The organism is Streptomyces olivochromogenes, from assembly GCF_001514115.1.
GTDB classification, from domain to species: Bacteria; Actinomycetota; Actinomycetes; order Streptomycetales; family Streptomycetaceae; genus Streptomyces; species Streptomyces olivochromogenes.
On sequence record NZ_KQ948464.1, the window covers coordinates 111,725 to 168,146 of the forward strand.

Annotated in this window: 53 protein-coding genes and 1 tRNA gene (2 of these 54 cut by a window edge); 26 read left to right on the top strand and 28 right to left on the bottom strand. The window is 70.3% G+C overall.

What is annotated here, in order from left to right:
• Window positions 1-705, top strand: the 3' portion of a protein-coding gene (locus AQJ27_RS32150) for a globin domain-containing protein (RefSeq protein WP_067376160.1). 507 nt of this gene lie to the left of the window's left edge; only the last 705 of its 1,212 coding nucleotides appear in the window; the start codon falls outside the window, past its left edge; it ends in the stop codon at window positions 703-705.
• Between the two features lie 88 nt (window positions 706-793).
• On the opposite strand, the gene AQJ27_RS32155 is transcribed toward AQJ27_RS32150, so the two are convergent.
• From AQJ27_RS32155 to AQJ27_RS32175, 5 genes are all read right to left on the bottom strand, one after another.
• Window positions 794-1,780, bottom strand: a complete 987-nt coding sequence (locus tag AQJ27_RS32155) for a nucleoside triphosphate pyrophosphohydrolase (protein WP_067376162.1) — start codon at window positions 1,778-1,780, stop codon at window positions 794-796.
• A gap of 152 nt (window positions 1,781-1,932) precedes the next feature.
• Window positions 1,933-2,592, bottom strand: coding sequence for a SurA N-terminal domain-containing protein (locus AQJ27_RS32160; protein ID WP_067376164.1), 660 nt, complete (start codon window positions 2,590-2,592; stop codon window positions 1,933-1,935).
• A gap of 326 nt (window positions 2,593-2,918) precedes the next feature.
• The gene (locus AQJ27_RS32165) at window positions 2,919-3,560 is read right to left on the bottom strand and encodes a hypothetical protein (protein WP_067376166.1); all 642 of its coding nucleotides are present in this window, start codon (window positions 3,558-3,560) and stop codon (window positions 2,919-2,921) included.
• A 120-nt stretch (window positions 3,561-3,680) separates the two neighbouring features.
• Entirely contained in the window at window positions 3,681-3,998 is a 318-nt protein-coding gene (locus AQJ27_RS32170; RefSeq protein ID WP_067376167.1) for a hypothetical protein, read from the bottom strand.
• A gap of 77 nt (window positions 3,999-4,075) precedes the next feature.
• The gene (locus AQJ27_RS32175) at window positions 4,076-4,903 is read right to left on the bottom strand and encodes a glycoside hydrolase domain-containing protein (RefSeq protein WP_067376168.1); all 828 of its coding nucleotides are present in this window, start codon (window positions 4,901-4,903) and stop codon (window positions 4,076-4,078) included.
• A gap of 388 nt (window positions 4,904-5,291) precedes the next feature.
• Here AQJ27_RS32175 and AQJ27_RS32180 point away from each other — a divergent pair, with 388 nt between their 5' ends.
• Together AQJ27_RS32180 and AQJ27_RS32185 are read left to right on the top strand one after the other, a co-directional pair.
• Window positions 5,292-6,008, top strand: coding sequence for a hypothetical protein (locus AQJ27_RS32180; RefSeq protein WP_067376170.1), 717 nt, complete (start codon window positions 5,292-5,294; stop codon window positions 6,006-6,008).
• Between the two features lie 111 nt (window positions 6,009-6,119).
• Window positions 6,120-6,494 carry a hypothetical protein gene (locus AQJ27_RS32185; RefSeq protein ID WP_235613661.1) on the top strand — a complete coding sequence of 125 codons (375 nt, stop codon included), beginning with the start codon at window positions 6,120-6,122 and terminating at the stop codon, window positions 6,492-6,494.
• Between the two features lie 77 nt (window positions 6,495-6,571).
• On the opposite strand, the gene AQJ27_RS32190 is transcribed toward AQJ27_RS32185, so the two are convergent.
• Window positions 6,572-8,296 (bottom strand): peptidase M16 family protein, encoded by a 1,725-nt coding sequence (locus AQJ27_RS32190; protein WP_067376171.1) that lies wholly within the window; start codon window positions 8,294-8,296, stop codon window positions 6,572-6,574.
• Window positions 8,297-8,329: 33 nt separating this feature from the next.
• Window positions 8,330-9,283 carry a hypothetical protein gene (locus tag AQJ27_RS32195; RefSeq protein ID WP_067376173.1) on the bottom strand — a complete coding sequence of 318 codons (954 nt, stop codon included), beginning with the start codon at window positions 9,281-9,283 and terminating at the stop codon, window positions 8,330-8,332.
• A 289-nt stretch (window positions 9,284-9,572) separates the two neighbouring features.
• On the opposite strand from AQJ27_RS32195, the gene AQJ27_RS32200 reads away from it, so the two are divergent.
• Window positions 9,573-10,016, top strand: coding sequence for a hypothetical protein (locus tag AQJ27_RS32200; protein WP_067376175.1), 444 nt, complete (start codon window positions 9,573-9,575; stop codon window positions 10,014-10,016).
• Between the two features lie 112 nt (window positions 10,017-10,128).
• Complete coding sequence (locus AQJ27_RS32205; protein WP_067376178.1) at window positions 10,129-10,998, top strand: hypothetical protein; 870 nt, start codon at window positions 10,129-10,131, stop codon at window positions 10,996-10,998.
• Between the two features lie 12 nt (window positions 10,999-11,010).
• Here AQJ27_RS32205 and AQJ27_RS32210 read toward each other — a convergent pair whose 3' ends face one another.
• Window positions 11,011-11,520, bottom strand: a complete 510-nt coding sequence (locus AQJ27_RS32210) for a GNAT family N-acetyltransferase (protein WP_067376179.1) — start codon at window positions 11,518-11,520, stop codon at window positions 11,011-11,013.
• A 109-nt stretch (window positions 11,521-11,629) separates the two neighbouring features.
• Between AQJ27_RS32210 and AQJ27_RS56560 the strand changes: the two genes are divergently transcribed.
• On the top strand, window positions 11,630-11,944 hold the full coding sequence (locus AQJ27_RS56560; RefSeq protein ID WP_159064436.1) for a GNAT family N-acetyltransferase: 315 nt from the start codon (window positions 11,630-11,632) through the stop codon (window positions 11,942-11,944).
• Window positions 11,945-12,101: 157 nt separating this feature from the next.
• Here AQJ27_RS56560 and AQJ27_RS32220 read toward each other — a convergent pair whose 3' ends face one another.
• Complete coding sequence (locus AQJ27_RS32220) at window positions 12,102-12,485, bottom strand: hypothetical protein (protein ID WP_235613662.1); 384 nt, start codon at window positions 12,483-12,485, stop codon at window positions 12,102-12,104.
• Window positions 12,486-12,660: 175 nt separating this feature from the next.
• Between AQJ27_RS32220 and AQJ27_RS32225 the strand changes: the two genes are divergently transcribed.
• A complete protein-coding gene (locus AQJ27_RS32225; protein ID WP_159064437.1) occupies window positions 12,661-13,089 on the top strand; it encodes a hypothetical protein in 429 nt (142 codons plus the stop codon).
• Window positions 13,090-13,156: 67 nt separating this feature from the next.
• Here the strand turns inward: AQJ27_RS32225 and AQJ27_RS32230 are convergent, their stop codons facing one another.
• The 4 genes from AQJ27_RS32230 to AQJ27_RS32245 form a co-directional block, all read right to left on the bottom strand.
• Window positions 13,157-13,612, bottom strand: coding sequence for a DUF5959 family protein (locus AQJ27_RS32230; RefSeq protein ID WP_067376182.1), 456 nt, complete (start codon window positions 13,610-13,612; stop codon window positions 13,157-13,159).
• Window positions 13,613-13,734: 122 nt separating this feature from the next.
• Entirely contained in the window at window positions 13,735-14,454 is a 720-nt protein-coding gene (locus tag AQJ27_RS32235) for a hypothetical protein (protein ID WP_159064438.1), read from the bottom strand.
• 721 nt (window positions 14,455-15,175) lie between these two features.
• Complete coding sequence (locus tag AQJ27_RS56565) at window positions 15,176-15,874, bottom strand: SMI1/KNR4 family protein (RefSeq protein WP_159064439.1); 699 nt, start codon at window positions 15,872-15,874, stop codon at window positions 15,176-15,178.
• Window positions 15,875-16,258: 384 nt separating this feature from the next.
• Entirely contained in the window at window positions 16,259-16,984 is a 726-nt protein-coding gene (locus AQJ27_RS32245; protein WP_067376186.1) for an HNH endonuclease family protein, read from the bottom strand.
• A gap of 163 nt (window positions 16,985-17,147) precedes the next feature.
• Between AQJ27_RS32245 and AQJ27_RS32250 the strand changes: the two genes are divergently transcribed.
• Window positions 17,148-17,336, top strand: coding sequence for an Rv0909 family putative TA system antitoxin (locus AQJ27_RS32250; protein WP_054233006.1), 189 nt, complete (start codon window positions 17,148-17,150; stop codon window positions 17,334-17,336).
• Between the two features lie 177 nt (window positions 17,337-17,513).
• Here AQJ27_RS32250 and AQJ27_RS32255 read toward each other — a convergent pair whose 3' ends face one another.
• Window positions 17,514-18,491, bottom strand: a complete 978-nt coding sequence (locus tag AQJ27_RS32255) for an SCO6745 family protein (protein WP_235613663.1) — start codon at window positions 18,489-18,491, stop codon at window positions 17,514-17,516.
• Between the two features lie 107 nt (window positions 18,492-18,598).
• Here AQJ27_RS32255 and AQJ27_RS32260 point away from each other — a divergent pair, with 107 nt between their 5' ends.
• Entirely contained in the window at window positions 18,599-19,183 is a 585-nt protein-coding gene (locus tag AQJ27_RS32260; protein WP_067376534.1) for a TetR/AcrR family transcriptional regulator, read from the top strand.
• Between the two features lie 49 nt (window positions 19,184-19,232).
• On the opposite strand, the gene mfd is transcribed toward AQJ27_RS32260, so the two are convergent.
• Entirely contained in the window at window positions 19,233-22,763 is a 3,531-nt protein-coding gene (gene mfd, locus AQJ27_RS32265) for a transcription-repair coupling factor (protein ID WP_067376188.1), read from the bottom strand.
• 390 nt (window positions 22,764-23,153) lie between these two features.
• On the opposite strand from mfd, the gene AQJ27_RS32270 reads away from it, so the two are divergent.
• Complete coding sequence (locus tag AQJ27_RS32270; RefSeq protein WP_067376190.1) at window positions 23,154-24,584, top strand: DUF2079 domain-containing protein; 1,431 nt, start codon at window positions 23,154-23,156, stop codon at window positions 24,582-24,584.
• A gap of 109 nt (window positions 24,585-24,693) precedes the next feature.
• Here the strand turns inward: AQJ27_RS32270 and AQJ27_RS32275 are convergent, their stop codons facing one another.
• Window positions 24,694-27,261, bottom strand: coding sequence for an ABC transporter permease (locus tag AQJ27_RS32275; protein WP_067376192.1), 2,568 nt, complete (start codon window positions 27,259-27,261; stop codon window positions 24,694-24,696).
• Window positions 27,258-28,046, bottom strand: coding sequence for an ABC transporter ATP-binding protein (locus AQJ27_RS32280; RefSeq protein ID WP_067376193.1), 789 nt, complete (start codon window positions 28,044-28,046; stop codon window positions 27,258-27,260). Before AQJ27_RS32280 ends, AQJ27_RS32275 begins: the two co-directional genes overlap by 4 nt.
• Before the next feature lie 388 nt (window positions 28,047-28,434).
• On the opposite strand from AQJ27_RS32280, the gene AQJ27_RS32285 reads away from it, so the two are divergent.
• The 3 genes from AQJ27_RS32285 (at window position 28,435) to AQJ27_RS32295 (ending at window position 32,314) form a co-directional block, all read left to right on the top strand.
• Complete coding sequence (locus tag AQJ27_RS32285; RefSeq protein WP_067376195.1) at window positions 28,435-29,949, top strand: MFS transporter; 1,515 nt, start codon at window positions 28,435-28,437, stop codon at window positions 29,947-29,949.
• Between the two features lie 224 nt (window positions 29,950-30,173).
• Complete coding sequence (locus AQJ27_RS32290) at window positions 30,174-30,671, top strand: DUF485 domain-containing protein (protein WP_067376197.1); 498 nt, start codon at window positions 30,174-30,176, stop codon at window positions 30,669-30,671.
• A 32-nt stretch (window positions 30,672-30,703) separates the two neighbouring features.
• Window positions 30,704-32,314, top strand: coding sequence for a sodium/solute symporter (locus AQJ27_RS32295; protein ID WP_067376537.1), 1,611 nt, complete (start codon window positions 30,704-30,706; stop codon window positions 32,312-32,314).
• A 9-nt stretch (window positions 32,315-32,323) separates the two neighbouring features.
• Here the strand turns inward: AQJ27_RS32295 and AQJ27_RS32300 are convergent, their stop codons facing one another.
• From AQJ27_RS32300 to AQJ27_RS32310, 3 genes are all read right to left on the bottom strand, one after another.
• On the bottom strand, window positions 32,324-33,211 hold the full coding sequence (locus AQJ27_RS32300) for a cellulose-binding protein (RefSeq protein ID WP_067376199.1): 888 nt from the start codon (window positions 33,209-33,211) through the stop codon (window positions 32,324-32,326).
• A gap of 188 nt (window positions 33,212-33,399) precedes the next feature.
• Window positions 33,400-36,300 carry an SUKH-4 family immunity protein gene (locus tag AQJ27_RS32305; protein WP_067376201.1) on the bottom strand — a complete coding sequence of 967 codons (2,901 nt, stop codon included), beginning with the start codon at window positions 36,298-36,300 and terminating at the stop codon, window positions 33,400-33,402.
• A 7-nt stretch (window positions 36,301-36,307) separates the two neighbouring features.
• Window positions 36,308-37,294 (bottom strand): SMI1/KNR4 family protein, encoded by a 987-nt coding sequence (locus AQJ27_RS32310; RefSeq protein ID WP_067376203.1) that lies wholly within the window; start codon window positions 37,292-37,294, stop codon window positions 36,308-36,310.
• 228 nt (window positions 37,295-37,522) lie between these two features.
• Here AQJ27_RS32310 and AQJ27_RS32315 point away from each other — a divergent pair, with 228 nt between their 5' ends.
• Entirely contained in the window at window positions 37,523-38,032 is a 510-nt protein-coding gene (locus tag AQJ27_RS32315) for a YwqJ-related putative deaminase (RefSeq protein ID WP_067376205.1), read from the top strand.
• 82 nt (window positions 38,033-38,114) lie between these two features.
• On the top strand, window positions 38,115-38,609 hold the full coding sequence (locus AQJ27_RS32320) for an SUKH-3 domain-containing protein (RefSeq protein ID WP_067376207.1): 495 nt from the start codon (window positions 38,115-38,117) through the stop codon (window positions 38,607-38,609).
• A 211-nt stretch (window positions 38,610-38,820) separates the two neighbouring features.
• Here AQJ27_RS32320 and AQJ27_RS32325 read toward each other — a convergent pair whose 3' ends face one another.
• A complete protein-coding gene (locus tag AQJ27_RS32325; RefSeq protein WP_067376209.1) occupies window positions 38,821-40,128 on the bottom strand; it encodes a sensor histidine kinase in 1,308 nt (435 codons plus the stop codon).
• 167 nt (window positions 40,129-40,295) lie between these two features.
• Between AQJ27_RS32325 and AQJ27_RS32330 the strand changes: the two genes are divergently transcribed.
• From AQJ27_RS32330 to AQJ27_RS32360, 7 genes are all read left to right on the top strand, one after another.
• Complete coding sequence (locus tag AQJ27_RS32330) at window positions 40,296-41,156, top strand: hypothetical protein (RefSeq protein WP_067376211.1); 861 nt, start codon at window positions 40,296-40,298, stop codon at window positions 41,154-41,156.
• A 15-nt stretch (window positions 41,157-41,171) separates the two neighbouring features.
• Window positions 41,172-41,244 (top strand) — tRNA-Gln (locus AQJ27_RS32335).
• A gap of 116 nt (window positions 41,245-41,360) precedes the next feature.
• Window positions 41,361-42,809, top strand: a complete 1,449-nt coding sequence (gene glmU / locus AQJ27_RS32340; protein WP_079065413.1) for a bifunctional UDP-N-acetylglucosamine diphosphorylase/glucosamine-1-phosphate N-acetyltransferase GlmU — start codon at window positions 41,361-41,363, stop codon at window positions 42,807-42,809.
• Between the two features lie 149 nt (window positions 42,810-42,958).
• Window positions 42,959-43,933, top strand: coding sequence for a ribose-phosphate diphosphokinase (locus AQJ27_RS32345; RefSeq protein ID WP_054233019.1), 975 nt, complete (start codon window positions 42,959-42,961; stop codon window positions 43,931-43,933).
• A gap of 163 nt (window positions 43,934-44,096) precedes the next feature.
• Entirely contained in the window at window positions 44,097-44,687 is a 591-nt protein-coding gene (locus AQJ27_RS32350; protein WP_067376217.1) for a 50S ribosomal protein L25/general stress protein Ctc, read from the top strand.
• 81 nt (window positions 44,688-44,768) lie between these two features.
• Complete coding sequence (gene pth, locus AQJ27_RS32355) at window positions 44,769-45,380, top strand: aminoacyl-tRNA hydrolase (RefSeq protein WP_067376219.1); 612 nt, start codon at window positions 44,769-44,771, stop codon at window positions 45,378-45,380.
• Between the two features lie 105 nt (window positions 45,381-45,485).
• Window positions 45,486-45,983: a hypothetical protein gene (locus AQJ27_RS32360; RefSeq protein ID WP_067376221.1), complete on the top strand. Its 498-nt coding sequence runs from the start codon at window positions 45,486-45,488 to the stop codon at window positions 45,981-45,983.
• Window positions 45,984-46,088: 105 nt separating this feature from the next.
• On the opposite strand, the gene ppc is transcribed toward AQJ27_RS32360, so the two are convergent.
• Window positions 46,089-48,833 carry a phosphoenolpyruvate carboxylase gene (gene ppc / locus AQJ27_RS32365; protein WP_067376223.1) on the bottom strand — a complete coding sequence of 915 codons (2,745 nt, stop codon included), beginning with the start codon at window positions 48,831-48,833 and terminating at the stop codon, window positions 46,089-46,091.
• Window positions 48,834-49,174: 341 nt separating this feature from the next.
• Between ppc and AQJ27_RS32370 the strand changes: the two genes are divergently transcribed.
• Window positions 49,175-50,185, top strand: a complete 1,011-nt coding sequence (locus AQJ27_RS32370) for an acyl-CoA desaturase (RefSeq protein ID WP_067376540.1) — start codon at window positions 49,175-49,177, stop codon at window positions 50,183-50,185.
• Window positions 50,182-50,862: a TetR/AcrR family transcriptional regulator gene (locus AQJ27_RS32375; protein ID WP_054233024.1), complete on the top strand. Its 681-nt coding sequence runs from the start codon at window positions 50,182-50,184 to the stop codon at window positions 50,860-50,862. Before AQJ27_RS32370 ends, AQJ27_RS32375 begins: the two co-directional genes overlap by 4 nt.
• On the opposite strand, the gene AQJ27_RS32380 is transcribed toward AQJ27_RS32375, so the two are convergent.
• Both AQJ27_RS32380 and AQJ27_RS32385 read right to left on the bottom strand, forming a co-directional pair.
• Window positions 50,859-51,266, bottom strand: coding sequence for a VOC family protein (locus AQJ27_RS32380; RefSeq protein ID WP_067376225.1), 408 nt, complete (start codon window positions 51,264-51,266; stop codon window positions 50,859-50,861). The two genes, AQJ27_RS32375 and AQJ27_RS32380, sit on opposite strands and share 4 nt — an antisense overlap.
• 4 nt (window positions 51,267-51,270) lie before the next feature.
• Entirely contained in the window at window positions 51,271-52,080 is an 810-nt protein-coding gene (locus tag AQJ27_RS32385; RefSeq protein ID WP_067376226.1) for a trans-aconitate 2-methyltransferase, read from the bottom strand.
• Between the two features lie 89 nt (window positions 52,081-52,169).
• Between AQJ27_RS32385 and tamR the strand changes: the two genes are divergently transcribed.
• A complete protein-coding gene (gene tamR / locus AQJ27_RS32390; RefSeq protein WP_060901813.1) occupies window positions 52,170-52,667 on the top strand; it encodes a MarR family transcriptional regulator TamR in 498 nt (165 codons plus the stop codon).
• On the opposite strand, the gene AQJ27_RS32395 is transcribed toward tamR, so the two are convergent.
• Window positions 52,626-53,393 carry a LuxR C-terminal-related transcriptional regulator gene (locus tag AQJ27_RS32395; protein WP_054233027.1) on the bottom strand — a complete coding sequence of 256 codons (768 nt, stop codon included), beginning with the start codon at window positions 53,391-53,393 and terminating at the stop codon, window positions 52,626-52,628. The genes tamR and AQJ27_RS32395 overlap by 42 nt on opposite strands.
• A 256-nt stretch (window positions 53,394-53,649) precedes the next feature.
• Here AQJ27_RS32395 and AQJ27_RS32400 point away from each other — a divergent pair, with 256 nt between their 5' ends.
• A complete protein-coding gene (locus AQJ27_RS32400; protein WP_201264374.1) occupies window positions 53,650-54,105 on the top strand; it encodes a GNAT family N-acetyltransferase in 456 nt (151 codons plus the stop codon).
• 106 nt (window positions 54,106-54,211) lie between these two features.
• Here the strand turns inward: AQJ27_RS32400 and galK are convergent, their stop codons facing one another.
• The 3 genes in view from galK to galT are tightly spaced (at most 8 nt apart) and all read right to left on the bottom strand, a layout consistent with a single transcriptional unit that may run on beyond the window.
• Window positions 54,212-55,354: a galactokinase gene (gene galK, locus AQJ27_RS32405; RefSeq protein WP_095854201.1), complete on the bottom strand. Its 1,143-nt coding sequence runs from the start codon at window positions 55,352-55,354 to the stop codon at window positions 54,212-54,214.
• 8 nt (window positions 55,355-55,362) lie between these two features.
• Entirely contained in the window at window positions 55,363-56,325 is a 963-nt protein-coding gene (galE, locus tag AQJ27_RS32410) for a UDP-glucose 4-epimerase GalE (protein WP_067376238.1), read from the bottom strand.
• Window positions 56,322-56,422, bottom strand: the end of a protein-coding gene (gene galT / locus AQJ27_RS32415) for a galactose-1-phosphate uridylyltransferase (protein WP_067376240.1). Its footprint extends 964 nt past the window's final position; 101 of the gene's 1,065 nt are visible here — the last part of the coding sequence; the start codon falls outside the window, past its right edge — the gene reads right to left on this strand; the stop codon is at window positions 56,322-56,324. Before galT ends, galE begins: the two co-directional genes overlap by 4 nt.

A 56,422-nucleotide genomic window follows, 5' to 3' on the forward strand; every position in this document is an offset into this window, starting at 1 on the left:
CTGCGCTACTCCCCCGGCCAGTACGTCAGCGTCAGCGTCCCCCACCTGCCGGGCATCTGGCGCCCGTACTCGCTCGGCAACGCGCCCCGCGCCGACCACACCGTCGACCTGCACGTCAGCCGCGTCGAGGACGGGGTGCTGTCCACCGCCCTGGTCCGGCAGACCCGGGAGGGCGATGTCCTGCGGCTCGGCGCACCCGGCGGCGCCCTGACCCTGCGGGCGCCGGTGGAACGGCCGCTGACCTTCATCGCGGCCGGCACCGGTTGGGCCCCTGTCAAGGCGCTGCTCCAGCAACTCGACGCCACGCACGAGGCCCGGCTGTTCCTCGTGGCCCGCGACACCTCGTACCTCTACGACCGGTCGGCCGTGGAACGACTCCAGTCCCGGTTACCCCGCCTCGGCGTCACCTTCATCACCCCCGCGCCCGGCCGCCCCAAGGCCCAGGCCACCGAGCGACTGCTGACCGCGCTGGGCAACCGCGCCGGCTGGGCCCGCCACGACGTCTATCTCGCCGGGCCGCCCCCGCTCGTCGAGGAGATCGCCGAGGCCCTCCCCGCCTTCGGCACCCCGCCGGAACAGATCTTCCACGACCTCCTCCCACCCGCCGACCCCAGCCGCCCGCGCCCCCTGGGCCCCGCGGAGTGGCTGCTGGACCGCCCCCACCCCAACTGGCACAACCCGACAAGCCGCGCCCCCAACACGTAGCCCTGTTGCCAGACCTCCCGCCTCCTCCAGTGCCTGATGTCAGCGGGTGGAGAGCCTCCACGCCCTGCGGCCCCTGGCCTCGACCTCCTCAGCCCGTCTCCGTCACCCGGATCGCGTCCCGGTATGCCCGCGCCGCCGCGCGCAGGGCCGCCTCCGGGTCCACTCCCTCGGCCTCCGCGTGGGCGGCGATGGCCAGCAGTTCGTAGCCGACGCCTTCGCCTCGGGGGAGTTCGACCTCAAGTCCCGCCGTGCGCACGCGCGATGCCAGCTTCGCCGCGAGGGCCAGGCCCGGCTGGCCCAGCGGTATCCCCTCCGTCACGGACGTCCGCCGCTTCTCCTCGGCCTTGGTGCGCAGCCAGTGCTCCTTGACCTCCTCGGGGGTCGTGGCCGTCTCGTCGCCGAACACGTGCGGGTGGCGGTGGATCAGCTTGGTGACGATGCCGCCGGCCACGTCGTCGATGGAGAAGGGAGCCTCGGCGTCCTCCTCCGCGATCCTGGCGTGGAAGACGACCTGGAGCAGCACGTCGCCGAGCTCTTCCCTGAGCTCGTCCCTGTCGCCCTCCTCGATCGCCTCGACGAGCTCGTACGCCTCCTCGATCCCGTACTTCGCGAGGCCCTTGTGGGTCTGCTGGGACGACCACGGGCACTCGACGCGGATGCGGTCCATGACCTGGACGAGGTCGAGGAGGCGGGCGCCCGGCAGGTCGTACGAGGCCGGGAGCAGCTCCAGGTCCGGCATCTGTATGCGGCCGGAGCCGGCGAGGCGGGCCAGGCCGTCGGTGAGGCGCGGCTCGCCCTCGCCGGTGGCGACGACGACCACCGTGCGGCCACCGGCGCAGACGGCCACCAGCTCCTGGGCATCGGGGGAAGCCTCGTCGACGCCGATGCCCGCCTCACGCAGATACGGCAGCTGCGGATGTGCGCCGTCCGCGCACAGCACCTGGTCGGCGGTGCGCAGCACCTGCCAGGCGGGCCAGGACAGCAGCCCGGGGGCGACGCGGTGGCTGGTGGTGAGCAGGACGATACGGCCGGGGGCGGGAACCTGGGCGGTGGCGTCGGAGCTGGTTGCGTTCACCCCACGAACGTAACCCACGCCACCGACGCCCCCAGGAGTTATCCACAGGCCGGGAGGCGGCCGAAGTGTTTATCCACAGCTTCACCCCCAGGCCAGGACCCGGCGCTGCCCCACGACCCACTGGCCTACTGGCCTACTGGCCTACTGGCCTACTACGCCGTCTGCTGCGTACCCGTCGACGTGACCTCCCGCAGCCACGGTGTCTTCACATCGACGCGGCTGCTCTTCTGGACGTCCCAGGCGCCGTAGCGCGGGTTCAGGTCGACGTTCAGCTTCTTGGACGCGTCGGACATGGCCTTCCAGAACGTGGCCTTGCCGTCGGTGGTGTTCATGTCGGCACCGAGCGCGGCGGCGAGCTTCTGGGCCTCGATCTCGGTACGGAGGTTGTCGTCGAGACGCTGGGGCGCCACCCCGTACTGCTGCAGCCAGGCCGTCTCCAGCGCCTTCGCACCGCCCGCCTGGCCCTCCAGCGTCGCCCGCATCTGCTGGGTGTCCGCGCGGGTGACGCTCACGCCCGCGTCCTTGGCGGCCCGGTCGAGGACCTGGTCGAGGACCATGGTGTGCAGGGTGGCGCGGGTGAGGCTGCCGGTCTTGGCGATGGCCTGCTCGTACTGGGCCTCGTCCTTGACGGCGGCCCGCTGTGCCGAGCGCACCTCGTTCACCCGGCTCTCCAACTGCGCGACCGTGATCCGCCGGCCACCGACGACGGCCGCGGCGCCTGGGTGCGCCTCGCCACCGCACGCCGTGAGAAGGGGGGCCGCCGCGACGATCGCGGCGGAGAGGACGAACGCGGTGCGACGGCGGCGGTGCAAGGAAACCTCCCGAGGAGATTGTGCGACGGTGCACAAAGTCTTGCGGTGATCGATGGTAGGCAGTGGCCCGGCTCTCGGCCAGCCATTCGACCAACGATTCGCGGAGACTTCAGATACCGGCGCGGCTGCCGTGACGAGCGGGACGGCCACCGTCCGCTCTGACGACCGTTCACATCCCCTCGTACGGCCGATCACATCCGCTCGTACAGCCGCTCACATCCGCCGGTACGACCGACCACATCCACTCATGCGACCGATCAAGTCCGGTCGCACGACCGGTCACGTCGGGACGTATCGCCGATCGCGTCCTGTCGTACCGGCCCCGGCTAACCGCGCGCCTCGACCTCGCGCTCGACGACCCCGGCGATCTCGGCGCGCAGTCCGTCGCCGACGCGCGTCACGGTGATGTTCTTGGCGCTCGTGGAGTCGGCTCCCGCGTCCCCCACCAGCACGAAGTCGACCTTCTGGTACTGCGGGGCGGTCTGCGTGGCCGCCGTGACCTCGGGTTCTCCGGTCGCGACGACCACGTCGCAGGACCGCTGGAGCAGGCCGTTGAGGTAGGGCCGCGCGTTGGCCGCGGACTGCTCACCGGTCACCGGGACGTAGCTCACGCGCGCGTGCGTCTTGAGGGACGCGTCCTGCATGCCCTGCCAGACCTCGGCCGCGTTGGTGCCGGCCGTGATCCCGTCCTTGCCGGTCAGCAGGCAGGCGTCGACGTCCTTGTAGTGGCGGGCCCGGGTGTCGGGCACCTGTCGCTTCGTGTCGGTGCGGGAGAGGAAGTACCCGGTGACCGCGACCGCGACCGCGACGATCACGGCACCCGCCACCATCGCGACCCCCCTGCCGCCCAGTACACGCGGCCACTGGAGTGCCGCCCGCACACCGGCGGCGAGCCTCGACTCCTGCGTGGCGTCGCGCGCCGCCTTCGCGCGCTGCGCCTGCGGCACCTGCCTGACCCGCTTGACCACGTGGTTCCCGTACCTCCGCCTCTTCGCGCTTCCGCGCTTCCATGCATTCGTGCGGCCCGTGCGACCGGTGCGGCTCGTGCGACCGGTGCGGCTCGTGCGGCCGGTCCGGCCGGTGCGCCGCTAGTACCCGGCGCGCCGGGGCCAGACCGTCCAGGCGTGTACCGCCGCGCCGACCATCGACACCAGGATCAGGAGCACGTCGTCCGCGAACTCGAGGCCGTGGGTGGTCTCGGGTGTGAGCGAGAGCTGTATGACCCACGCCACCAGCACCGCGCAGAACCCCCCGAAGACCGCCCAGTCCGCGCGGGTGCCCCGCGGCAGGGCGATCACGAGGGACGGAACAGGGCACAACAGCCCCAGGCTGACGACGGGAAGCGCCGCCAGCCCGGCACGGACGGCGGACGGTCCGACGACCGCCGGCAGCCTTTCGACCCTCATGCCCTGCTCCTCCTCCGGTTGTTCGCCGGTTGATCTCCGGTTGATGTTCTCCGGCGATCTCGGGATGCGTCCGAATGTCAGCCGGTGATGGCGACCGGCGCGTCCCAGGCGTCGCGGTCCACGGTGATCGTGTAACCGCCGATGGTCTCCTTGCTGTTGACCATGTACTGGTGGGCGCGGCTGTGGCCGGTGAACTGGGTGGAGCCCCACGGCCAGTCCGAGGTCGTCGTGTTGGCCTTGTCCCACAGCGCGTACCAGAGGTTGCCCGGCAGGTCCGTCTTGTCGGTCGCGGTCGCGATGGCCTTGGCGCTGGAGCTGGTGAAGCCGTAGAAACCGGTCCGGTACGTCTTGGCGTGCAGCGCCTTGTCGAAGGCGCGTACGTACGTCAGCGTGGCCTTGTTGCACGCCGTGTTCGTGACGTCGTACGACTCCATGTCCAGGTAGATCGGGCTGCCCGCCTTCATGCCCAGCGCGGACGCCTTGGCCACCGCGTCCGCGGCGTCGGTGGCGCCGAGCGAGGCGGCGTTGGTGGCGGTGAGCTTCTCCGGGTTGGAGCCGGTCTGGCAGGACGGCTGCGCGCCGACGTACAGCGGGATGAGCTTCCAGCCCAGGGTGCTGACCGACTTCACCCAGGACGCGGTGAGGTTGGGCTGGCTGCAGCCGCGGTTCTTGCCGCCGATGTAGACGGCGGCCGCTCCGTAGAAGCCGGTGTGCCAGGCCTTCATCGCCGTCAGCGAGGGGGCGGCGCAGGTGTCGAAGGCCCGGCCCGTGAACGTCCGCTGGGCGGGCCAGGTGGTCGCCGCCATCGACGTCTGCGCCGCGATCCCGGCCCCGGCGACCACGGCCGCGCCTGCCGTCGCCCAAGCGATGTAACGGCCCTTCTTAGACATCCGATGGCTGGACATCCCCACCCCATTCATGACGCGCGCACGTCACGGCGCGCGGAACGCACAGGACATGCGGTCATATAGATCGAATCAAGACAGTTCAAGACAGTTGAGCCCCGTCGGCGCCCATCCCGGCTCACCGGTGAGAGAGGGTGACCGGCCCCCGGCGCGCGGGGCGGATCGCACCGTAACCGACGCCACCCCCTTGATCGGGAAACCCCGTATCTCAATCGCCACAAGAATCCCTCAAGCCACGGCAAAACATGGGGAGTCCATGGAACCCCGGGCCGATCGAGCCCCTCTTTTACCGATCTTTGGCACCCCGATGGCTGTGGATGGCCTGTGCACCCATAGAGTCCGCTCGGCTCAACAGCACCACTTCTCAAAGAAGGACTCAGACATCCCGATGCGTCACCCCTCTCGCACGGCCAAGGCCCTGCTCGCCGCAGCCGTGCTCCCGCTCGCCCTGGCGGCCTGCTCCTCCGGACCCACCGTTCAGCCCTCGTCCGCCAAGACGAAGCAGGCCAAGGACCCCAACGCCGGTCTGCTGACCGGCGCGCAGCTCAAGAAGGCGCTCGCGCCCGCGTCCTTCTTCGCCACCGGTTTCGCGGTCGACCCCAGCGGTGCACGGGACTCCGGCACCACGTACACCGCCCCGAGCTCCTCCCCCGCGCCGAAGCCGGACTGCTCCCTGCTGGGCGGCACCAGCTGGATAACGATCACCGGCGACTCGGGGGTGTCCTTCGCCCAGAACGACTACATCAGCAAGAACACTTCCGAGGACATCGCCCAGGAGGTCGACACCTACCGCGGCACGACCTCGACGACCGTGCTGAAGGACCTGGAGAAGATCGCCACCACGTGCGCGACCTTCACCGACTCCGACACTCACACCAAGGTGAAGGTCACCGGCGCCACCACGCCCGGCCTGGGCGACGCCGCCTACACCATCACCCTGACCAACAGCGCCTGGCAGAACGGCACGACCCTGATCGCCGTGCGCGCGGGCACCGACGTCGTCAGCGTCATGTCCACGGACGGGCACGACAACGGCGCCGCCACGGCGAAGAAGCTGGCGACCCGGATCGTGACGTCCCTGAAGGGCGAACACCAGCGCGTGTGACCCGCCAGATGGGAACATGACGCCCCCCGAGAGGATTCTCGGGACCCGAGAAACCTCTCGGGGGGCTCGTAGGGCGCTCGTGGGTGCTCGGGGGATGTGAGAGGCATGGGCATGAGCGTGGACAAGCGCCTGGAAGCCGGCTGGGCCCAGCGGATCGCGTGGTCGGTCCTGGTGGTCGCGTCGTTGGGTCTGCTGGTGTGGGTGCCGTTCCTGTACGCCGCGATCCGCCGCGGCAGGGGCTCGGACTGGGGCGCCTTCTCCGCGTTCCTGCTGTACGAGCTGGTGACGCTGCCGTGGGCGACCGTTCAGTCGGACGCGGGCGATCCCGTCCTCGGCGCGGTCGCCGTCGTCACTCTGGCGATGGCGGTGTGGCTGCTGCTGTTCGCGCTGTTCGACAAGCGCACGCCGAAGTACGCCACGGCGAACGTGGGGCGGACACCCGGACCCATGCCGGGCCCGGCGCCGGGCAACCCGTATATGCGCTGAGGTCACCTCTGAGCTGAGGCCATCTCTGAGCCGAGGTGACCCGGAAACCCTCATCCACGCTCAAGGCACCCGGCGGTTCACCCCCGCCGGGTGCTTCGCACCACCCTGACGGCCGGCCAGGCGAGCAGCGCCCCGACGGCCCAGAGGAAGACGGTGAGGGCGGCCCATTCCCCGGTGCTGGTCTCCGGGTCCGAGGCGCCGAAGACGGTGTACGAGAGGGCCAGCAGGGACCAGAGCCCCGCGAGGACCCCGAAGATGACGAGCAGCGCCGTCTGCCCGCCGGTACGCCGCGCCGATGTCTTCTGCCGAACCGCACCGGCGGATCCTGCGGTCCGCCCCGCCGAAGCGGCGCCCTCCGACTGCCGCTGCTGCCGCTGCTGCCGGGGCGGCAACTGCACCACCGCACTCGGATGCACCGCCGCGTCGATGGTCGCCATGGTGTGCGCGTCGATCCCGTACTCCCCCGGCTCCACCTCCACGGACAGCCCGTCGGTGCCGATGAGCCGGCGCCCGCCGTCGGGCCAGCTGAGCAGGGCGGCGCACGCGCTGTAGAGCACGGTGGCCGCCTCGCCCCCCGCCGTCAGGCTGACCCCCTCGCCCCCGACGACCATGGCCGGCTCGTCCTTGCGTACGGCCTCGAACCGCTTGCCCGTGACGGCGTACGACGACGTGGTCGGGGCCGCCGTGTACCCGGCCCAGTCGGCCCGGTGCCCCGAGGGAGCCTGCAGCAACGCCGTACCGGCGGCCTCCAGCGCCACCGCGTGCACATGCTGCGGTGTCATCGCCCACAGCTCGGCACGCAGTTCTTCGAGCCCGCGCGGCGGACGGTGGGCGAGCAGTTCCTCCGCCGCGCCCGGCAGCCGCCGTACGGCCGCGTCGGGCGCGGTCAGCGTGGCGTCGCTGCGCCCGCGTACGGCCTCCAGGTCGGCCTGCGCGATCCGGCCGACCTGGAGGCCCGCGAGCACGTCGACGAACCCGCCGAGGACCGCGTCCTGCTTGGCGGGCAGGGCGTCCGCGAAGGCGGTGACGGTGGCGAAACCGTCCCGGCGGGAGGTGTAGTCGCTGGCCGCCGTGTAGGAGTAGCCGCCCTCCTGGCGCAGGGACCGGGAGAGTTCGCGTTCCAGGACACCGGCGTAGAGCCGGGCGGCGGTGGTGTCGGTGACGACGGCGTCGAGCAGGACGCCGCCCTTGCCGTCGGAGAAGTAGGCGGGGGCGGTGGGGAGGGCGGAGGTGACGGCGGGCATCGGGCGCCGCTGACCGGCGGGCAGTTTGAGCGAGAGCCCGGCCGGCAGCCGCTCCCCCGCGATCCACAGCACGGCGTTGTCCCGGGTGAACCAGGTCCCGGCCCAATCCCGTACGTCGTCCGGCCGCAACCCCCGTACGCCCCACTCCGGATAGCTGACCAGCCCGTACCCCTGGGCTCCGTACCGCCACAACGGCAGTTGTCCGGGCTCCCGGCGTGCCTCCTCGGTGCGCAGGATCTCCTTCTCGGTCTCCAGCCGCTCCATGGGCAGATCGAGGAGGGAGGTGCACACGCCGTCGAGGTAGGCGACGATCTCGTGCTCGGCGCCCTCCACGTGGAAGTGCGTGAACGCGGCCTTGGTCGCGCCGTTGAAGTGGTAGTCGGCCAGGCCCTGGCGGTGCAGCGCCAGGTGCTCCACCAGGTGGGTGATCCCGGCCCCGGCGAGCGTCTCGTCGGCGACGCCGACGCGGAAGACCAGTCCGGCACGCATGGGCCCGGTGGCGTACGCGAAGAGGGTGGGTATGCCGTCGACCTCGGTGTGATGGATGCCCTGGCTCATCGTCTGCCTCTGCCTGTCTTGTTCGGCATCCGCTCAGCCTCTTCCGAGGGCGGCGGAACGGTGTTTGGCGTACGCGTCCGCGGGCTTGCCGAGGTAACTCCACGGGTACTCGGAGGCCAGGTTGCCCAGGGCACGGAAGTGCGCGGCGGCGCGTGCGGTGTCGCCGATCAGCGAGAAGAGCGCGGCGAAGACGCCCTGGATGGTGACCCACCCGTACGCGGGCCGGTAGTACGGGTGCAGGACGGACCGTTCGGCGGCCTCGACGAGTTCGGCGTGGACGTGGGGCCGGCGCAGATAGTCGGTCCGCTCACTCCCCGTGGAGGGCAGATCGAGCCAGCGCTCCAGGTGCGCCTCCGCCACCAGACCACCGCTGAGCGAGCCTTCGGGCGAGTTGAGCAGGCACTCGCGGGCGAACCCGTGTGCCGCCTCCCAGCTCCCGCTCCACTTGGGACACAGCTGCTGGAGCAGCCGGGCCTGCCCGGTCAAGTGGTGCGGGTGGTACGCGGCCAGCCGGTCGTACCTCCGCCGCGCCTCGTTCTGCCCGAGCTGCAGCCCCATGGCCGTGGTCAGGCGCGCGGCCCAGGCCGCGTCGTGGGACGGGTCGAGGGCGGTGGCCCGGATGAGCAGCCGTTCGGCCTGCCGCAGGTGCTCGTGCAGCTGCCGGAACTGCTCCCGGCTGACGTGCTCGGCGCGCGCGCTGCTCCGGATCTCCCAGCCGATCTCGATCTCGCGGGTCCCGAGCGTGGTGAGGGCCAGTACGTCGTCGGGGGCGGCGGCGACGAGTTCCCGCAGGAAGTGCTCGACGCCGGGCACCTCGGCGACGACCCGGACGAGGAACGCCCGGTCGGTGCCCTGCGGCAGTCCGTCGGCGTACCTCCTGATTCCCGCCCAGTCCCGCGCGGCGGTGGCCTGCCGCAGCCAGCCGACCTCGGGGAAGGCGGAGGCGAGTTCGAAGTCGGGGGGTGGGAGGGACGCGTCGCTCGACATGGAGCGGATGGTAAGTGGCGGGTTGGAGGCGGTTTCCGCCCAGGTGTGGGGAGGTTGTGGGAACACAAGGCCCAAACAGCGCATGCAGGCGTCGACTTGACCCTTCTATGACTGATCTTGGCCGGGTCATTGCTCGAACTTGAGTTCGCCTTGTGGGAGGTGACCTTCCGTCTTTCCGCCGGCTTGGAACAATCCGTGCCGTCTCTGTCACCGCCCCTGTCACCGTCACCGTCACCGCCCCTGTCACCGTCACTTCCACCTCATCTCACCGTCACCAGGAGCCCCACCCGTGGCACTCAACGCCCGTCGCGCCAGACAACTGCTGGAGGTCTCGGCCCCCTTGCTGCTCCAGGGCGAGCAGGTCGAACTCACGAGCCTGGCCGGCATCGGAACGGTCTCGGTGCGCAAGCAGGCCCTCACCGCGGCGGTGGTCGGCGTACTCAGCGCGGGAACGGTGATGGCGACGGTCACCCCGCGCCCGATGTACCTCGTCCTGACGAACCAGCGGATCCTGTTCTTCGACGGCAACCGCGGCGGCAAGCCGGGCAAGTTGCTGATGAACCTCCCGCGCCCGTACGTCACCGCGAGCGCGCCCAAGAAGACCTTCCTCGGCCTCAAGGTGGTCACCCACCTGACCGTCGAGGGCCAGGAGGGCGCCCTCAAGGTCGACTTCCCGGTCCAGACCCGCGCCGACGGCCACCGGTTCGCGACGGCTCTGCCGGTGACGCGCTGACGCACCTCTCCATCGCCGGCTCGCGACATAGACCTGCGGCATAGTCACTCGAACGGCTGAACCGATCCCAAGCCGCCCGATGGAAAGCATCCGCGTCACTACATTCCGTCACATGGTCAGCTCAGCGCATGAGGCGATGCACCAGATCTTCAGGGAGGACCCGGGGCTGTTCGCCCGGGCCCTCCCGAAAGCGGGCATCGCCTTACCCGAACCCACCACGATCCAGCTCCTGGACACTGATCTCACCGAGATCAAATCCATGGCGCGCCGCGTGGACACCCTGATGCCCGTCGACACGGCGGACAGCGGAAGCTACCTGCTCGCCGTGGAGGCGCAAGGCAGACCGGACCCGGACAAGCTCAACAGCTGGACGTACTACCTGGCGTATCTCTACGCCGAGTACAAGCTGCCGCCCCTCCTGCTCGTCGTCTGCCAGGACAAGCCCACGGCGTCCTGGGCCGCGCAGCCCATCCGCATCGGCCTGCCCGCCCACACCAGTATCGCGCTCTTCCCACTGGTCCTGGGCCCCGAAAACCTCCCCACGATCATCGACCCGGACGAGGCGGCCGAAGACCTGGCCCTAGCCGTCTTCTCCGCGCTCGCTCACGCCAACGACCCCGCCCTCCCTGCGATACTGGAGGCGCTGGCGACGGCGCTCGCCACCATCGGAGGCGAGACCGCGCGGGACTGGGCGGAATACACCGAGGTCGGCCTGGGCGACACCCAGAGCCGCGCATTCTGGAGGCACCTGATGACCCTGCGCCCCAGCCGCTTTCCCGGCAGCGGCACCATCATCGAGGAAACCCGGATCAAGGGCCGCGCCGAGGACATCCTCCGCATCCTCGACCTCCGCGCCATCGACATCCCCGAGGCCGCCCGCGAGCGCGTCAACGCCTGCACCGACCTGGAACTGCTGGGCACCTGGTTCGACCGGGCCCTCACGGCCACCAACGCGGAAGAGCTGTTCGCCGCGGAGGCGTAACGAACCCGGAGGTCACAGACGCCGGCGCATGCAGACCCGCGGCCAGCGCTCCAGACCGTGGGCGGCCTCGCGTCGGCGGATGTCCTGGAGCCCGGGACCGAGCGCGCCGTCATCCAGGAACTGGAAACCGCAGCGCACGTAGTAGGGCGCGTTCCAGGGGACGTCGGCGAAGGTGGTCAGGGTCAGAGCGGGTATCCCCTCAGCCCCGGCCCGGTGACCGACATGGTCCAGCAGCGAACGCCCGATGCCGCGCCGCGCGCTGTCCGGGTGCACCGACACCTGCTCGATGTGCAGGTTGTCGTCGACGTGTTCCGCGATGAGGTACGCCACCGGTCTGTCGACCTCGTCGACCGCGACCCAGGCCAGGCCGACGTGCTGATAGTGGGCGAGGTCGGCGAGCGGAAGGGGCTCGTCGTCGGCGATCTCCGGCATGCCGATGTCGGCGAAACACCGCCCGGCGGCGCGCTCGATGTCCTGGAGTAGGGGCAGTTCGTCGATGTGGACTGCTCGGATGCGGCGCATTGACGCATTGTCGCCGAGGGAACCGGTCGAGACCCTTTCCCCGCGGCCCCTCCCCCTCACCCATGGACGCAGTCAGTCATGTCAGTACTCGCCGTTAGTGTCACAGTCCATGAGTGGTGAACGGCATGAGGTGATCGTCCGCAGGGCCGAACAAGCCGACATCGAGGGGCTTGTCGCGTGCGGCAGCGCGCTGTTCGCCGAGGACGCCGGTACCCGCGACCCGGGCGTCGACATCAACTGGCCACGCGAGCACGGACCGCGGCGTTTCTCGTCCGGCCTGGCGGACCCGAACCGACTGCTCCTTGTCGCCGATCGCGGCGACGGCGAAGTGGTCGGCTATCTCACGGGCACGCTGCTGGAGCCGTCCGCAGCGCCGATGCCATCCGTTTCTACGAGCGCAACGGCTTCGCATCCCAGTCGGTGACCCTGGAATCGACTCTGTAGCCGTCTGCGTCGGGTGCCTGCCGGGCGGGGACGGTCGTTCGGCGCGGCCGCCCACCACTGACACCGTCCGCCGAGCCCGCCTCACTTCGGGACCTTGGGCAGCGACACAGATTGGCTGAGGCGGGATGACGAACGGGTCAGATATGGGCCCTGATCTGCCGTACGGGGTGCCCGAGGGCGTCCCCGAGTACGGTCAGTTCTTCGTCACTGAACCAGAGGCGTTCGGGATTCCAGACGGCGATCTCGAAGCGGGCGAAGCCGCACGGCCAGTCGTAGTCCAGCGCGTCCAGCGAGGTCGCGGCACCACAGCAGGGGACCTCGATCGCGAGGGTCCCGAAGCCATCCTCACCGTGGGCTTCGAGAAGGTCACTCCACCACTGGGTGTCGATCGACGCGTCGCACCGCGGACACCCGATCCTCAACAGATTCTGGCCGCAGTCGACAACGGCGGGCGTGTCGTACCAATCGACGTCGATCTCGACGTCCACTCCGTCGGGCAGCCCGGGAGCCAGGTTCGCCACGAGCGCGGCGGTACGGTCGGCCGCCGCCCGTTCGGGCCGCCAGTACGGGTCGGTCGGAATGACCGAGAGGACGTCGTCGCCGCACAGCCGAACCCGGTGTCAGTCCCCGTCGATGAAGTCCCCGGTGATCGCGTGGAACGATCGGAGTGTGACCTGTGACGTGTGTGGACACGAAGTGCGACGGATACAGGTATCGGAACCGCTGACGGAATGGGACCTGCGGGTGAAGGAGCGTTGGTTCTGCCCCTGGTGCTACGCATGGACCGAGCTGGGACACCAGCTGCAGGAGGTCTCCCGGCCGCAGTACCAGCCCGTGGACCTGCGCTGGGAGCGGGCGCAATCACCGGAGCTGCCCGGGGACGTGTCCCACGCCTACGACGAGGCCCATGCTTACGAGGACTTCGGCATGACCTTGTGCGGCATAGGGAGCGACAGCCTGGTCCCCTCTCCATACGGCATGTGGACGCCGGAAGGGCAGGATGTCTGCCAATCCTGCAAGGAGGCTGCGGCCGCCATCGACCAGCGCTGGCCGCTAGAGATGCGCGGCGCCGGGAAACGGATTCATCCGAGGCCTCCCGCCGATTCGGGCCGGCCCCCCTTCTAGGACAACCGCCGCGATGACGTGAGCCGCCTCCGTGAGGCCGCCACCCGCAGCTGAGAGCCTCCTGTCCTCAACCCTGCCCGAAGGGCCAAGCGGCGCGGACCTGGGCGAGTCGCAGACGCTGGGCATCGACCCAGTCGTCGGGCAGGCGCACCGATACGCAAACCGAGGTGAGGGACACCGCGGCGTCCCTCACCACCACCTCGATCGCGTTGAGGACCTCGCCGCGGGAGATGTACGGCCCCTTCGGCGTGATCCGGATCTCCGGGTTTCGACCGTCGTCCATCCAGCGAACCGGCCGGCCCACAGCGAGTAGTTCGAGCGCCTCCGCCCAATCGTCCAGGTCCTCGGGCAACAGGCACACCTCTGTGAGGTGGCCCTTCGCGAACTCGCTGGCCACCACGATGTCGACGTCAAGGCAACCGTCCCACGGAAGCACTCCGGTCGTTGGACCCGCCACCCGCACGACCATGCTGTTCTCTCCATCAGCAAGGCGGATGAGGTCCACCGGACCGCGCTCGGTCATGTCATATCCCCTGGGCCGTGTGCATGTGCCGACTCATCATGCACACCTCCTCGGCAGACCAGTCTCCCGGGAGAGCAAGCGCTGATCATTCTGTTCGGAGTTCTTGGGGGAGACACCTTCGGTCAGGGGCCGCTGAGGGAGTCGGCCAGAGCCTGGGCCTGGTCCGTGGTGATACCAAGGGCGATCGGCACCTGCCGGGGGCTGTACGGCGACGAGCACACGGCGATCGGACTGTCACCTGTCACGATCCACCGGGGGCCGTCGGCCTGGTCGGGCAGCAGGGCGGCGGCCAATTCGTCGGCCGCGTCAGCACGTATCCCGCAGTGGGCCAGTGCCCGCGACACGACGGCAGGTGCCTCACTGGGCATATCGGCGTCACCGAGCATCGGAAGCAGCAGCAGGAGGCGCTGCGAGGCATCGGACAGACCTTCGTCGCCGTCCTGCGTGCTCGCGGCGAGAGTGGTGAGTTCGGCCCACGACAGCCCGGGGCCTGCCTCGTCGGCGCCGCAGTCCCCGAGGAAACCGAGCCGCCCCCAGGCGGGGTGGCGGACAAAGAAGTCGACGTTGTTCATGTCTTCGAAGTTGGCGTACACGGCATGGGCCGTATGCCCACCGTCGAAGGGAACACGGAGAACAGGCCAGGGTTGTTCGGGGTCCCCGAGACGATCCACCATCTCCTCGTAGGCCGACGCCTCCACCCCGTAGCGTTCCGGCTTCTCTCCCGGATCACCCACCATCAGCAGGACATGCGCGAGCCAGAACGCGGGATCGTGCGCGAGATCCTCGCCCGCGACCAGCTCACAGTCGTCCAGGTACTCCGGGATGTGCACGGCACCGGTCATGGCCGGAGGGTACTCGGGACCACATGAGCATGCCGCCCCGCCCGAAGAGGTCGTCGCCGAGCGGGTAGCCACCCCATGCATCTGCGTAATGGCATACGAGGACCAGTCCGCGCCCGCCGTCCGCCTCGGCGGGGACGGGGTGGAGCGGACCGGAATCCTTGTCGAAGGGAGGCGGAATGTGGGGGTCGGCATCCCACACGCGGACGCGAGGGCGAGCGCTTCCCAAGGCCCGGAGACGGAGGGTGGAGGGCCCGGTGGAGTGCCGGTAGGCGTTCGTGACGAGTTCCGAGGTCAGCAGCTCGGCGGTGCCGGTGAACTGGGTCATGCCGTGTCCGGCGAGTACGGCTCTGAGAGTGACACGGGCGATGCGCGGCGCGAGCGGATCGTGCGGCAACTGAAGGGCGTACGCCCAAGATGCGGACGCATCGGACTTCTGCGGGGATACGGTGACCATGAACGCCTCTTGCGGTGAGGGGACTTGGTTCGCTCGATGGGTCCGGCCAGGCGGTGGCATGTCGCATGGGTACAGACGAGCTTGGGTGTCGTGTGTAGCGCGGTGCGCTTCCGGCTTACCGGCGAGACCAGTTGAGCGGCTTGAGGCCCACCGCCCGCCGTCGGCGGCTGGGTACTCGTCCTTCACCACACGTCAACCTGAGGCCGGAAGGGCTCATTTTATCGCCAGCCCTGACGCAGGTTCAGGCAGCCAACCGGGAACGCTCACTTATCGGTCGAAACATCCGCATTCACCTCTGTCTCCCCGCGGACGGCCAGCACACCGCAAGCCGTCAACCACGGCAGGACTGAATCTCAGCTGAGCGCCATCCGGGAGCCCTGCAATCATCGTGGCAAATCCGCCCCAGTAGCGCATCGCCGATACGGCCTCAATGAGCACCATGTTTTCAACTGAGAAATCTCCACCGCAACTAAATGGCACTCTTGGAATAAGTCGGTGACCAACAGGAAGTGCACCATTTTCGACTTGCCATGCGTGGGCAATCGAATATCCCGTAGCGTAGTCGGACTGCGCGAGAACTCGCGAAGCCCACTCCTCGACACTGTTGGCAAAAACGGCCATCTTCGCAGTTTCGGGGTCAAACAAACAGACCGCTTCATCTATAAGAGCGAACTGTCCACCGAAGACATCCTCGGCGAAGAACAGCGCAGGGGGCACCAATTCGCCGTAAGACTCGACCCAGAGTTGTCGGTAATTCCACTCCCCAAGCGAGCGCCCCGACAGCACCGCGTCGCCCGCGGGGAAAACGTGCAAAGCCGATTCAAGTGCATAGAAACCGTTACGCGCGGAAAGCAGTGCACCCAACTGCCGGGCAGTCCCGCCGAATAGAGCGTCGTTCTTCGGCGGGGCGTCCGAGAGAGCATCGCCTGCGATCGCGAGCAACTCGCCGATACCTCTGAATTCCATTTACTAGCCGCCCAAGATGTAGCCGAGACTCTGAATCACGACCTTCACCCTACCGCCATCTGGAATATCGACAAGTTGATTCTTCATGTCTGAACCGGCACCACGGCTATCTCCAGCGCCTATGTGCTTCACATGGGCCCCTTGCCCTTCCCGGAAGATAGCTGGCGGGAATTCGTCCCTATCTTGACCGGGCCGAGTCGGTATCCCTCGAAGGTTATCCGCTCGACGCGCGTCTGCTCCGGCCCGATCAAGAGCCACCATCAGACCCTCGCCGTCCTCTTCAGCAGCATGTATCGCACTGCCAGGATGCCGAATTGCGTCGATTGTCCAAGTAGCGGGTCGAGGTCGTCATCTTGCCCTTGCGTCCAGCAGTATGAGACGGCGTCAGTTGGCGGTGAACCGCTTCGGCGCCTGGGTCGGATTGCCGCCCGAGGGAAGCTTCTGGCCGGGGCACTCGGAGAGCACCTTCTTCATCGCGGCCTTCTCCCCGCCGGTGACCCACAGCCCGTACTTCTTCTTCACGGCCACCTGCGCGGCCACATACGTGCAGCGGTACCCCTTGTTGGGCGGGAGCCAGGTCGCGGTGTCGCCGTCGCCCTTGCTGCGGTTGGTGCTCGCGTCGACGGACAGCAGGTTGAGCGGGTCGTTGGCCAGCGCTATCCGCTTGCTCGCGTCCCAGTACTTGGCGCCCTTCTGCCAGGCGTCCGAGAGTGCGACGAGGTGGTCTATGTCCACCAGGCTGCGGCCACGCTTGTAGGTCACTTCCTTGCCGGAGTACGGGTCCGGGTCGAGCGCCCCGGAGACGACCTTGCAGGTGCCGCCGGTGAACTTCACGTTCTTCAGGTCCCGCTTGAGGACGTCGTCGCGGGTGTCGCACTTGTTGGAGTCCGTGTCGGCCCAGGCCGTGCCGAACCTCGCCCTGCTGTAGCCCGTCTTGGGCGCGCGCCCCTTGACGGTCAGCGAGTCCACGGCGGTGAGCGCGGCGCCGCCGGCCACCGTGCCCTGCGGGCCGGCGGAGCCCGTGGTCTCCTTCTTGCAGCCGCTGACCCCCGCGCCGACGACGAACAGCACCAATGCGGCAGCCGCCGCCCCACCCCTCAGACGCACCACGACGCCCCTCCCCTTTGTTCCCCGGGTCCGCCCTGCACAGGGCGTGTTTCCCTGGTGCCCACGGTAGCGGCGGGCATGCCCGGCCCATACCCTCCTCCAACGGGCAATAGGTGCACGCCGGGCGTATCGTCGGTGGTGACACACCTCCGGAAGGAGCTCCCGCATGGGCATCTTCGACAGATTCAAGGATCAGGCGAAGTCCAAGGGCAAGGACATGTCCGACGCCGGGGAACGGGAGATCAACGAGAAGACGGGCAACAAGTACACGGACCAGGTCGACGACGCCCAGCAGAAGATCGAGGGCTCGATGGGCATGGACCGCGAACCGACCGACCGGCCCGATCAGCCGTAGACCCCGATCAGCCGTAGCCGCGCAGACGCGCGAGGCACGACACACCCACCGATCGACCGTGACACCTAGGCCGTCCGCGAAGCCCAACTCCCGCGGGCGGCTTCAAGTGCGTCACCCGGCGACGCACGCTCTCCCGCCCGCATACCCCCCACACACCCACATCATCACGCCCTCCCGTCACACCTTCCCGATCCCCAACGTGGACTCCGAAGGCAGCAGCCCCGAACCCAGCACCGCGACCCAGAACTCGCCGAGCAGCTCGGTCAGTCGACTCCGGTCGGCCGGGGTGAGGGCGAGCCAGGGGGCGGCGGCCAGTTCGTCCGTGTGGCGTTCGACCGCGGCGCGGAGCTCGCGGCCCGCGGGTGTGGCAGTGCCGGATTCGGTCACGAGGCCGCGCGCGGCGAGGCGTGCACGGGCGGCGCTCCACTCCTGCACGCTCCAGCCGCGGCTCTCGAAGCGCTCGACGGAGGCCGCACCGATCGCCGCGAAGGACACGAGCGCTTCGACGGGGTCGAGCCCGGCGACGAGCAGCGCCGCGAGATGTCCGTCGCCCCGGTGCTCGCGCAGGATCGTCGCCGCATGCCACAACTGGAGGTGCGGGGCCACCGGCCACGCCGACTCCGCGTTGGCCGCGGCCATGGGGCGACCCGCGGTGTTCGCGGCCTCGGCGGCACAGCGCAACAGCCCTGCGGCCTCGGCGAGTTCGGGGCTCGCCGCGCGGTCGCCGAATATCGCGCGGTACGCCCGGTCCATGCCCCGCTCCCGCGCCTTCAGCACATCCGCGGGGCTCGCGGTGTCCCACGCGGAGTCCATGTGCACGGCGACCATCCGCGGGCTGAAGCTGTAGAAGGCGGATGACACGCGCTCGCTCCCGACCGCCCCCAACGGCGCGGCACGGAAGGGGAAGTAGGTCGGCCAGCGGTCCTCCGCCGACCCGGCGTACCCGAGCGCGGCCGACTCCGCGAAGACCTCCGGCGCGTAGTAGAGCACCGCATGCAGGGGCTCCAGCAGGTGCCACAGCCGACGCACCTCGCCGAGCTCGATCCCGACCTCACCCCCGGCCCTCACCCCTACCCCTGCCCCGATCCCGGTCTCCACACCGACAACCCCGTCCCCCTGAACCATCCCGGCCACCTCACCACCGTGCTCCGACATGACGAACCCCCTCGTCCCGTTCCCACCCATGCGACAACTTGACACTGACAAGATTGCCCGAACCCGCCGAACTTGTCAATGCCTAGATTCCGCGTACGCTGATGACCATGGAGACCGCGAAGACCACTCCCGAACGCCCCTATCACCACGGCGATCTGCGTCGCGCGATCCTGAGCGCCGCGCTCGACGTCATCGCCGCCGAAGGCCCGTCCGCGCTGAGTCTGCGCGACCTGGCCCGCCGGGCAGGCGTCTCGCACGCGGCTCCGGCCCACCACTTCAAGGACCGCACCGGCCTGCTCACCGCGATCGCGGCCGAGGGCCACGCGCTGCTGTCGGCCGCGCTCACCGAGGCCACGGACCTACGGGACGCGGGCGTCCACTACGTACGCTTCGCGCGTGAGCATCCCGCGCACTTCCAGGTGATGTTCACGCCGGAGCTGCTGCGCGAGAACGACCTGGAGCTGACCACGGCCCGCGCCCTGACCGCGGACCGCCTGCGCCAGGCCGTCTCCGACCGGGTGCCGGAACCCGGCACCGACCCCCGCCTCGCCGGAGTCGCCGCCTGGTCCCTGGCCCACGGTTTCGCCACGCTGCTCCTCGGCCACAACCTGGACGCCGCGGTCGGCGACCAGGACCCCGAGGAGGTCTTCCGCACCCTGACGGGAATGCTGTTCCAGCCACCGTCGGCGTGAGCCCGGCCTCAACCACCAGCCGCGACGACGCCTACGACCTCTACGACCTCTACGACCCGAGAATCGTCGCCAGGAACTCCCCGGTCCACCCCAGCAACTCCCGCCCGACCAACGGCTTCCCGCCCACCTTCGCCGTCTTCGGTCGGGGCACCAGGAGCTGGTGGGCGGCCGGCTTGATGACCGTGCCCGGGTAGAGCCGCTTGAGGCGGAGTTCCTGGGACTCGCGCAACTCCGCCGGTGCGAAGCGGATGTTGTTGCCCTGAAGCACGACCTCGCCGACGCCGCACGCCCGCGCGAGCATCCGCAGGCCCGCGACGAGCAGCAGGTTCTCCACCGGCTCGGGCAGCTTGCCGTAGCGGTCGGTGAGCTCCTCGCGTACGGCCTTGACGTCCTCCTCCGTGTTGGCGGAGGCGATGGCGCGGTAGGCCTGCAGACGCAGCCGCTCACCCGGCGCGTAGTCGTGCGGAACGTGCGCGTCGACCGGCAGCTCGATCTTGACCTCCAGGGGCGGCTCCTCCTCGACTCCGCCTTCCAGAGAGGCCCGGTAGTCCGCCACCGCCTCGCCGACCATACGGACGTACAGGTCGAAGCCGACGCCCGCGATGTGACCCGACTGCTCACCGCCGAGCAGATTGCCCGCGCCGCGGATCTCCAGGTCCTTCATCGCCACGTACATGCCCGCGCCCATCTCCGTGTGCTGGGCGATGGTCGCGAGCCGCTCGTGCGCGGTCTCCGTCAGGGGCTTCTCCGGCGGGTACAGGAAGTAGGCGTAGCCGCGCTCACGGCCTCGGCCCACCCGGCCGCGCAGCTGGTGCAGCTGCGAGAGGCCGAAGTTGTCGCCGCGCTCCACGATCAGCGTGTTGGCGTTGGAGATGTCGATGCCGGATTCGACGATCGTGGTCGACACGAGCACGTCGAACCGCTTCTCCCAGAAGTCGACGACCACCTGCTCCAGAGCCTGCTCGCCCATCTGCCCGTGCGCCGTCGCGATACGCGCCTCGGGGACGATCTCACGCAGCCGCGCCGCCGCCCGGTCGATCGACTCGACCCGGTTGTGGATGTAGAAGACCTGGCCCTCGCGCAGCAGTTCGCGGCGGACGGCCGCGCCGATCTGCTTCTCCTCGTACGGGCCGACGAAGGTCAGCACCGGGTGCCGCTCCTCCGGCGGGGTGGTGATCGTGGACATCTCCCGGATGCCCGTCACCGCCATTTCGAGCGTACGGGGAATGGGGGTGGCGGACATCGTCAGGACGTCCACGTTGGCGCGCAGCTTCTTCAGCTGCTCCTTGTGCTCGACGCCGAAGCGCTGCTCCTCGTCGACGATGACCAGGCCCAGGTCCTTGAACTTGGTCTCGGCGGAGAACAGCCGGTGGGTGCCGATGACGACGTCCACCGCGCCGTCCCGCAGGCCCTCCAGGACGGCCTTCGCCTCCGTGTCGGTCTGGAAGCGGGACAGGGCGCGGACGTTGACCGGGAACTGCGAGTAGCGCTCGGAGAAGGTCCCGAAGTGCTGCTGCACCAGCAGCGTCGTCGGCACCAGGACCGCGACCTGCTTGCCGTCCTGCACCGCCTTGAAGGCCGCGCGGACCGCGATCTCCGTCTTGCCGTAGCCGACGTCGCCGCAGATCAGGCGGTCCATCGGGACCGTCTTCTCCATGTCCTCCTTGACCTCGGCGATGGTCGTGAGCTGGTCGGGGGTCTCCGCGTACGGGAAGGCGTCCTCGAGCTCGCGCTGCCAAGGGGTGTCGGAACCGAAGGCGTGACCGGGAGCCGCCATGCGCGCGCTGTACAGCTTGATCAGGTCCGCCGCGATCTCCTTGACCGCCTTCTTGGCGCGCGCCTTGGTCTTCGTCCAGTCGGCGCCGCCCAGGCGGTGCAGGGTGGGGGCCTCGCCGCCGACGTACTTGGTGATCTGTTCCAGCTGGTCGGTGGGGATGTAGAGGCGGTCGCCCGGCTGGCCGCGCTTGGCCGGGGCGTACTCCACCACCAGGTACTCGCGTGTCGCGCCCTGGACGGTCCGCTGCACCATCTCGATGTAGCGGCCGACACCGTGCTGCTCGTGCACGATGTAGTCGCCCGCTTCGAGCGTGAGGGGGTCGATGGTCTTGCGGCGGCGGGCCGGCATGCGCGCGCCGTCCTTGCCGGCCGCCTTCTGGCCGGAGAGGTCGGTCTCCGTGAGGACGGCGAGCTTGAGCGCCGGGTCCACGAAGCCGTAGTCGATCGAACCGCACGCGACCTGCACCACGGCGGGCGTCAGCTCGGTCAGTTCCGCGTCGAGGCGGGCCGCGATGCCCTCGCCACCGAGGACCTCGACGGTGCGGGCGGCGGGGCCGTGCGCCTCGGTGACGTACACCGTGCGCCAGCCGTCCGCGAGCCAGCCCTTGGTGTCGGCGAGCGCCCTGGCCGTGTCGCCGCGGTAGGTCTCGGGCGCGTGCATGCCGAGCTTGAGGGTGTCCGCGTCCAGTTCCTCGTCGGCCGCGAACGGCGACACCGACCACCACATCATGTCCAGCTCGCGGGCCCGGTCGCGGACGTCCGCGATGGCCCACAGGGAGGCCGCGCCGACGTCGATGGGGGCCTCGCCGCCCCCGGCCGTCGCCGCCCAGGACGCCTGCAGGAACTCCTGCGAGGTCGCCACCAGGTCCGCGGCCCGCGTCCGCACCCGCTCCGGGTCGCAGACGACGGCCATCGAGCCCTTGGGCAGGACGTCGATCAGCAATTCCATGTCGTCGACGAGGACCGGAGCCAGCGACTCCATTCCCTCCACGGCGATGCCCTCGGCGATCTTGCCGAGCAGTTCGCCCAGCTCGGGGTGCTCCTCGGCGAGCCGGGCCGCCCGCTCCCGTACCTCGTCCGTCAGGAGCAGCTCGCGGCAGGGCGGCGCCCACAGTCCGTGCTCGGCGACCTCGAGGGAGCGCTGGTCGGCGACCTTGAAGTAACGGATCTCCTCGACGTCGTCGCCCCAGAACTCCACCCGCAGGGGGTGCTCCTCGGTGGGCGGGAAGACGTCCAGGATGCCGCCGCGTACGGCGAACTCGCCGCGCTTCTCGACGAGCTCGACCCGGGAGTACGCGGCTGCCGCGAGCGCCTCGACGATCCCGCCCAGGTCTGCGCTCTGGCCCGTCCGCAGCGCGACCGGCTCCAGGTCTCCCAGGCCCTTGACCTGCGGTTGCAGCACCGATCGCACCGGGGCGACGACGACCGACACCGGGCCGGTCTCGGGGTCGTCGGGGCGCGGGTGTGCCAGGCGGCGCAGCACGGCGAGACGGCGGCCGACGGTGTCCGAGCGGGGGGAGAGCCGCTCGTGCGGGAGCGTCTCCCACGACGGGTACTCCGCGACCGTGTCGGCCGGGAGGAGGGACCTGAGCGCCGCGGCCAGGTCCTCGGCCTCGCGTCCCGTCGCCGTCACGGCCAGTACGGGGCGGCCGGCGTCGCGGGCCAGGGCCGCCACCGCGAAGGGGCGGGCGGCGGGCGGGCCGACCAGGTCGATGTGCATCCGGTTGCCGTCGGTGGCGGCCTTCACCGCTTCCGCGAGGGCGGCGTCCTTGACGACGGCGTCGAGCAGACCGTGCAGGCTCATGAAGGGCTTCCATCCCGGAGAGAGGGCAACGCGAACCGCCCGACACGTCTCGACGGGCCGGGGTTGTCCAGCCTACGACGGCGCCGCGCTCCCTGTGAGACGCAAGAGGTGGACGGGCCCCGGCCCCGGTTCGACGGCCCGGCGGGGAACGGGGGCGCAGCCCCGTCTCAGGGGCGCGGGACTGTGTCTGTATGCGGCTCCGCCGCGGGCGCACCCAGCCCCCACCGCCCCGCTGCCAAACAACCCAGTCTCCACCGCCCCGCTGCCAAACAACCCGGCCCCCGCCCACCCCAATGGAAGTGACCCGCACCACACCCCACCCCGACCGTCAACCGCACCCCACGTCCCCGGCGTATACCCCGTGACACGTGATCACGTACCGGGAGCCGCATGAGCTCGAACCCGACCCCCGCCGACACCTCCCCAAGAACAGACAGCGCCCCCATACCCCCGCCGGTCACGGCCGTCCCCGGCCGTGACCGGCGCCCCCGCGACCCCTGGCTCCTGGCGGTCCTGCTCTTCACCGCGTACGCGACCCTGTCGGTCTGCCGCTGGCGGCATCTGGCGACCCGTTCCTGGGACCTCGGCATCTTCGAGCAGGCCGTCCGCGCCTACGCCCACCTGCGCGCGCCCGTCGCCGATCTCAGGGGCCCGGGCAGCAACCTCCTCGGCGACCACTTCAGCCCGGTCACCGCGCTCCTGGCGCCCGCCTACCGTCTCTTCCCCACCCCGGTCACCCTCCTCGTCGCCCAGGCCGCGCTGCTGGCCCTGTCCGCGGTCCCGGTCACCCGTGCCGCGGCCCGGCTCCTCGGCCGCTCCCGGGGACTCGCGCTGGGTCTCGCGTACGGGCTGTCGTGGGGGATCCAGCGCGCCGTCGACTTCGACTTCCACGAGATCTGCTTCGCCGTCCCGCTGATCGCCTTCGCCCTGGAAGCGGTCCTGGAGCGACGGTGGCGCGCGGCCCTGTTGTGGGCGTTCCCGTTGGTCCTCGTCAAGGAGGACCTCGGGCTGACCCTGGCCGCGATCGCCCTGGTCGTGGCCATGCGGGCCCGGAAGCCCGCCCCGCGTACGGCCCTGTGCGCGCTCGGGGTCGCCGTCCTCGGAGTGCTGGCCGCGCTGCTCACCTTCACGGTGGTGATCCCTGCCTTCAACACCGCGGACACCTACACCTACTGGAACAAGGCCGGCGGTGATCCCCTCGACGGCCTGGGCACCAAACTCCGCACCCTCGCCTGGCTGCTGATCCCCACCACCGGTCTGCTGGCCCTGCGCTCCCCGCTCCTGCTGGTCGCCCTGCCGACCCTGGGCTGGCGTTTCCTCTCCTCGGACCCGCACTACTGGGGCACGGACTGGCACTACAGCGCCGTCCTGATGCCGGTCCTCTCCCTCGCCCTCGCCGACGCGCTCTCCCGGTCCCGCTGGAGCCCGCGCCCGTGGCTGCGCTCGTACGCGCTGCATCTGCCCACGGCCGTCGTCGCGGCCGCGCTCGCGCTGACGACCACGCTTCCGTTGTCCGTGCTGGGTGAGCCCGCCGCGTATCGCAAGCCCGCGCGTGTGAGTACCGTCGAACGGCTGCTGGCGCGGGTTCCGGACGGGGCGAGTGTCGAGGCGAACACCGGCCCGAGCAGTCGGCTCGTCGCGCGCTGCCGGGTCTTCTGGACGGGCGGCACCGGTGGCGTCACCCCGGACTTCATCGCCCTCGACGACTCCGACCACTCGATCCAGGACGTCCAGGCGTACGCCGGCCGTCTGCACCCCCACGCCGCGTACGACGTCGTGGGCGCCGCCTACGGCTACGTACTCCTGGAGCGGCGGACCTGAGGCACCGCGTACGGCCGCGGGCCCGGCCCAGGAGGTGATGTCCTCCTGGACCGGGCCCGTCCCCCGTAACCCCCGTATACGGTGGCTTCGCGGCGGCTGCTGCCGCCGGCTAGTCGGTGGCGATGGCGTTCAGTACGTTCATCCGGCCCGCCCGGAACGCCGGGATGAGGGCGGCGAACAGGCCCACGAACGCCGAGCCGATGAAGACCCCGATGATGGTCGGCCAGGGGATCTCCAGGACCTTCAGGCCCTCCAGGGCGAGGAGCTTCTGGGCGGTGGCACCCCAGCCCATGCCCAGGCCGAGGCCGAGGAGCGCGCCGAAGAGGGCGATGACGACCGACTCCAGGCGGATCATGCGGCGCAGCTGGCGGCGGGACATCCCGATGGCGCGCATCAGGCCGATCTCGCGCGTCCGCTCCACCACCGACAGGGCGAGGGTGTTGATCACGCCGAGGACGGCGACGACGATCGCGAGGGCGAGCAGGCCGTAGACCATGTTCAGGAGCTGGCCGATCTGGTCCTTCAGCTCCTGCTTGTAGTCGCTCTGGTCGCGGACCTGGTACTGCGGGTACTGCTCCATGGACTTCTTCAGGGCCGCGTACGCCTGCTTCTCCTGGCCGCTCTTGGCGCTGGCGAACATGATCTGGTCCGGCGGGATCCGGTTGGCCGGGAGGTACTTCCGCATGGTCTGGGTGCTGAGGTACCGCGCGCCCTGATCGATGACCACGTCGTCGTCGGTGATCGCGGCGACCTTGAGCTTCGCCGTGCTGCCGCCCTTGAAGGCGACGGTCAGGGTGTCGCCGAGCTTCACGTGGTGCTTGGTGGCGAACTCCGAGCCGACGGACATGGAGTCCCTGCCGTAGGCGGCGGTCAGTTCACCGGCCGTCGTCTTGCGGTGCAGGTCCTGCGCGTAGGTGGGGTCGGCGGCCGTGACGCCGTCGCTGTCCGAGAAACCGTCGGGGGTCGTGAGCTTGGCCTCGATGTCCCGGTAGTGCGTGACGTGTTCCAGGCCGGGCGTCGTCTCGATGGCCTTCGCCGCCTGCGGGACGATCCGCTGGTTGCCCTGGATGATGAAGTCGGTGCCGACCGACTTGTCGAGTTCGTCGGTCGCGGAGGCGACCATGGACGAGCCGACGACGGACAGGCAGGCGACGAGGGCGAGGCCGATCATCAGGGCCGCGCCGGTGGCTCCGGTGCGGCGCGGGTTGCGCAGCGCGTTGCGCTCCGCCATCCGTCCGACGGGGCCGAAGAAGCGCAGCAGCACCGCGCTGATCACCCGGACGACACCGCCCGCGAGCAGCGGGCCGATGATGACGAACCCGATCAGGGTCAGGACGACTCCCGCGCCCAGCACCAGCGAGCCGTCGGTCGCCTTGTCGGCGTGGGCCGCCGTGAAGAGCGCGAAGGTTCCGGCGCCGGTGAGGACCAGGCCGATGATGCCGCGGACGAGACCGGCCTTGCCGTCCGCCGGTGTACCGGCGTCGCGCAGCGCGGCCATCGGGGAGACCTTGCCGGCCCGGCGGGCGGGCAGATAGGCGGCGAGGACGGTGACCACGACACCGAGCACGAGTCCGATGACCGGGGTCGTCGCCTTGACCGTCAGGTCGCGGGTGGACAGGTCCATGCCCGCCGCCGACATGAGCTTCATCAGGCCGATCGCGAGGCCGACGCCGGCGCCGACGCCGAGGATCGAGCCGAAGACGCCGAGCAGGGTCGCCTCGACCAGGACGGAGCGGTTGACCTGCTTGCGGGACGAGCCGATCGCCCGCATCAGGCCGATCTCGCGGGTGCGCTGGGCGACCAGCATGGAGAAGGTGTTGATGATCAGGAAGATGCCGACCAGGAAGGCGATCCCGGCGAAGCCGAGCATGGCGTACTTGATGACGTTCATGAAGGAGCCGACGCCCGAGCGGTTCTCGTCGGAGTACTCCTTCTGCGTCTGCACCTTGTACGCGCCGGCGCCGATCGAGGAGATGACGTTCTGCTTGAGCGTGTCGTTGGTGACACCGGTGGCGGCGGAGAGGTTGATGTTGGTGAACCGGCCGGTGGTGCCGAGCAGTTCGCGCTGGGCGGTGGCGGTGTCGAAGTAGACGACGGCGGCACCGGGGTTGGTCACCTTGAAGGTGGCGATGCCGACGATCCGGGCCTTGAAGTCACCGGTGACGGCGATGGTGCGCAGTTCGTCACCGAGCTTGAGGTGGTGCTTGTCGGCGGTGTCGGCGTCGACCATCGTCTCGGTCGGCCCACGCGGGGCGTGACCGGAGGTGATCTCCATCGAACGCAGGTCGTTGCGCGTCCAGTTGCCGGCGATCGTCGGGGCCCCGGTGCTCGACCCCATGTTCTTGTTGGCACTGTTGACGACGGTCACGTTCATCGAGCTGACGGCGCCCTCGGCGTACTTGACGCCCTCCGCCTTCTCGGCCCGTTCCAGGACCGAGGCGGGCAGCGAGTCGGGCCTGCCGTTCTGCGGGGTGCTGTCGCTCTTGGCCGTCTTCGGCGAGACGGTCACGTCGGAGGAGGTGGCGGCGAACAGCTTGTCGAACGTCGTGTTCATGGTGTCGGTGAACACCAGCGTGCCGCAGACGAAGGCCACGGACAGCAGCACCGCGACCGCCGACAGCGCCATCCGCCCCTTGTGCGCGAAGAAGTTGCGCATCGAGGTCTTCAGGACGGTCATGACGTACGCCCCCGCGCGTCGAAGTCCTTCATGCGGTCGAGGACCTGGTCGGCCGTCGGCTGGTACATCTCGTCGACGATCCGGCCGTCGGCCAGGTACAGCACGCGGTCCGAGTACGAGGCCGCCACCGGGTCGTGCGTCACGATCACGATGGTCTGGCCGAGCTCGTCCACCGAGCGGCGCAGGAAGCCCAGCACCTCGGCGCCCGCCCGGGAGTCGAGGTTTCCGGTCGGCTCGTCCCCGAAGATGATCTCGGGGCGCGCGGCGAGTGCCCGCGCCACCGCGACGCGCTGCTGCTGGCCGCCGGAGAGCTGGCTGGGCCGGTGCTTGAGCCGGTCGGCGAGCCCGACGGTCTCCACGACCTGGTCGAGCCAGCCCTTGTTCGGCTTGCGGCCCGCGATGTCCATCGGCAGCGTGATGTTCTCTATCGCGTTCAGCGTCGGCAGCAGGTTGAACGCCTGGAAGATGAACCCGATCCGGTCCCGGCGCAGCTGCGTGAGCTTCTTGTCCTTGAGCCCGGTGATCTCGGTCTCGTCGAGGTAGATCTGGCCGGAGGTGACGGTGTCGAGTCCGGCGAGGCAGTGCATCAGCGTGGACTTGCCGGACCCCGAGGGGCCCATGATCGCGGTGAACTGCCCCCGCGCGATGTCCACGTCGACCTGGTCCAGGGCGACGACCCGGGTCTCCCCGGATCCGTACGCCTTGACGACCTGCCGCGCCCGTGCGGCAACGGCCGTACGCCCTCCAGTGCCCCCGTGCCTGGGAATGGTCACAGCCGATGTCACGGTGTATCTCCTATGTCGGTCAGCGGATGAAGTGCTCTTCGCTACGTCGGTAAGTCTGGTGGCGGGGAGTGGTCCGGCGCGCTGGTGCCCAGCGCAGTCTTCTACGGGGGAAAACCCCACCCCCGGGGGTCCGGTCCACCGCCCTCAGCGGCATAAAGCCAGGTTAAGGACGGCCCCGCCCCGTCTCGTCCTCCGCCGGTACGAACGCCCCCCGAGCCCTAGTGGGGAGAGACCCCTAGGGGCAGTCCACCCTTCGGTGGAGTCCCTCTCGGGGTTACCTCCACCCTCGGTCCCAGTCAGCGTCCACCCTCCCGCTACGTGAAGGTCAAGTGAGATGGTGGGGGACGGCGGACAGTTGCAGGGGGAACCGATCCGGGGAGGCGCTCCAGTGGGCCAGGGGGACACCGGAATACGGGCCGCGGCGACGGGACAGCCAGCGGCCTCGCGCAGCCGCAGGGGTGCCGTCGTCGCCGCCCTGATGCTCTCCATGGCGCTGGCCGCGCTCGACTCCACCATCGTCTCCACGGCCGTACCGCAGATCGTCGGCGACCTCGGCGGCTTCTCCGTCTTCTCCTGGCTGTTCTCGGGCTATCTGCTCGCGGTGACGGTCACCCTGCCGGTGTACGGGAAGCTGTCCGACACCTTCGGCCGCAAGCCGGTCCTCGTCGCGGGCGCCGCCGTCTTCCTCCTCGGCTCGCTGCTGTGCGCCACCGCCTGGAACATGGCCGCGCTCATCGCCTTCCGGATCGTGCAGGGCCTGGGCGGCGGCGCGTTGCAGGGCACGGTGCAGACGCTCGCCGCGGACCTCTACCCGCTCAAGGAGCGCCCCAAGATCCAGGCCAAGCTGTCCACGGTGTGGGCGACCTCGGCGATCGCGGGCCCCTCCCTGGGCGGGGTTCTCGCCGCGTACGCCGACTGGCGCTGGATCTTCCTCATCAACCTGCCGATCGGCGCGCTGGCGCTGTGGCTGATCGTCCGCCATCTGCACGAGCCGGTGCGGGAGTCCTCCGGCCGCCGCCCCCGGATCGACTGGGCGGGCGCGCTGGCCGTCTTCGCCTGCGGCGGTGTGCTGCTCACCGCGCTGGTGCAGGGTGGAGTCGCCTGGGACTGGCTGTCGGCCCCGTCGCTCGCCCTGTTCGGTACGGGACTCGCGCTGATCGGTGCCGTGGTCGTGATCGAACGCCGGGCGGCCGAGCCGATCATCCCCGGGTGGGTGTGGCGGCGCCGCACGATCGCGGCCGTCAATCTGGCGCTCGGCGCACTGGGGTTGCTCATGGTCGCCCCCACGGTGTTCCTGCCCACGTACGCGCAGGCGGTCCTGGGCCTCGCGCCCGTCGCCGCCGGATTCGTGCTCTCCGTGTGGACGTTGAGCTGGCCGGTGTCGGCGGCGTTCAGCCAGCACGTCTACGGGCGGATCGGCTTCCGCAACACCGCGATGCTCGGCATCGCCGCCGCGACCCTGATCCTGCTCGCCTTCCCCTTCCTGCCCTATCCCGGCGAGCCCTGGCAGCCGGCTCTGCTGATGCTCCTGCTGGGCGGCGCCCTGGGCCTCTTCCAACTCCCCCTGATCATCGGCGTCCAGTCGACGGTCGGCTGGGAGGAACGCGGCACGACGACGGCGTCGGTCCTCTTCTGCCGCCAGACCGGGCAGACCATCGGAGCGACCCTGTTCGGCGCGATCGCCAACGGGGTGCTGGCCGCGCGGCTCGGCGGCGCCGGGGACCTGGACGCGGTGACGCGGGCGCTGGACTCGGGCGCGCCCGGCGAACATGTGCGCCACGCGGTCGCCGACGCGGTCCACGCCGTCTACCTGGGTGCGGCGGGCGCCGCCGCACTCGCCTTCCTGGTCCTGCTGTTCGTGGCACCGCGGCGCTTTCCGGTCATCAGGAATCCCGGGGACTGAGGAGAGCCGGCCTCCCTGGGTGGCAGGTCCGGAGTGGAACTGTTGGTGAACTCCCGATGTAAAGGCGGGTAACACCCCAGGTCGCCGAAGTAAGCGCATACCGACCGCTCAGTTCGGTGAAAGCCCCACGCATCGCGGCTACCTGCGAGTAGCGTGCGTGCCTCGCCCACCCCCCAACTCCCTGCGGTCCGCACCGGGCCCGAGCCACGCAAGGAGATCACGGGATGCAAGACGCGTTCTCGTCCCCCGAGTACCAGCGGCGGCTCCAGCCGCCGTACGACCCGCTCCACCCACCGCCGCACCCGTCCCCGCACCCGTTCCCCCACCACACGTCGCCCTCGCACCTCACCTATCCCTGGCAACCGCAGCCCCAGCCACCCGAACCCGAGAGAAGGCGGCAACCGCGTCACCGCGCACTCGGCCGGCACAGCGACATCCGCGTCCTGCGCGGTGCCTATCGCCGGCAACGGCGGGTCGCGACGCTCACCGCGCTCGGCTACTTCACCCTCTTCCTCCTCCTGTCGGCGTTCGCGCCGGGTCTGATGGCGAGCGAAGTCTCCGGCGGACTGCCGACCGGACTGCTGCTCGGCCTGCTCCAGGTGCCGGTGACCTGCCTGGCGATCGGGCTGTACGAGTACACCGCGCGCCGGCGCGTCGACCCGATCGCGGACCGGATCCGCCGGCAGACCCAGCTGGACGCGAAGCGGGAGGCGGCCCGATGAGCCAGGTGTCCGAGATGACCGCCCTGACGAGTATGGTCGGGTTCAGCAGTTCCGCGCGGGCCATGTCACTGGTGGCGTTCACGGCCGTCGCCACGATCACGCTGCTGCTGTGCGTGATGACCGGGCCGGACCGCGACGACCTCGACGAGTTCTACACGGGCTACGGCTCCCTGTCGCCGATGCGCAACGGCCTCGCCATCGCCGGGGACTACATCTCCGCCGCGACCGTCCTCGGCACCGGCGGCGTCATCGCCCTCGCCGGGTACGACGGTGTCGTCCTCGCCCTCAGCACCGCCCTGTCGCTGATGCTGCTGATGTTCCTGCTGGCCGAACCGCTGCGCAACGCGGGCCGGTTCACCATGGGCGACGCGCTCGCACGACGGATGCCGGGGCGCGCGGTACGCATCACGGCCTGCGCCGCGACCCTCGTCGCCCTGCTGCCGCTGATGCTGGTCCAGCTCGCGGGCGCGGGCGATCTGCTGGCCTTCATCCTCGGCTTCTCCAGCGACTCCCTCAAGACCGGCTGCATCATCGGCCTCGGCACACTGATGATCAGCTACGCGGCGATCGGCGGCATGAAGGGCACCGCCCTCATCCAGATCCTGAAGATCGTGATGCTGCTCGGCTCCGGCACCGTGGTCTCCGCCCTCATCCTGCAGCGCTTCGGCTGGGACCCCGGGGCCCTGTTCGACACCGCCGCCCGCAACAGCGGCGTCGGAACCGCCTTCCTGCACTCCGGCCTGCAGTTCGCGGGCGGCCCCGACCCCCGTATCGACATGATCAGTTCCGAGCTGACCGTGGTTCTCGGCGGCGCATGCCTGCCGCACATCACCATGCGCATGTACACCGCGAACAGCGCCCGCCAGGTCCGCCGCTCGATGTCCTGGGCGGTGCCCTGCGTGGCCGTCTTCGTCCTGGTCATCACGGTCGTCGGCTTCGGTGCCACGGCGCTGATCGGACGGTCCGTGATCGCGGCCGCCGACCCGCAGGGCAACACGGCGTACCTGCTGGGATCCAGGGCCGCGTTCGGACCGGACGTCTCGACGGCCGAGACCCTCCTCTTCACGACCGTGACGACGGCGATCTTCCTCACGCTCCTCGCCTCGGTCGCCGGGATGATCCTCGCCTGCGCCAACTCCCTCGCCCACGACGTGTTCGCCGGGCGGATCCGGGAGCTGTCCCCGCGCCGCGAGATGACCCTCGCCCGCGTCTCGGCGCTCGCGGTCGGCGCACCGGCGATCCTGCTCGCCACCCTCGTCCAGCACCGCAGCCTGCAACCCCTGGTCACGCTGTCGTTCTGCCTGGGCGCCTCGGCCATAGCGCCCGCGCTGGTCTACGGCCTCTTCTGGCGCCGCTACACCCGCACGGGCCTCCTGTGCACCCTCATCGGCGGAACGCTGACCGTCCTGATCCTCATGACCGGCACCAACCTGGTCTCCGGCTCCCCCACTTCGGCCTTCCCCGAGGCCGACTTCAACTGGTTCCCGTTCACCACCACCGGCCTCGTGTCCATTCCCCTGGGCTTCGCCTACGGGTGGCTGGGGACGGTGATCTCCGGGCGCCGCAAGGCCGAGGAACAGCGCAGACAGTACGAGGCGGTGGAGGGGTGGATCCTGGCGGGGGCGGTACGGAGAACGCCGTGAGGGGCGGCGCTACTCCACCGGTGCCCGCCCGGTCAGCGTCATGAGACTCGTACGCACCTGATCCATCTGCGCCCGTACGTCATCCCACCGCTCACCGTGCTCACGCAGCACCCGCTCCGTCTCCCGAACGATCCGCTCCTCACGAACACGAGCCCCGGCCAACACCTCGGCGGCCCGCGCCGTCGCGTCCTCCTGCCCGTGCCGGGCGAATTCCTCGGCCTCGGCCACAGCACGCTCGGCCTCGGCCACCGCGGCCTCGGCGCGCACCTCCCGCTCCATCTGGTGCGCGTCGAGCGCGGCCGCCCGCTCCGCCTCCGCTCGCTCCACCTCCGCCCAGCGCTCGGCGTGCTCCTTCTCCTGCTCGTCGAGGAGGCCCTCGGCGCGCTGCCGCACCTCGCGCAGCGCCGCCAGCGTCTCCCCCCGACCCTCCTTGACCGCGCGACGGGCGGCGATCCGCATCTCGTCGGCCTCGGCGCGGGCGGCGAGGAGACGGTGCCGGGCGCACTCCTCGGCCTCGCCGCGCAACTCGTCGGCGTACGCCTGCGCCGCCTCACGCATCCGCCGCCCCTCCGCCTCGGCCTCCTCGACAGCCAGCCGGGCCGCGCTCCGCGCGTTCTCGCGCACCGCCGCGGCCTCCTCCTCGCCGAGCTCGCGAATCCGGCAGGCACGCTCGCCGAGCGTCTCGTACATCTGCGGGGCCAGCCGCGCCACGACCTCCCGCAGCCGCCCGACCTCCGCGTCCATCTCCTTGGCCAGGACGGTCAGCCGGGCGGCCCGTTCCCAGGCGGCGTCGCGGACCTGCGAGAGCGCGGCGAAGTACGCGTCGACCTGCTCGGGACGGTAACCGCGCCCCCGTACGGCCACGAAGCCGTGCGGCGACACCGATGCGCTGCTCATCCCCGGACCCCTCTCCACTGTGCGACGTACAACACGATTTGGCGCACATCTTGGTGGATCAGGCGTAAGTGTTCATAACGCGACACTCCGCGCATTCGTAGCGGTCAGCCACGTAAAAAAAGGGTTGGACCCGGTCGTACGACCGGGTCCAACCCTTTTCGGCTCCCTGACGGACGCTCAGCGCCGCATCACAGCAAGCCGTCCCACATCTGCTCCAACAGCACCGACCACCAGCTCTCCGGCGAGCCGAGCGCCGCCGGGTCGAGCGAGGCGAGCTGCGCCTGGAAGTCGACGGTCCAGCGGCCCGCCTGCTCCTGGTTGAGCCCGAACCGCAGCCGCCACATCCGGCCGAGCAGGGCCAGACAGCGCGCGAACTCGGGCAGCCCCGTGTTCACGAACTGCGGCGGCACCGAGGCACCGCCCGGGCCCGCCTCCACCGGCACGGCCACGATGTTCGCGGTGCCGTACTGGACACAGATCGCCTTGCCGAAGTCACTGCCCATGACAAGGTACGAGCCCGCGTCCGCGGCCGGCTGCACCCCACGCTCCTGCGCCAGCTCGGCGAGCGTCGGCACCGGACGGCCGGGCTGCGCCTGCGCCCAGAAGAACGGGCCCATGTCGACCGGCAGTCCGGCCACCACCAGCGTGTGCGCCACGATGTTCGGCACACCCTGCCGCGACACTGCGGCCTGGTCGAACCGGAACAGACCCGGCCCGAACGCCGCCGCCAGCTCCTGCCCGATCGCCTCCGGCGGAACCGGCGGTGCGGGCTGCACCGGCGGAATCGGCGCGCGCACCGGCGCCGGACGCGCGGGACCGTCCGCCACCTGGTGCAACTCGCCCTGGTGCGCGAGGAGCTGGTGCATGCCCTGCTGACGGCTCGCGTGATCCGTGCCGTACGGCGCGATGCTGGTGATCCGCGCCTGCGGCCAGCTCTCCCGGATCATCCGCGCGCAGTACGCGCCCGGCAGCTCGCACGACTCCAACTCCGTGTGCAACTCCAGCACTTGCTGCGGCGGCACGTTCATCGCGCGCAGCTCGTGCAGGATCTGCCACTCCGGGTGCGGGGTCCCCGGCGCGGAGCGCCGGATCAACTGCTGCTCGGAACCGTCCTGCGCGCGGTAGCGCAGTACGGCCTGATACCCCGGCCCGACGGTCGGCTGACCGGCCTGCGGGTAGCCGTACGCCGGAGCCTGCTGCCCCGGCGGCATCGCCTGACCGGGCATCGGCTGACCGGGCATGGGCGGTCCGGGCATCGGCTGTCCCGGCATCGGCTGACCGGGCATGGGTTGTCCCGGCATCGGCTGCGGCGCGCCCGGAGGCATGCCGGGGGCCTGCGGGGGCGGCGGTACGCCGGGACCGGCGACCGGAGGACCGGCCGGAGGGCCGGCCAGCATGGTGGCGGCGTGGTGGACACCGCCCGGGGGCGGGGTGCCCGGAGACTGCGGAGCACCGGGCACACCAGGCGCACCGGGCGTACCCGGAGGCTGAGGCGCGCCGGGTCCGCCCGCGGGCGGACCCGCCAGCATGGTCGCGGCGTGATGGACACCCCCGGGAGGCGTACCGCCCGGAGGCTGAGGCGTACCACCCGGAGGCTGCGGAGCGCCGGGGGCGGCAGGCGCACCAGGAACTCCGGGCCCGTTCGGGCCGAGCTGCGAGACGAGCTGCGTCGGTACGTACCCGCCCGCCGGGGTGCCCGGAGCACCGGGCCCGGACGACGGCGGCGGGGGCGGAGGCGGCGGGGTACTCCCCGGCCGCGCACCCGGTACGCCCGGGGCGCTCGGCGGAGGCGGCGTGCTCACGCCACCGCCCCGCGCGCCCCTCGGCGGCGCCTGCGCCTTGCTGGTCGCGGCGTCGGCGATGTCACCGGCGTTCGGCGGCAGCGGCCGCGGCGGCGCGACGGGAGGCTGCCCCTGCGGGTACCCGTAACCAGGCGCACCGGGCGGGGGCGTGCCCTGCGGACCACCGGGAGGCGGCGGGGGAGGAGGAGGCGTCCCGGGAGCACCACCGGGCCCCTGCGGGTAGCCGTACGCGGCCGGCGGTCCAGAAGGAGGCGTGCCCTGCGGACGACCGGGAGCCGGAACGCCAGGAACCGGCGCACCCGGAGGCGGCGTGCCCGGCAGGCCCGGCGCACCCGGGCCTGCCTGTGGGTAGCCGTACGCCGGCGGGGCCGTGCGGTCGTCGACCGCGGGCGCCTGCGCCGTGCGCGGGAGTTGACTGCCGCCGGACATCAGAGCCGTCTTGGCGTCCGGGGTCACACCGGGCGGCACCCCCGGACCCGCCTTGTCGTCGACGTCGGTCAGCGGCGGCGCGAACACGGTCGCAGGCAGCGGCACGGAACGGTCCTCGCCCCCGTCCCCGGCGGTGTCCGTCCCCGCCCACGGAGTCGCCGAAGCGGGCACGCCCGGCACCCCCACGGCATCCCGCGGACCCGCGTCCCGCTCGTCACCGGCCGCGGCGGCGGGCCACGACGGCGCGTCCGAAGGGGAAGAGGGCGAAGGGGGAGATGAGTGAGAGGGGGGAGAAGGGTGAGAGGGGGGTGCAGGGGGAGATGAGGGCGAAGGCGTCGTCGAACCACCAGCCGCGGAAGCCCCGTTGGCATGGGAACCGTCGTGTGCACCCGCACCGGAACCCGCGTGGGAACCCGCACCGAGGGCGGCCCCGGTACCCGCGCCATGGGCGCCGCCGGCCGTCGCGCCCGCCCGCCGATCCGCAATGCCCAGCTTGTCCGCCGCCTCCTGCAACCACTCCGGAGGACTCAGCAAGAACGACGTCTGGTTCAGATCGACCCGGGCCAAAGGCGCCGGAGCCGCTTCCGGGGCCGCCTGCGGCACCCCGTACTCCTCCTCGTACCGGCGGATCACCTCACCGACCGGCAGCCCGGGCCAGAGCGTCGCCTCCCCGCTGTCCCGCGCGATGACGAGCCGCTGCGCGCCCCCGTCGGAACGCGGACCGTCGACGCGGTCCTCGGCCCACACCACGAACCCGAGTTCGAACTCCCGCACCCGCACCTCACGGTGCTGGTACCCGGGCACCTCGCCGTTGATCCACTCTTCCGCGCGCTCCTGCGCCTGCGCGAAGGTCACCATCGGACGTTCACTCCCCCAGGGAAGAGACGGGAACGGCGCGCGCGAAGCCACCGTCCACCATCAGGTTCGCCACCGTCGCCAACTCCGGCGGATTGCCCGCGAGTCGGGACAGGAACTGGTCGAAGTCGGCGCCGCAGGGCAGCAACAGCCGCTGCACACGCTCGGCCGGCGGCCAGGCGTCCTGGTCGCGGGCATCGTCGTACGCGCAGAACCAGACCGACCCGATCGCGTCACCCTTCACCTTGACGGCGAGCAGGCCGCCCTGCACGAATCCGACGCACAGGTAGTCCTTGGTCAGATGGTCGCGCAGGCACTTGTTGATGTAGACGAGGTCGTTCACGGCGGCCTCCTCGCGCACCGTGAAGAACGGCTGGTCCACCAGCAGACCCAGCTCCGCGTCGAGCGCGGCACCGACCGGCGCGCACCCGCCCGCGGCCTTCAGGAAGGACCGATAGGCACCCGGCAGCCGATAACCGAGATCCTCCTCGACCCCGAGCACCTGCTGCTCGCTCACCGCGACCGACGACTTCGGCAGCCCGAAGTGCGCGGGCCGCGTGTCCTGCAACGGACGCGTCCCCCGCTTGCCGTGATCGACGGCCGCCGTCGCGATACCGCCGTGATGCCGCAACAGCGCCTTGACCTCCACGGGGACGAGCTCCAGGCGCCGCGTGCCCCGCACGTGGTGCCAGGTCCAGCCATGCGGAGTGGCCACGGGCGGAATCGTGTCCCACAGGTCGTGCCCCGTGGTGGCGAGCGCGGCGTTCGCCGACACGTAGTCCGTCAACCGCAGTTCGTCCACGCCGAAACCCTCCGGAGGTTCGGCGATCTCCGCGGCGGCACGCGCGTACGGCGAGAAGTCGGGGTAGCCGTGCGCGTCGACCCGCACACCCCTGGGGTGGCGAGCGGCCCGGACCGGATCCGGGAAATGCACGACCTGCCCGGCGTAGGCCGCGTTCGGCGGCGCGGCTTGCTGCCCGAGCCGACCTGTCGTCATGGCGATTGCCCCCTGCGGCGTTCTCAATAGCTGTTTGGATCGCGGATATCGACAGCCTATGCGGTTGGAAGACACCGGTCACCGGGCCTCCGGTTCCGTGACCTGCCGTCACCCCGCCGTGACGGTATGACGAAGCCCGGGCGTGTCGCGCGCCCCAGCTACCGCACCCGCCACGCCATTTGGCAGTCTGTAGCCGCATCGGGGGATGCACGGGAGGGAAGAACGATCATGAACGCGACACATACGGGCACGTCCGGGGACCCGCGCGTCGGCTGGAGCAGTGCCGAGGCAGCCCACGCACCCACCCTCCTGCACCGCCGCGACGGCATACTTCCCACCGTCGCCGCCGCCCTCTCCGTACGCGGCGCCACCCTCACCGGCACCGCCGCCCGCGGCGACCAGCCGCCCGCCCTTCACCCGCTGGTCCAGGACTTCCTCGACACCCTCACCAGCGCGCAACGCGACCGCTTCACCGGCCGCTGCGCCGAGGCGATCCTCATCTCCCGGCACATCGCCACCGTCGACGCCACCCGCAGCAAACGCGCCATCCGCAAGCCGATGACCAACGGCGAGGCACGCAAGGCCCTCAAACAGGCCAAACTCACCGCACGCCGGATCCGCGAGGACGGCGACCCGCTGCACGGCAGCTTCGCCGCACCCTGCCGCGCCTGCACGGCGCTCAGCGACCACTTCGGCGTCCGCGTCGTCGACCCGACGGCGACGACCGGCGGCTCCTGAACTCCCCCAGCCCCGCACACGTACGTACGACGGCGCCCCCGCCAGCGCGCCGATGACCCGACCCTCGACGAACGAAGGGCAGATGCACGCCGACCGCTCCTCCTCCACACGCTTCTCCGTACCCGTGGACGCCGCGCTGCGCTCCGCCGGGTGGCAACCCGGGCGCTGGGACATAAAGCAGGCCGAGTACTGGGCCGACGCGCTGCGGGGCCACGAGTCGACCGCGGGGCACCGGCACGCCGTGTTCCCCGCGGCCGTGGAGGCATGGGCGGAATTCGGCGGACTGCGCGTGAAGCCCTCCGGACCCGGCCGCCAGCTGGCGCCGACCGCGCTCCACTTCGACCCCCTGCACGGCCTCCACATGGCCCGCACCCTCGGCGACCTCGGCCGCGCCCTGGACACCGAGGTCTGCCCCCTCGGCGAGGAGTCCGACTCCCGCGCCCTGCTCGCCATCGACTCCGAGGGCCGCGTCTACGCACTCGACCACACCGGCGACTGGTACCTGGGCCCCGAGATCGACACCGCCCTCAACACCCTCCTGGCCGGCATCGCCCCGGTCCGCCTGACCGCGGGCTGACGGCCCCCGGGAGGGTTCTTCCGCTGCGGACCGGTGGGGGCTGGTCGCGCAGTTCCCCGCGCCCCTAAAAGCCTCCAGCGCGTCCGGCGTCTGAAAGCAAGGCTCGATCAGCCCGCTGCGGCGGGGGGCGCAGCCCCGCCCCCAGGGGCGCGGGGAACTGCGCGCCAAGCCCCCACCCACCCGCAGCCAACAACCGCGCCCCCCGAAGGGCCTACGCCGGGATCACCGCCGACACCCGGAACCCACCCGAATCCGTCGGCCCGGACACGAACACTCCCCCCAGCGCGGCAACCCGCTCCTTCATACCCACCAGGCCGTTACCACCACTGGGCAGATGCATGGCCGACGCCGACCCCGGCTCCGGCGGACACTCGTTCTCGACCTGCATCGCGATCTCCGCGTCCCGATGAGCGAGCCGAACATACGTCTTCGCCCCCGCCGCATGCTTGTGCACGTTGGTCAGCGCCTCCTGAACCACCCGGTACGCCGTCTGCTCGATCTCCGCCGCGTACCCCCGGGTGTCACCCTCCACCGAGAGATCCACCACCATCCCCGCAGCCGCCGACTGCCCGACCAACTCGTCCAGCTCGGCAAGACTCGGCCCCTCGCCCCCGTCGTCGACCGCCCGCGAGGCCGCCGCCGCGGCCGCCACCCCCACGGCCGCCAACGGCACCGCCCGCACCCGCACGGACGACAACCCGTCCCCCGTACGCAGCACACCCAGCATCTCGCGCAACTCCGTCAACGCCTGCCGCCCCATGTCCCCCACCAGCGCGGCGTTCTTCACGGCCTTCTCGGGATCCTTCCGCGCCACCGCCTGCAGCGCCGCCGCGTGCACCACCATCAACGACACCCGGTGCGCCACCACGTCGTGCATCTCCCGCGCGATCCGCGTCCGCTCCTCGTTGCGCGCCCACTCCGCCCGCTCCTCGGCCCGCTCGGCGAGCAGCTGCAACTCCCGCTCCAACGAGTCCGCCCGCTCCCGCAGGCTCTCCATCAGCCGCCGCCGCGCCCCCACGTACAGCCCGAGCAGGACGGGCGGCGCGGTCATCCCGATCGCGGTCGCGATGGAGACGAACGGAACGAACCAGTCCCCCATCGTCACGTCCCCGCGCACCATGCCCTGGTGCGCCCGCACGAACGTGACGATCAGCATCCCCGCGAAGGACATCCCCGCGAGGGCCCCGATCATCCGGCGCGGCAGCTCGGACGCGGCGAGCGTGTACAGCCCGACGAGTCCCATCAGGAACCCCATCTGGGCGGGCGTGATGGCGATCGACACCAGCACGACCGCGATCGGCCAGCGGCGACGCAACAGCAGCACGGAGCCGGCGACCAGCCCGAACGCCACGCCCACCGCAACCGGCAGGCCCGCGTCGCGTGCGAACGGAATCCCCTCGATCGCGCACTCCACCGCCGACACCGACGCGAGGCTCGCGTCCAACACGGCACTACGCCATCTGACCCACCACCACGGCCCGGTACCGGCCGCGGTGTGCTCTTCCCCCGTCGTGGTCATGCGTCCAGCCTACGTTCGCACCCCGCCCCATTTCCGGTGACTTTCACCTCCTGGCCTACACCACTCTGCGCAATCGAACAGAAGCGAAACCCACCGGTATCCCTCGAACTGCTGATTCCCTCACCGTTCACCCCCGGAAGATCCCATTCCGCCCGGACGGTATGCCCATGGCACATCCACAGAACAAGTACGCGGATTTCGACGGCTTGCGCGAACGAGCGATCACGCTGCGCCGGGCGGGACTCAGCCGTCGCCAGATCCGAGACCGCCTCCACGTCGACAACAACGACATCCTCAACCGCCTCCTGGAGGGCGAGCCGCCTCCGGAGTGGACCAAACGCCCGAACGCGAAGGACGACCTCCGCGACAAGGCCCGCGAGCTACGGCTCCAGGGCTGGACGTACGACCAGATCCAGGTCGAGCTGGGCTGCTCGAAGGGTTCGATCTCGCTGTGGGTACGGGATCTGCCGAAGCCCGAACCGCGCTACACACCGGAGGAACAGCGAGCCCTCATGAACGAGGGGCTCGCGCATCTGCGCGCAGCCCAGGACCGAGAACGCGAAGCAACCAAACAGACGGCAGCCGCGGAGATCGGCCGACTGTCGGACCGGGAGCTGTTCATCGCCGGAGTCGCGCTCTACTGGGCCGAAGGCTCAAAGAGCAAGCCGTACGCCCGTCGCGAGCGCGTGATTTTCGTCAACAGCGACCCAGGAGTGATCCAGACCTACCTGGCCTGGCTCGGCCTTCTCAAGGTCACTGGGGATCGGCTCCGGTACACAGTGCTGATCCACGAATCCGCCGACGTGGATGCCGCACAGCGCTACTGGGCCGACCTGGTCGGCGTCGACGTCTCGGCCTTTCAGAAGCCGACGCTGAAGAAGCACAATCCGAAGACGGTCCGCAAGAACACCGGCAGCAACTACCACGGCTGCCTCGTCATCAGAGTCCTGCAGAGTGCCGAGTTGTACTGTCGTATCGATGGCTGGTGGAAGGGGATTACCACCGACGCCGCGGCGCGGCTCAGGTAAGGTCTGACGCAGCAATCCGCCGTAGTGTAATTGGCAGCACGGCACCCTTTGGAGGTGTTCGGTCTAGGTTCGAGTCCTAGCGGCGGAGCTGCGCAGCTCGGGCCCTGACAGCATTGTCAGGGCCCGCTCTCATGTCCCCCCTGAAACGCCCCGGTATCCTGCGGATGTCCACACCCCAGCCATCCGAAGCCGAAGGGCATATCCGTGAGCGTCAATCCTCCGGCAGCCGTCGTCGTTCTCGCAGCGGGTGAGGGCACCCGTATGAAGTCGGCCACACCCAAGGTCCTGCACGAACTGTGCGGCCGCTCCCTGGTCGGCCATGTGCTCGCGGCCGCGCGCGCGTTGGAGCCCGAGAACCTGGTCGTCGTGGTGGGGCACGCCCGCGAGAAGGTCACCTCGCACCTCGCCGAGATCGACCCCGGCGTACGGACGGCCGTACAGGCCGAACAGAACGGCACCGGCCACGCCGTACGGATGGGCCTGGAGGAGCTGGGCGGCGTCGTCGACGGCACGGTCGTCGTGGTCTGCGGCGACACCCCGCTGCTCAGCGGCGAGACCCTGCGGCAGCTCGCCGCCACCCACACCTCCGACGGCAACGCCGTCACCGTGCTCACCGCCGAGGTCCCCGACGCCACCGGCTACGGCCGCATCGTGCGGGACGGCGCCAGCGGCGCGGTCACCGCGATCGTCGAGCACAAGGACGCGAACGAGTCGCAGCGCGCGATCCGTGAGATCAACTCCGGGGTCTTCGCCTTCGACGGGCAGCTCCTCGCGGACGCGCTCGGGAAGGTGCGGACGGACAACAGTCAGGGTGAGGAGTACCTGACCGACGTCCTCGGGATCCTGCGCGAGGCCGGGCACCGGGTCGGGGCGGCCGTCGCCGGCGACCACCGCGAGATCGCCGGTATCAACAACCGCGTCCAGCTCGCCGAGGCCCGCCGCATCCTCAACGACCGGCTGCTCACCGAGGCCATGCTCGCCGGAGTGACCGTCATCGACCCCGCCTCGACCTGGATCGACGTCACCGTCACCTTCGAGCAGGACGCGATCGTCCACCCGGGCACCCAGCTCCAGGGCGCCACACACCTCGCCGAGGGCGCCGAGGTCGGCCCCAACTCCCGCCTCAAGGACACCACGGTGGGCGCGGGGGCCCGCGTCGACAACACCGTCGCCAACGGCGCCGAGGTCGGGCCGCAGGCGTCCGTGGGCCCGTTCGCGTACCTCCGTCCGGGCACGCGCCTCGGTCTGAAGGCCAAGATCGGCACGTACGTGGAGACGAAGAACGCCACGATCGGCGAGGGCACCAAGATCCCGCACCTGTCCTACGTGGGCGACGCGACGATCGGCGAGTACTCGAACATCGGTGCGGCGAGCGTCTTCGTGAACTACGACGGACAGGAGAAGCACCACACCACCGTGGGCTCCCACTGCCGTACCGGTTCGGACAACATGTTTGTGGCTCCTGTCACGGTCGGGGACGGCGCGTACACCGCGGCGGGCTCCGTGATCACCAAGGACGTACCACCCGGTTCGCTGGCCGTGGCCCGTGGCCAGCAGCGGAATATCGAGGGCTGGGTGGCCCGCAAGCGTCCCGGAAGCGCGGCCGCGAAGGCGGCGGAGGCGGCCTCCCGGGAGCCGGAGGACGAAGCCTGACCGGAATCAGGTGCGTCTGACACGGCGTACCGTGATAAGTGCACACCCGCATAAATGCGTACCCGCACCCCCAGCTGAGAAGGCTTCTCGCGCTCCAGTTGAGAAGCCTGCTCATGCCCCAGCTGAGACACCTCTGAGGAGACAGTGCTGTGACCGGGTTCAAGACGACCGGCGAGAAGAAGATGATGTTCTTCTCCGGCCGCGCCCACCCCGAGCTTGCCGAGGAGGTCGCCCACAAGCTGGGTGTCGGGGTCGTCCCGACGAAGGCCTTCGACTTCGCCAACGGTGAGATCTACGTCCGCTACCAGGAGTCCGCGCGCGGCGCCGACTGCTTCCTGATGCAGAGCCACACGGCTCCCATCAACAAGTGGATCATGGAGCAGTTGATCATGATCGACGCTCTGAAGCGGGCCTCCGCGCGGAGCATCACCGTGATCGTGCCCTTCTACGGTTACGCGCGGCAGGACAAGAAGCACCGTGGACGTGAACCGATCTCGGCGCGTCTGATCGCCGATCTGATGAAGACGGCGGGCGCCGACCGGATCCTCACGGTCGACCTGCACACCGACCAGATCCAGGGCTTCTTCGACGGCCCGGTCGACCACCTCTTCGCGCTGCCGATCCTGGCGGACTACGTGGGGGCGAAGGTCGACAAGTCGAAGCTCACCGTCGTCTCCCCGGACGCCGGCCGGGTGCGCGTCGCCGACCGCTGGTGCGACCGCCTGGACGCCCCGCTGGCGATCGTGCACAAGCGCCGTGACAAGGACGTCGCCAACCAGGTCACCGTCCACGAGGTCGTCGGTGACGTGAAGGGCCGCGTCTGTGTCCTCGTCGACGACATGATCGACACCGGTGGCACGATCTGCGCCGCCGCCGACGCCCTCTTCGCGCACGGCGCGGAGGACGTCATCGTCACGGCCACGCACGGCGTGCTCTCCGGCCCGGCGGCCGACCGTCTGAAGAACTCCAAGGTCAGCGAGTTCATCTTCACGGACACCCTGCCGACCCCGGGCGAGCTGGAGCTCGACAAGATCACGGTCCTGTCGATCGCGCCGACGATCGCCAACGCGGTCCGTGAGGTCTTCGAGGACGGCTCGGTGACGAGCCTGTTCGAGGAGCAGTAGAGATCCTTTTGGGTGTGGCCTCCCTGCCGAGTAGACTACTCAAGTTGCTCGGCGAGGGAGGCCGCACTTTTTTGTGCGGCGGTCCGTTATCGACGCGCTCTTCGTAGCAGGCCGATTGTTTGGCCGGGTGACCACCTTCCCCAGATTTCTACGAGGAGTGCACATGTCCGAGATCAAGCTCGCCGCCGAGACCCGTACCGAGTTCGGCAAGGGCGCCGCCCGCCGCATCCGCCGTGACAGCAAGGTTCCCGCCGTGGTCTACGGTCACGGCACCGAGCCCGTCCACATCACGCTGCCGGGCCACGAGCTGCAGCTCGCCCTGCGTACCCCGAACGTCCTGCTCACCCTGGACATCGAGGGCAAGACCGAGCTCGCGATCCCGAAGGCCGTCCAGCGCGACGCCATCAAGGGCTTCCTCGAGCACGTCGACCTGCTCCTCGTGAAGCGCGGCGAGAAGGTCACCGTCGAGGTCTTCGTCCAGACCGAGGGCGAGCTGGCCCCGGGCTCCTTCCTGCTCGAGCACGTGCTGAACACGCTGACGGTCGAGGCCGAGGCCACGCACATCCCGGAGTCGGTCACCGTCTCCATCGCGGGTCTTGAGGCCGGCGCCTCCATCCTCGCCAAGGACATCCCGCTGCCCAAGGGCACCACGCTGGCGATCGACGAGGACGCGGTCGTCCTGCAGGTCCTGTCCGCCCAGGCCGAGGAGCCGGCCGAGGGCGAGGCCGCGGGCACCGAGGCCGCCGAAGCCTGATCGGCCTGATTCCCCCGGAATCTTCATCTGTGTCAGCCGCCGCTCCCCTCGGGGGCGGCGGCTGCCGCGTATCAAGGACACATGGGAGACACCGACGTGACGACCGATGCGGGCGCCCCCTGGCTGATCGTGGGCCTCGGCAACCCCGGCCCCGAGTACGCCATGAACCGGCACAACGTGGGCTTCATGGTCGCCGACCTGCTGGCGGAGCGGATCGGCGGCAGGTTCAAGCGGGCCGGCAAGGCACAGGCCCAGGTGATCGAGGGGCGTATCGGCCCGCCGGGCCCGGCGAACCGCCGGGTGATCCTGGCCAAGCCGATGTCGTACATGAACCTGTCCGGCGGCCCGGTGACCGCGCTGCGGGACTTCTACAAGGTGCCGACGGCGAACATCGTCGCGATCCATGACGAGCTGGACATCGACTACGGCGTCCTGCGTCTGAAGCTCGGCGGTGGCGACAACGGCCACAACGGGCTGAAGTCGATGACGAAGGCGATGGGCTCCGACTACCACCGGGTGCGGTTCGGCATCGGGCGGCCTCCGGGGCGGATGCAGGTCGCCGACTTCGTCCTGAAGGACTTCTCCTCGGCGGAGCGCAAGGAACTCGACTACTTCGTGGACCGGGCCTCGGACGCCGTGGAGTGCCTCGTCATCGAGGGGCTGGAGCGGGCGCAGGGCACGTACAACTCCTGAGCGGTTCTCCGGGGCGGTCGATGTACGCGTACAACTGCCGACTTGTCGCCCGCCGGAACCGGCCGGGGTTGACCGGGCGCGCAGCCATGGCCAAGGATCGCCGCCATGCCTGCCGTCGCCGCACATCGAGGCTCCCGTCGGAGCGCACATCCGGCGCTGCGGTTCGGGCGGCTCGCGGCGATGGGTACGGTCGCGGCGCTGATCCTGATCGCGGGCGTCTGGGGTTCCTGGGGCACGGCCCAGCACGTGATGCTGAGCAAGGGCCGGGAGCAGGGGACGATGACCGTGAGCGAGTGCTCCGGCGATGTCTGTACGGGGACGTACGCGCCGACCTCGACGGGGTCGCGGGCGCGGGCGCACGTCACCATCGACGAGGCGGTCGCGGTGCGCAAGGGCCGGACGTACACGGTGACCGTGAAGCCCGGGAGCAGTGATGTCGTCCGTAGCGGTCCGGCGGGCGTTCTCTATGCCTGGGTCCCGCTGGGTGGCGCGTTGTTGCTCGCCTCGGTGGTGGTGGCGGGTGGCCTGCGGCTGCGGCGGGCGGCGTGGGTGCTGGCGGGGGTGGGGATCGCGCAGCTGACGGCCACGTTCCTGGTTCTGTGACCTGGTCTTGAAGTGACGGGTGCTTGAAACGAGGGGCTCGTGCAAGAGGGGTGCCCCGCGTTCGTACGAACGCGGGGCACCCCTCTTGCGTGAGTGCCTCGGGCGTCAGCCGGTGTTGCGCAGTCCGGCCGCCACACCGTTGACCGTCAGGAGCAGCGCGCGCGAGAGCAGCGGGTCCGGCTCGGCGCCGGCCGCGGCCTCGTCGCGCTGGCGCTTGAGGAGCGCGACCTGGAGGTAGGAGATCGGGTCCAGGTAGGCGTCGCGGATGGAGAAGGTCTGCTGGAGGACCGGGTTGGTGTCCAGGAGCTCCTTGCCGCCGGTGACGCGCAGTACCTCGCGGACGGTCAGCTCGTGTTCGGCCTCGATGGTGGCGAAGACGTGCTTGAGGTCGTCGGGGACGAGGGTGTCGACGTAGTGGCGGGCGATCCGCAGGTCGGTCTTGGCGAGGGTCATCTCGACGTTGGAGAGGAAGTTCTGGAAGAAGTGCCACTGCTCGTGCATCTCGTCGAGCACGGTGTCCCCTTCTTGCCGCAGGCCCGCCTCGCGCAGGGCCTTGAGGCCGGAGCCGACGCCGAACCAGCCGGGCACGATCTGCCGTGACTGGGTCCAGCCGAAGACCCAGGGGATGGCCCTCAGGCCGTCGAGGCCGGCGCCGCTGTCGGGGCGGCGGGAGGGCCGCGAGCCGAGGTGCAGGTCGGCGAGCTGGTCGACGGGGGTGGCGGCGAAGAAGTACGCCGGGAGGTCCGGGTCCTCGACGAGTCGTCGGTAGGCGTTGTGGGCGGCGTCGGAGACGACGTCCATGGCCGCGTCCCAGCGGGCCAGCGCCTCGTCGGACTGGCGGGGGGCGGTGTGCAGGGCGGAGGCCTGGAGGGTGGCTGCGACGGTGAGTTCCAGGTTCTCGCGGGCGAGCGAGGGCACGAGGTACTTGTCGGAGATGACCTCGCCCTGCTCGGTCACCTTGATCTCGCCCTCCAGCGTGCCCCAGGGCTGCGCGAGGATCGCGTCGTGGGAGGGGCCGCCGCCGCGGCCGACGGTGCCGCCGCGGCCGTGGAAGAGACGCAGGCGTACGCCGTAGCGGTGGGCGACGTCGCGCAGGCGGCGCTGGGCTCGGTGGATCTCCCACTGGCTGGTCGTGATGCCGCCGAACTTCGAGGAGTCGGAGTAGCCGAGCATGACCTCCTGGACGTCCCCGCGCAGCGCCACGAGGCGGCGGTAGGAGGGGTCGGAGAGCATGTCCTCGAGGATCGTGTCGGCGGCCTTCAGCTCGTCCGTCGTCTCCAGGAGCGGGACGATGCCGATCTTGGCCCAGCCGGCGTGCAGGTCGAGCAGGCCGGCCTCTCGCGCGAGTACGGTCGCGGCGAACACGTCGTCGGCGCCCTGGCACATCGAGATGATGTACGACTCGATGACCTCGGGTCCGAAGATCTCCAGGGCCTTCTTGACCGTCCCGAAGACGCCGAGGGTCTTCTCGCCGGCGGCGTCGAGGGGCGCGGGGGTCGGGGCGAGCGGGCGACGGGAGCGGAGTTCCTTGGCGAGGAGCTTGGCGCGGTAGTCGCGGGGCATGTCGACGTAGCGCCAGGATTCCTCGCCGAGGCGGTCGAACAGCTGGCCGAGGGCGTGGTGGTGGGCGTCGGCGTGCTCGCGTACGTCCATGGTGGCGAGCTGGAGGCCGAAGGCGGCCAGGGTGCGGATGGTGCGGTTCATCCGGCCGTCGGCGAAGAGGGCGCCGCGGTGCTCGCGCAGCGAGGTCTGGATGAGGGTGAGGTCGCGCAGGAGTTCGCCGGTGCCGAGGTAGTCGCGGCCCTCCTCGTGCGGGGTGCCCGTGGCGAGGCGGTGCTTGGTGTTCTCCAGCTTCTGCCGGATGCAGGTGGCCTTGAGCCGGTAGGGCTCCTCGGCGTTGAGGCGCTTGTAGCGGGGGCTGATCTCGGGGAGGCGCTCCAGGTCGCGCTGGAGGGATTCGAGGAGCTCCTCGGTGGCGCCGGTGTAGCGGATGGAGTTGGAGAGGAAGCCGCGGAGTTCGTCGATGACGTCCAGGGCGTCGTTGATGCCGTGTTCGTGCTGGAGGATCAGGACGTCCCAGGTGACGGCCGGGGTGACGTTCGGGTTGCCGTCGCGGTCGCCGCCGATCCAGGTGCCGAAGGTGAGCGGCCGGGTGTCGTCCGGGAGCCGTACACCGACGCGCTCCAGCTCCGCGGTGAGATCCTCCAGTACGTCGCCCACCGCGCCGGCGTGCAGTTCGTCCAGGTAGTAGATGGCGTTGCGGGCCTCGTCCGCGGGCTCCGGGCGGACCACGCGCAGTTCGTCCGTCTGCCACACCAGGTCGATGTTCTCGGCCAGCCGGGTGTCGTAGCGGCGGCGGTCTGCCTCGATGACGGGGGTCTCGAGGAGTGCGGCGATACGGCGCAGCTTGTTGAGGACCGAACGGCGGGCGGCTTCCGTCGGGTGGGCGGTGAAGACCGGGCGGACATTCAGGTTCTTGACGGTCTGCTTGAGGTGTTCGGGGTCGGCGTCCTTGAGCCGGTCCGCCGTTCGGGCGAGGAGTCCGCCCTCGGCGGCCCGCTTGGCGCGCAGCTCGCGGCCGCGGTGCACCTGCTCGGTGACATTCGCCAGATGGAAGTACGTGGAGAAGGCGCGGACCAGCTTGGCCGCGGTCTCCAGTTCGGTGCCGCGCAGCAGCTCGGCGGCTGCCTCGCCGTCCTCGCGGGTCAGGCGGCGGACCTTCTCGACCAGTTCCAGGAGCTCGGGGCCCTCCTGACGGACGAGGGTCTCACCGAGCAGGTCACCCAGGCGGCGGATGTCGGCGCGCAGCTCGCTGCTGGTCGTCGTGGTCTGGTCGTCGGCACTGCTCACAGGTGCGGCTCCTTGCAGTGTGGAAGCTCGGCTGAAGAGTGTGGAAGCTCGTCTGAAGCTCGTCAGGGAGGGAACCCGGATGGTGGCCGCGCGGCGGGGTGCCGCTTAGGGACGTGGCATCCGGGAAGAAAACAGAACGGACCGCGCTGTCCGACCGAATCCAAGGATAGGTGTCCATGCGGACGCGCAGGCTGTTGGGCTCTTGCCGCCAGGCTGCGCGCTGCCATACTTACGACGCCGTAAGTTACGGATGCGTAGGGCCTCCCGTCAGCTGGCAGGAGGACCCTGAGATCCCGTAACCGGCCACCTCCCCCGCCCTCGAACCCCACAAGGGGATGCTCATGCCCACGAGTTCCGACGTGATCGACGACGCCCCGCGGTCGCCCGACGACGCCTCGCTCCCCGCCGCCACGCTCGGTGGCGAGCGAAAGGGGTCACTCGAACAGATCACGCTGCTTCTCTTCATCGCTGTTCCGTTCGTAGCCCTCGTGGCAGCGGTGCCGCTGGCCTGGGGCCGGGGGGTGAGCTGGCTGGACATCGGCCTGCTGGTCTTCTTCTACTACCTGGGTTGCCACGGCGTCACGATCGGCTACCACCGCTACTTCACGCACGGCTCCTTCAAGGCGAAGCGCCCGCTGCGGATCGGGCTGGCGATCGCCGGTTCGATGGCGGTCGAGGGCCCTGTGGTCCGCTGGGTCGCCGACCATCGCAAGCACCACAAGTTCTCCGACGCCGAGGGTGACCCTCACTCGCCGTGGCGCTACGGGGAGACGGTGCCGGCCCTGATGAAGGGCCTGTGGTGGGCGCACATCGGCTGGATGTTCGACGAGGAGCGGACGCCGCAGGAGAAGTACGCGCCGGACCTGATCAGGGACCCGGCGATCCGCGCGATCTCGCGCCATTTCATCTACTGGACGATGCTGTCCCTCGCGCTCCCCCCGCTGATCGGCGGTCTGGCGACGATGTCCTGGTGGGGCGCGTTCACCGGCTTCTTCTGGGGCTCTCTCGTGCGGGTGGCGCTGCTGCACCACGTCACCTGGTCGATCAACTCGATCTGTCACGCGGTGGGGAAGCGGCCGTTCAAGTCGCGGGACCGCTCGGGCAATGTGTGGTGGCTGGCCGTGCTGTCCTGCGGTGAGTCCTGGCACAACCTGCACCACGCCGACCCGACGTCGGCGCGGCACGGCGTGCAGCGCGGCCAGGTCGACTCCTCGGCGCGGATCATCCGCTGGTGCGAGCAGCTCGGCTGGGCGTACGACGTGCGCTGGCCGTCACGCTCGCGTATCGATTCGAAGCGCAACACGGACGGGTCAGCCTCCCGGGGCGAGACGGAATCCGCTGAAGCGGCATGATTGACGGCGTGGCGACCGACTCCAGCAGCACCCCGAGCAGCAGTGAAAAGCCGCGGCGTGCGCGCCGCACCCGCATGACCGGTGCGGAGCGTCGTCAGCAGCTGCTGGAGATCGGTCGCACCCTGTTCGCGGCGAAGGGCTTCGAGGGGACGTCGGTGGAGGAGATCGCGGCGAAGGCCGGCGTCTCCAAGCCGGTGGTCTACGAGCATTTCGGCGGCAAGGAGGGGCTGTACGCGGTGGTGGTGGACCGCGAGATGCGCCGTCTGCTGGACATGGTGACCGGCTCTCTCACCGCCGGTCACCCCCGCGAGTTGTGCGAGCAGGCCGCGTTCGCTCTTCTGGACTACATCGAGGAGTACACGGACGGCTTCCGGATCCTGGTCCGTGACTCGCCCATTCCCCAGTCGACGGGTTCCTTCGCGTCGCTGATCTCGGACATCGCCACCCAGGTGGAGGACATCCTGGGCCGGGAGTTCAAGCTGCGTGGCTTCGACCCGAAACTGGCTCCCCTCTACGCCCAGGCCCTGGTCGGCATGGTCGCCCTGACGGGCCAGTGGTGGCTGGACGTCCGCAAGCCCCGTAAGGCGGAGGTGGCGGCCCATCTGGTGAACCTGGCCTGGCACGGACTGGACGGTCTGGAGCCGAAGCCGCGCTTGATCGGTCATCGCAAGTCCTAGGACCCGAGCCGCTCCTGCGAACGGGAGCCGGGTTGTTCCGCGGATCCGTGTGGCTGCAGGAACTCCAGTCGGTTGCCGACGGGGTCCTCGGAGTAGAAGCGGCGGTGGCCGGGGAGGTTGTCGTCCCAGGTGACCTCGGCCTCGTGGGCCCGCAGGCGGGCGGCGAACGCATCGATGCCGGTGACGCGCAGCCCGGGGTGGGCCTTTTTCGCGGGCCGGAAGTCCTTCTCGATTCCCAGGTGCAGTTGCACGGCCCCTGCCCGGAACCAGCAGCCGCCGCGGGCGGCGAGGGCGGGTGGTTTGGGGATCTCGGTCATGCCGAGAGCCTCGACGTAGTACACGCGCAGGAGGTCCTCCGTGCCGGGCGGGGCCGCGAGCTGGACGTGGTCGACGGCGGCGAGCATCCGCTCACGCTTCCTTGTGCGCCACGGCGAACAGGCGGCGGAAGGGCAGCACCGTGCCGTACGGGGCCGTCGGGTAGGCGTCGCGCAGCAGGTCGCGGTATTCGCTGACGAAGGCGTCGCGGGCGTCCGGGTCGTCGGCGAGGGCCGTCAGCACCGGGCGCAGCCCCGTGCCCTTCACCCAGTCCAGTACCGGATCCTCACCGGTCAGGATCTGCTCGTACGTCGTCTGCCAGACGTCCGTCTCGCAGCCGAGGCGGGCGAGCCGGTCCAGGTAGACCAGCGGTTCGTGGACGGAGTCCTCGTGCCGCAGGACGTCTTCGAGGCGGTCCTTCCAGCGGGCGGAGGCGGCGAGCTCGCGCATCAGGGCGTGCAGGGGCGCGTCGATGTTGTCGGGGATCTGGAAGGCGAAGGTGCCGCCGGACGCCAGCGCGGCCACCCAGTCGCGGAAGCGCTCCAGATGCCCGGGCACCCACTGCAGCGCCGCGTTCGACACGATCAGGTCGTACGTCTGCGTAGGCGCCCAGGTCGCCGCGTCCGCGTGGGCGAAGTCGAGGCGTCCGCCGCCGGCGGTGGGGCCCGCGTACGGCTGCGTCCTGGCGAGCATCTCGGGGGAGTTGTCGTACCCGGTGATGTGCGCGGTGGGCCAGCGGTCGGCGAGGAGGGCGGTCACGTTGCCCGGGCCGCAGCCGAGGTCGGCGATGCGGGGCGGGGTGCCGGGGAGGTCGGGGACCCGGGCGAGGAGGTCGATGAACGGGCGGGCGCGGTGGCCGGCGTGACGCAGGTACTGGGCGGGGTCCCAGGTGGGAGTAGTCATGTCTGCTACTTTCCCCCTTCATTTATCTTGATGTCAAGAGACTTGATATCAAGAGACTTCATGTCGACACAACCACTACACTGATCGTCATGGAGGACGAGGTCGATCGGCTGGTCGCAGCATGGCGCCGGGAGCGCCCTGACCTCGACGTGGAACCGCTCGAGGTACTCAGCCGGGTGAGCAGGCTCGCCCGGCACCTGGACCGCGCCCGGCGGCTGGCGTTCTCCGAGCACAGCCTGGAGCCCTGGGAGTTCGACGTGCTGACCGCACTGCGGCGCGCGGGCTCCCCGTACCAGCTCTCCCCCGGCCAGCTGCTCACGCAGACGCTCGTCACCTCCGGCACGATGACCAACCGCATCGACCGGCTGACGAAGAAGGGCCTGGTGGAGCGCCTCCCGGACCCGAGCGACCGCCGGGGCGTACTCGTGCGCCTCACGGACGAGGGACGCGACCGCGCCGACCAGGCGCTCGCCGGTCTCCTCGACCAGGAGCGCGCGATCCTGGCCGAACTCAGCAGGGCGCAGCGCGGTGAACTAGCGTCCCTGCTACGCCAGCTGACCGCCCCGTTCGACAACATCCCCGGCTAGGTCGACGGGTCCGACCCCGGCCCGGCGGGCGAGGGCGACCGCGGCGAGCGTCGAGTGGACGCCCAACTTCCCCAGCACGTTCTGCATATGGGTCCGGACGGTGTGCGGGGAGAGGAACAGCCTCTCCGCGACGGCCTTGCGCCCCAGCCCCGCGACCATGCACCGCAGCACTTCCCGCTCCCGCGGCGTGAGCGACTCGACCAGCCGCTCGCTCTCGGTGCGGTGCTTGCGCGCGGCGGTCAACTCCCGCAGGACGCCGGTGAGCAGGGCGGGCGGCAGATGCGTCTCGTCGCGCAGCACACCCCGTATGACGGTCAGGAGCCGCGACAGGGAACAGTCCTTGGCGACCCACCCCGAGGCGCCGGCCTGCAGTGCGAGGGCGGCGCGGCGCGGATCGTCCTTCTCGGCGAGCACGACGATGCGCACGCTCGGCTGCCCCGAACGGACGCCCGCCACGAGCGAGATGCCGTCGACGAGCCCGTCCTCGTTGCCCTCCTGGACCGGTACGGCAGGACGGGCGCCGGGCAGATTGCCGCCCAGGTCGGCGTCGACGAGCAGCACGTCGAATCTGCGGCCCTCCGCGGACGCCCGCTCCAGGCAGCGCAGCGCGGCCGGGCCGCTGCCGGCGGCGGACACGTCGACGTCGGGCTCGGCGGCCAGGGCGGCGGCGAGCGACTCGGCGAAGATGCGGTGGTCGTCGACGACCAGGACACGGATGCGAACCACTGATACCCCCACTGGTCGGGGGACGGACCGGCGCAGGTACGACACCCGAAGTGATCCCGAGCCCGCTCGAACTCGGAAAACGGAGTGCCGCAGCCGCACGGCCGCCGCCGTGCTGGAACTGCTACCCCCACTTCGGGCGTCGTACCCGACTGTCTCGCCCCCTGATCAGCACCGGCCCCCACCGGCACTGTTCACAGGGTACGACCGGGGGCGGGCAGCGGAAGGCAATTTGCAGAACTGATTGGCCAGCGCGTTTATGGTGAGCCGTATGTTTCGTATGGAGACAGGAGACGACAAAGACCGGCGTGATCTGCTCCGCCGGCGACTGCGCGACACGAACACACAGGCGTCTCCGGTCCTCCGCGCTCTGCGCGGCACCCCTGCCGAACGGGAACTTCCGCTCCACGTCTGGGCCTTGGACGCCGACGGGGCACTCGCGGGCGGCCTCGTCGGTCACACCTGGACGACGTGGCTGCACGTGACGTACCTCTGGGTGGACACGCCCCACCGCGGCTCGGGCCTCGGCGGCCGGCTCCTCGCCGAGGCCGAGCGCCTCGCCCACGAGGAGCGCGGCTGCCGCGACTCCCGCGTGGAGACCTGGGACTTCCAGGCCCCCGAGTTCTACAGGAAACACGGCTACAAGGTGGTCTGCGTGATCCCCGACTATCCGCCGGGAATCACGGAATACACCCTGACCAAACGCTTGCCCTGACCAGGACTGCCTCGTCCTCGAACTCCGTTCACCCCGAAGCTTTTAGGGGCGCGAGGAACTGCGCGCCCAGCCCCCACAGCCCGCAGACAAAGAACGCACCCGAGCGTCAGCTCAAGCGCCGGGCGCCCGCCGAAGGCACCGCCGGAAAGACCCGAGGAGCCGTATAACCGGCGGAGCCGAACGCCTCGGTGACCGCCTTCGTCACCGTGTCCACATCCGCCGACTCCACCAGCACGATCGCCGAGCCGCCGAAGCCGCCGCCCGTCATCCGCGCACCCAGCGCCCCCGCGGCGTTGGCCGTGGCGACCACCAGGTCCAGTTCCTCGCAGGAGATCCGCAGGTCGTCCCGGAGCGAGGCGTGCCCGTCCGTGAGGACCGGACCGATGGCCCGGACATCCCCGGCGTCCAGCAGCGCGATGACCCGCTCCACCCGGTGATCGTCGGAGACGACGTGGCGGACGTATCGGCGTACGCGCTCGTCCGACAGGCGCGCGAGCGCCGCGTCGAGCTCCTCGTACGCGACATCCCGCAGATGCGAGACCCCGAGCTGCCGCGCGCCCTCCTCGCACCCTTCGCGCCGCTCGGCGTACGCCCCGTCGCCCAGCGCGTGCTTCACCCGCGTGTCGACGACCAGCAACTCCAGCCCCTGGGAGGCCAGATCGAAGGGGACCTGCCGGATGGACAGATCGCGGCAGTCGAGGTGCAGGGCGTGCCCCTCGGTGCAGCACGCGGACGCCGTCTGGTCCATGATCCCGCAGGGCACGCCGACGAAGTCGTTCTCGGCGCGCTGGGCGAGCCGGGCCAGTTCGGGCCCGGTGAGGCCGAGTTCGTACAGGTCGTCGAGGGCGAGCGCGGTCACGACCTCCAGAGCGGCGGAGGAGGACAGGCCCGCCCCCGTCGGCACGGTCGAGGCGAGGTGCACGTCCGCGCCCGTCACCGCGTGCCCCGCCTCGCGCAGCGCCCACACCACGCCCGCCGGGTACGCGGCCCAGCTGGTGTTGGTCAGCGGCGCCAGCTCGTCGACATGCAGTTCGACGACCGGGCCCTCGATGTCGGCGGAGTGCAGCCGCAGCACCCCGTCCGTGCGCCGGGACACCGCCGCCACCGCCGTGTGCGGCAGGGCGAGCGGCATCACGAACCCCTCGTTGAAGTCCGTGTACTCGCCGATCAGGTTGACCCGCCCCGGCGCCGCCCAGACGCCTTCCGGTGCGGTCCCGTACAGCTCCTCGAACCCCTCGCGAACGCCCACCGAATTACCTACCGCTCCTTGTTCTGAGCGAACGCCCACGCGTCCGCGACGATCCCCGCGAGATCCGCGCGGGACGGGTTCCAGCCGAGCCGCTCGCGCGCGGTCGCCGCCGAGGCGACGAGCACGGCCGGGTCCCCGGCCCGGCGCGGAGCCACGACCTCGGGGATCGGGTGCCCCGTGACCTGGCGGACGGTCTCGATGACCTCGCGGACGGAGAAGCCGTTGCCGTTGCCGAGGTTGCAGATGAGGTGCTCACCGGCGGTGGCCGCCTCGACGGCCAGCAGGTGCGCCTCCGCCAGGTCCGCCACGTGGATGTAGTCGCGGACACAGGTGCCGTCCGGCGTCGGGTAGTCGTCGCCGAAGACGGAGATCGCCTCCCGCCGCCCCTGCGCGACCTGGAGGACGAGCGGGATGAGGTGCGACTCGGGGTCGTGGCGCTCGCCCTGCGCCCCGTACGCGCCGGCCACGTTGAAGTAGCGCAGCGACACCGCGCCCAGTCCGTGGGCCGCCGCCTCGCCGGTGATCATGTGGTCGACGGCGAGCTTGGAGGCGCCGTAGGGGTTGGTGGGCCTCGTCGGCGCGGACTCGACGATCGGGGTCTGCTCCGGCTCGCCGTACGTGGCGGCCGTGGAGGAGAAGACCAGCTTGCGCACGCCCGCCTCGCGCATCGCCGCGAGCAGCGCCATGGTGCCGCCGACGTTGTTGTCCCAGTACTTCTCGGGCTTCACGACGGACTCGCCGACCTGCGAGAACGCGGCGAAGTGCAGCACGGCGTCGTACGAGGAGTCCAGCCACTTACCGGCGTCGCGGATGTCGCCCTCGATGAAAGCGGCCCCCGCCGGGACACCCTCGCGGAAGCCCGTCGACAGGTTGTCGAGGACCGTCACCTCGTGACCGGCCTCGATCAGATGCTGCGCGACCACGCTGCCGACATAGCCCGCGCCACCCGTGACCAGGTACTTCCCACTCATGAACTCGCTACCTCTCGCAGTCGCTGGGCCGCGGTTTCCGGCGGCACGTCGTTGATGAACACGCTCATGCCGGACTCGGAACCCGCGAGGAACTTCA

Coding starts and splice junctions, on each gene's coding strand:
- AQJ27_RS32170 (WP_067376167.1), bottom strand. CDS start 3,998: ATGAGGGTCGAAAGGCTGCCGGCGGTCGTCGGACCGTCCGCCGTCCGT.
- AQJ27_RS32175 (WP_067376168.1), bottom strand. CDS start 4,903: ATGTCCAGCCATCGGATGTCTAAGAAGGGCCGTTACATCGCTTGGGCG.
- AQJ27_RS32180 (WP_067376170.1), top strand. CDS start 5,292: ATGCGTCACCCCTCTCGCACGGCCAAGGCCCTGCTCGCCGCAGCCGTG.
- AQJ27_RS32185 (WP_235613661.1), top strand. CDS start 6,120: ATGAGCGTGGACAAGCGCCTGGAAGCCGGCTGGGCCCAGCGGATCGCG.
- AQJ27_RS32190 (WP_067376171.1), bottom strand. CDS start 8,296: ATGAGCCAGGGCATCCATCACACCGAGGTCGACGGCATACCCACCCTC.
- AQJ27_RS32195 (WP_067376173.1), bottom strand. CDS start 9,283: ATGTCGAGCGACGCGTCCCTCCCACCCCCCGACTTCGAACTCGCCTCC.
- AQJ27_RS32205 (WP_067376178.1), top strand. CDS start 10,129: ATGGTCAGCTCAGCGCATGAGGCGATGCACCAGATCTTCAGGGAGGAC.
- AQJ27_RS32210 (WP_067376179.1), bottom strand. CDS start 11,520: ATGCGCCGCATCCGAGCAGTCCACATCGACGAACTGCCCCTACTCCAG.
- AQJ27_RS56560 (WP_159064436.1), top strand. CDS start 11,630: ATGAGTGGTGAACGGCATGAGGTGATCGTCCGCAGGGCCGAACAAGCC.
- AQJ27_RS32230 (WP_067376182.1), bottom strand. CDS start 13,612: ATGACCGAGCGCGGTCCGGTGGACCTCATCCGCCTTGCTGATGGAGAG.
- AQJ27_RS32235 (WP_159064438.1), bottom strand. CDS start 14,454: ATGACCGGTGCCGTGCACATCCCGGAGTACCTGGACGACTGTGAGCTG.
- AQJ27_RS56565 (WP_159064439.1), bottom strand. CDS start 15,874: ATGGAATTCAGAGGTATCGGCGAGTTGCTCGCGATCGCAGGCGATGCT.
- AQJ27_RS32250 (WP_054233006.1), top strand. CDS start 17,148: ATGGGCATCTTCGACAGATTCAAGGATCAGGCGAAGTCCAAGGGCAAG.
- AQJ27_RS32255 (WP_235613663.1), bottom strand. CDS start 18,491: ATGTCGGAGCACGGTGGTGAGGTGGCCGGGATGGTTCAGGGGGACGGG.
- AQJ27_RS32260 (WP_067376534.1), top strand. CDS start 18,599: ATGGAGACCGCGAAGACCACTCCCGAACGCCCCTATCACCACGGCGAT.
- mfd (WP_067376188.1), bottom strand. CDS start 22,763: ATGAGCCTGCACGGTCTGCTCGACGCCGTCGTCAAGGACGCCGCCCTC.
- AQJ27_RS32270 (WP_067376190.1), top strand. CDS start 23,154: ATGAGCTCGAACCCGACCCCCGCCGACACCTCCCCAAGAACAGACAGC.
- AQJ27_RS32275 (WP_067376192.1), bottom strand. CDS start 27,261: ATGACCGTCCTGAAGACCTCGATGCGCAACTTCTTCGCGCACAAGGGG.
- AQJ27_RS32290 (WP_067376197.1), top strand. CDS start 30,174: ATGCAAGACGCGTTCTCGTCCCCCGAGTACCAGCGGCGGCTCCAGCCG.
- AQJ27_RS32295 (WP_067376537.1), top strand. CDS start 30,704: ATGGTCGGGTTCAGCAGTTCCGCGCGGGCCATGTCACTGGTGGCGTTC.
- AQJ27_RS32300 (WP_067376199.1), bottom strand. CDS start 33,211: ATGAGCAGCGCATCGGTGTCGCCGCACGGCTTCGTGGCCGTACGGGGG.
- AQJ27_RS32305 (WP_067376201.1), bottom strand. CDS start 36,300: ATGGTGACCTTCGCGCAGGCGCAGGAGCGCGCGGAAGAGTGGATCAAC.
- AQJ27_RS32310 (WP_067376203.1), bottom strand. CDS start 37,294: ATGACGACAGGTCGGCTCGGGCAGCAAGCCGCGCCGCCGAACGCGGCC.
- AQJ27_RS32315 (WP_067376205.1), top strand. CDS start 37,523: ATGAACGCGACACATACGGGCACGTCCGGGGACCCGCGCGTCGGCTGG.
- AQJ27_RS32320 (WP_067376207.1), top strand. CDS start 38,115: ATGCACGCCGACCGCTCCTCCTCCACACGCTTCTCCGTACCCGTGGAC.
- AQJ27_RS32325 (WP_067376209.1), bottom strand. CDS start 40,128: ATGACCACGACGGGGGAAGAGCACACCGCGGCCGGTACCGGGCCGTGG.
- AQJ27_RS32330 (WP_067376211.1), top strand. CDS start 40,296: ATGGCACATCCACAGAACAAGTACGCGGATTTCGACGGCTTGCGCGAA.
- AQJ27_RS32350 (WP_067376217.1), top strand. CDS start 44,097: ATGTCCGAGATCAAGCTCGCCGCCGAGACCCGTACCGAGTTCGGCAAG.
- pth (WP_067376219.1), top strand. CDS start 44,769: ATGGGAGACACCGACGTGACGACCGATGCGGGCGCCCCCTGGCTGATC.
- AQJ27_RS32360 (WP_067376221.1), top strand. CDS start 45,486: ATGCCTGCCGTCGCCGCACATCGAGGCTCCCGTCGGAGCGCACATCCG.
- AQJ27_RS32370 (WP_067376540.1), top strand. CDS start 49,175: ATGCCCACGAGTTCCGACGTGATCGACGACGCCCCGCGGTCGCCCGAC.
- AQJ27_RS32375 (WP_054233024.1), top strand. CDS start 50,182: ATGATTGACGGCGTGGCGACCGACTCCAGCAGCACCCCGAGCAGCAGT.
- AQJ27_RS32380 (WP_067376225.1), bottom strand. CDS start 51,266: ATGCTCGCCGCCGTCGACCACGTCCAGCTCGCGGCCCCGCCCGGCACG.
- AQJ27_RS32385 (WP_067376226.1), bottom strand. CDS start 52,080: ATGACTACTCCCACCTGGGACCCCGCCCAGTACCTGCGTCACGCCGGC.
- tamR (WP_060901813.1), top strand. CDS start 52,170: ATGGAGGACGAGGTCGATCGGCTGGTCGCAGCATGGCGCCGGGAGCGC.
- AQJ27_RS32400 (WP_201264374.1), top strand. CDS start 53,650: ATGGTGAGCCGTATGTTTCGTATGGAGACAGGAGACGACAAAGACCGG.
- galE (WP_067376238.1), bottom strand. CDS start 56,325: ATGAGTGGGAAGTACCTGGTCACGGGTGGCGCGGGCTATGTCGGCAGC.